The sequence below is a fragment of the Streptosporangium jomthongense genome, from assembly GCF_042650425.1.
In the GTDB taxonomy this organism is placed as follows: domain Bacteria; phylum Actinomycetota; class Actinomycetes; order Streptosporangiales; family Streptosporangiaceae; genus Streptosporangium.
The window spans coordinates 259,103-303,959 of the sequence record NZ_JBHSBC010000018.1 but is presented as its reverse complement, the minus strand read 5'-3'; the positions used below and the strand labels follow the sequence as shown (position 1 = coordinate 303,959).

The following is a 44,857-nucleotide window of genomic DNA, read 5'->3' as shown; positions in this document are numbered from 1 at the left end:
CGGTGTGGGAGAGTAGGTCGCCGCCGGACAATCTTTTGTGGGGGGTCATCCTTTTCGGGGTGGCCCCCCTTTTTTTTGTGCCTGGCCTGGGAGTTTGTGCCTGGCCTGGGAGTGCGGGGGTGTTTGAGGGGTAGCGGGGCTGCCCCTTTTGCGCCTGGCTCCGGGGGTCCCGGGGGTGTTTGGTGCGGGTGGGGTTGCGTTCTGGGCGGGGTGTCTGGGGTTGGGGGTGGCGAAAGCCGCCCCTTTTTTTGTTTCAGGAGCGGGGTGGGAGGGTGTGGGGTTCGCCGGACAGGACGGGTTACCGCTCGTCCGCTCGTCCGGTCTTCCAGGGGTGTTTGTGGTGGGTGGGGTGGCCGGTGGAACGATGGGTGAAAACTGATCCTGTGGCGACGGGCGGGTTCCAGGGGGCCAAGATTCAGCCGCTGTTGACAACGGCTGCCCCTTTTTCTGTTGCGGGGGCGGGTGGTGGGAGGACCAGGTGGTGCCGTAGAGGTGTGTTCCATTGCTCGAAGAACGGTGCCTGGCGAGATCCGCTCTTTTTGTGCGCGGTATGAATAAACCGGCCCGGCGGAGGAGAAGCCGACCCAACACCTTTCATGTCCAACCAGCTGGCCAACCGGATCAGTGAGGAATCTGCCGAGCGGCACGGAGTGTCCTCAGCGGGCCGGGTGATCAAGACGAGCATGCCGTCGAGGACGACATAGGCCAGGTAAGAGGCCTTCAACGAGGCAGCGTACGTGTGGTGTGGTCGGCTTTCACATCTGTGTTGGTCAGTGCCATCAGGTCGTGAAGTTCTCAAGGTCGGTGGGAGCCATCGTGATGGTTGGCCGCTGCCGCCGGTTGACTCCTCCGGGTGAGGGCCAGGCGTCTTCCGCGACCCGTGTCCCCCACCGACGCATGTAGTGCCGGAACCCGGTCTCCGTCAGTGGCATCTCCAGCCACTCCTGGGCCGCGAGTCCGAACTCGCGCATGGCCAGGGCATCGATGTCGGTCCCGTAGTCGGCGGGCCAGCCATCGAGGACGTCGTCGATTCCCATCCAGGCGCTGTAGAGCTCGCCTACTTCCGGCAGGTGCTCGAAGTACGGCCTCTCCGTACAGCTCCACGCCGCTTCGCGGACGAAGCCACTCATCTGCTCCACATCCCCACTGACGAGGACGCTCTGCATGAGCGGATCAATCTTCGCGGCGAATCCAGTGAACAACTCCAGATCGACAGGCTCAAGATCGGTCATGGCTTCAGCATCGCAAGAGGTGCGATCTGCTTGCTGTTGGCGCGGCCAGGGTTCTGCTGATCGTGGGGCTCACCGGCTATCAGCTGCGATTTCAGGATAAAAAGACTCCAGGGAACAGTACGGGGGCTGCGGAACTGTAAAGGCAGGTAGGGGCTGGGCAGTCCGTATCCTTGGCCGCCTTCGATACGACGGCATAGGCCTCCGGACTTTGAGTGGCTTGCTAGGCTGGAGGAGCCGGGCCGCCCCACCGAGGGTGGCCTTCGTTGCGCCAGACCACGATAGGACAGGGCAGCGATAGCGAACGGGATGTGTCCTGCGGCCGGAGATCGCCCGCACAGCGAATCGTCCCATTCATCTGAAGATCGGGACGCGCTCGCCGAGTGAGCAAACGAAATGGAACCAGAAGTGAACAGTGACAACGGGCGTGACGGCGCGGGCCGGCGCGAAGAAGGCGAAAACCGCGGATTCGGCGGTCAGGGGGGCTACCGCGACAACCGCGGGGCCGGTGGCAGGGGACGTCCAGGGGACGGTCCTCGATATGGCGAGCGCCGAGAAGGGCGTTCAGGAGGTTCGTACGGTTCCCGTGATCGGGGGGATCGTCCTTCGTATGGTCGTGATGACCGTCCCGGTGGTGGTTACCGCGACAACCGCGGCGGCGGTGAGCGCCGTTCCTACGGTGATCGTGACCAGTCCCGTGGTTCGTACGGTTCCCGTGATCAGGGTGATCGTCCCGGTGGTGGTTATCGGGACAACCGTGGTGGCGGTGAGCGCCGTTCCTACGGTGACCGTGACCAGTCCCGTGGTTCGTACGGTGACCGTGACAACCGTGGTGGTGGCGAGCGCCGCTCCTACGGCGATCGTGACCAGGCTCGTGGTCCGCGTCCTGGGGGGGATCGTCGTCCGTTCAACCGTGACGACCGTCCCGGTGGTGAGCGCCGTTCCTACGGTGATCGTGATCAGGCTCGTGGTTCGTACGGTTCCCGTGATCGGGGGGATCGTCCTTCGTATGGTCGTGATGACCGTCCCGATGGTGGTTACCGCGACAACCGCGGTGGCGGTGAGCGCCGTTCCTACGGTGACCGTGACCAGTCCCGTGGTTCGTACGGTGACCGTGACAACCGTGGTGGCGAGCGTCGTTCTTACGGTGATCGTGACCAGGCTCGTGGTCCGCGTCCTGGGGGGGATCGTCGTCCGTTCAACCGTGACGATCGTCCCGGCGGTGGCTACCGCGACGACCGCGGCGGAGAGCGTCGCTCCTACGGCGATCGTGATCAGGCTCGTGGTTCGTACGGTTCCCGTGATCGGGGGGATCGTCCTTCGTATGGTCGTGATGACCGTCCCGGTGGTGGTTACCGCGACAACCGCGGCGGCGGTGAGCGCCGTTCCTACGGTGATCGTGACCAGTCCCGTGGTTCGTACGGTTCCCGTGATCAGGGTGATCGCCCCGGTGGTGGCTACCGGGACAACCGTGGCGGCGGTGAGCGCCGTCCCTACGGTGACCGTGACAACCGTGGTGGTGGCGAGCGCCGTTCTTACGGTGATCGTGACCAGGCTCGTGGTCCGCGTCCTGGGGGGGATCGTCGTCCGTTCAACCGTGACGACCGTCCCGGAGGTGGCTACCGCGACGACCGCGGCGGTGGTGAGCGCCGTCCCTACGTCGACCGCGACAACCGTGGTGGTGGCGAGCGCCGTCCCTACGGTGACCGTGACAGGCCTTCCTACGACCGAGGCGACCGAGGTGACCGGGGCGGCGCGTTCCGCGGCGAAGGTGAGGGTTCCCGCACGCGCTACAGCAGGAACCAGGAGCCCGGCGAGCGCGGCGAGGCCCCGGCCAACGCGCGCGAGGAACTGCCTGCGATGGCTCCCGACATCACCGCCGAGGAACTCGACAAGGAGGTCAGGGAAGAGCTGAGTTCCCTCCCGCTCGACCTCGCGGACCTGGTCTCCCGCCACCTCGTGGCGGCGGAGCGGGCCCTCGGGGAGGACGAGGCCGAGCAGGCCTACGAGCACACGAAGGTGGCTCGTCGTTTCGCGGCCCGCATCGGCGTGGTCCGCGAGGCCGTCGGCATCGCCGCCTACCGGGCGGGGCACTTCGCGGAGGCGCTCAGCGACCTGCGCGCCGCCCGCCGCATGACGGGTTCCGACTCCTTCCTGCCGGTCATGGCGGACTGCGAGCGGGGACTCGGTCGTCCTGAGCGGGCGCTGGACCTGGCCCGATCGAAGGAGGCGGAGCGTCTCGACAGGGCCGGCAAGATCGAGCTCGCCATCGTGGAGTCCGGTGCCCGTCGTGACCTTCACCAGAAGGACGCCGCGGTCATCACCCTCCAGCGTCTGCCTGAGCTGCGTGACACGCGTCCGCACCCCTGGTCGGCGAGGCTCGCCTTCGCCTACGCCGACGCGCTCGCCGACGCGGGGCACGAGGAGGCTGCCACCGAGTGGTTCGGCCGTGCCATGGCCTTCGACGAGGACGGCGAGACCGACGCGGCCGAGCGGTACGCGGAGCTGACCGGAACGATCATCGACGACATCGAGGATCTTGAGGACGACGAGGACCTCGACCTCGACGGGCTGGACGCCGACGAGGTGGCCGACCTTCCCGAAGCGGAGGACGAGGGAATCGTCGTGGAGACCGTCATGATCGACGACGCCGCCGTCCTCGACGCGGAGATCGAGGCTGAGGACGACCTTCAGGACCTTGAGCCTGTGGGCGACCTCGCCGCTGGAGAGCCGCTCCTCGGCGAGGCCGAGCTCAAGCCCGAGGGCGAGGAGGACAAGGTGACGGAGCGGATCGAGCCCGGCGTCGGTCCTGCCTTCATCGAGCCCGACTTCGGTGACACGCTCGGTGACTCTCCGGCCGACGACGACGATGACGTCACCAAGGACGAGAAGAAGAAGTGACCCGTACCCGTCCCGGGTGAGGCGCCTGCCCGCCCGGGACGGGACGTCGTCTCACGGCTGGACGCGGTCCAGCCAGTGGATGATCCCCGCCACGTTGGACGGAGCGCCGCTGAGCAGTTCGAACTGTTCGGCTGTCGCGTCGTCGGCCTGCAGTGCCGCGTATCTCTCCCGGGTGCGTTCCCTGACCATCGCCACGGCGTGGTCCAGGTCCATACCGGCGGAGTGCGCCTGGCGGGTCAGGTCCACCCAGACGCGTAGTTCCTCAGCGGAACGCTCCAGAGTCTCCTGGACGTCGTCAACGGGCCCGTAGTGGCTGAACAGTAGCCGCTGCGGGCCCAACGCCTCGAACAGGGCGATCGAGTCCAGCGCGGTCCGCAGGTCGAAGTCCGGCGGGGGAGTGGCCGGACGCAGATCTCCGGTCTGCGGCAGGTAGACCCCGGCGGCGTCGCCGACATACAGGTCGCCGGTCCCCGAGTCGATCAGTCCCACATGGTGTTTGGCGTGGCCCGGCGAGTAGTGGCTGCTGAGCGTACGGCCGTTGCCGAGGTCGACGCTTCCCGTGTCGCCGAGCGCGCGGATTCTCGCAGCCTCGGTCGGGGACATCTCGCCGAACAGGACGTCCAGCTTGTCACCCCACACCATTCTCGCGCTGGCCATCAGCCGGGAGGGGTCGGCGAGGTGTCTGGCGCCTTTCTCATGAACCACGATCTCCGCCTCGGGATAGAACCCTGCCAGATCGCCGACCCCACCGGCGTGGTCCAGATGGATGTGCGTCACCACGATTGTCGCGAGATCACCGGGGCCGACGCCGAGGGAGGCGAGGGCGTCGCGGACCACGGGAGCGGAGGTCGCGGTTCCTGTCTCCACCAGACAGGGACGATCTCCCAGAATCAGGTATCCAGCCGTGATACCTGAGTATCCCGCCATCCTTGTGTCGATCTCATAGACCTCTCCGCCGAGGGCGGTGATGTTGTCCACAGGCCACCTCAGAACTGGAACGGTTATCCCCAGAACGGCGTTCTAGTCGTTCCGGCACAGCTCACATCGTAAAGAGTGGTCCTCGGTCGGCAGAGATCGAAGGAGGATCCGATGGACCGTAACGAGGTCACACTTGTGGGTCGACTGCCCGAGGCGGTGCGCATCCGGTCACTGCAGAGCGGCGGCACGCTCGGCACCTGGCGGATGATCGTCAGACGGCAGCGCCGTGGCAGAGGAGGCCAGGTGGACACCATTCCGTGCGCGTCGTTCGAGCCTGAGGTCACCGTGACCGCAGCCGAGTGGCTCGCCGACGACATGGTGGAGGTGGAGGGAGCACTGCGTCGCCGTTGGTGGGGAAGTGAGGGTTCGAAGTCGTCGGGTTACGAGGTCGAGGTCCGCTCGGCCAGACGTCTCGGGCATCCGGGCGAGCCCGCAGGTGGAAAAGAGGGCGGAGTTTCCGGCCCGGAGCAGCCCACGCCGGTGATCACGTCGTCGGCGGCTCCGGGGCAGGCGTCTGAAGGCGGGGCTGCTCTTACGAAGGGCGCTCACGAACCGGCCTCGCCTGGGCACCCCCCGGAGGGCGTAGATCCGGTGTCCTTTCCCGGGGCCAGGAGAACGGGGCGGGCCCGTCTGGTCACGGGCATGAGCCGATCGGATGGTGGCTGACCGGGAGTCTTCTTCCGTACGGAGCCTCAGCCGAGGGACAGCACGCGCAACACCAGTCCCGTGCGGGGTTTGGGGCCGAAGGAAGTGGACTTGCGCGGCACCCGCTCCGCCTGGGCCGCGACCGCGAGCACGTCGTCGACCGTCAACGGGTTGAGCAACACGGCCGTTCCCTCGCTCACCCGCGCGAGCCGTACGGCTGCCGCGGGGTCGTGGTGCACGATGCGTACCGTCTGTTCGTCGTCCCGCAGTCCCCAGAGTCCGGGCAGGACGAACTCCGCGAGGACGGCGGTGTTCAGCGCGCGCCATCGAGCGGAGCGATGTTCGGGCATGGCGCTGCCGAGCCGCACGGGGTCGGGGTCGGTGAGCAGATACGTGTCGTCTCCGTCCGACAGGAGAAAGGAGGGTTCCTCCGCTTGGGCCAGGGCCGCCAACCCCTCCGTGAGGTCGGTGTGCCGGCGGACTTTCCAGGCCTGCCCGGCTCGGTCCACGGCCTCCCGAAGCGGCAGACCCGGGATGACGCGGTGGATGGCCCGCAGGTTCGGCGGATAGGAGTCGGAGTCCACCAGAAGAGCCAGACCGAAGTCCCAGGGTCCCGGCTCAACGGGCTGGTCCTGTGTGCTCGCGCCCGGCGGAAAGCTGTTCATCGGGGAAGCGGTGCCCGCAGAAGAGGAAGGAGCAGAGCCGGAGGCGGCGTGGTGTTCGCGCTGAAGGGCGAGATAGGTGGCGTAACGGTGATGGCCGTCCGCGATGAGGGCCTGGCGGGAACGGAGGTCGGCGTTGATGCCGGAGAGTTCCTCCGGATCGGTGACGGCCCACAGCCGGTGCCTGACCCCGTCCTGGGTCCATGCCTCGACCAGGGGCGACCGGTCGGCGGCGATCCGGTCGACAAGACGGGTGGCGGTTCCTCCCGCGCCCTCGTAGAGAAGGAAGATCGGCTCCAGGTTCGCCTCGGTCACCCGCATGAGGGCCAGCCGATCGGCGACCGGGCCGGGCATCACGTCCTCGTGCGGCAGGATGACACCCTGTTCCGGCTCGGCCAGGCCGACGTCGCCGATGAGCCCGCGTTGCAGGACCCCGGGGCCATCCTGCTCGTAGACGTAGACGGCCGGCGTCTCGTCGGCGGCCAGCACCCCGGAGGAGAGCCACGCGTCCAGGGTCTGCCGTGCCTCGGCGTACCGGTGGCGGTCGGCTCCGGGAAGGATGAGCCGCACCACGTTGTTGGGATGTGAGGTGAGCAGGTCCTGAACGCCGTTTTCCTCGATGAGGTCGTAGGGGGGAGAGGTCACCTCCGCGGGATTGCCGACCGTGAACCGTACGCCACGGAACGGGCGAAGCACGAGCCCGTCGTGTATCGGCAGTTCAGGATTCGCCATATAGGGCATGCTGCCATAAAGGCCTGAAACGTCCAGGGGCCGCCTCGGTGATGCGGTACCCGGGTCCGTCAGGGGATCGGTCAGATCTGTCGTCTGTCGATGAAGGAGGCCTAACGCATGGTCCAAGGACGTAGCGGTCCGTCTGATTCCCCCAACCCCGAGACGGGCGCTCCGGTCGGGGACGTCTATGAATGGTTTCAACGAGGGATGAAGCTGCTGGGCGAGGGCAGTCCGGCCGCGGCCGCCGCGCTGCTGGAACGTGCCGCCGACGCGGAGCCGGAGTCGCGAAGCATCCGCGAGGCACTCGCCCGTGCCCAGTTCAACTCCAGACAGTACGCCGACGCCGCCGACAGCTTCCGATGGATCATCGACGCGAACCCGGCCGAGGACTACGCCTATTTCGGGCTCGGGCTCGCTCTGTGGCGGACCGGTGACATGGAGGGGGCACAGGAGCCCCTTGCCATCGCCGTCGCCATGCGTCCCGACCAGCGGCACTACGTGTCGGCCCTGAAGAGCGTCCGGGCGACGCTACGCGCCCGCCGGGCGTGATTCCCGCGGGTGATGGAATGGGCGGGTGGACACGCAAACGTTGATCGACCCCTATGACACTCTTCTCCTCGATCTCGATGGGGTGGTGTATCTCGGGCCCGACGCCGTGCCGGGGGCTCCCGAGGCGCTGCGTGAGGCGGTGGAACGCGGCGTACGGCTCGCGTACGTCACCAACAACGCCTCACGCACTCCTCGCGCGATCGCCCAGCACCTGAGCGCGCTCGGCGCTCCCGCCACGCCCGATGACGTGGTCACCTCGGCTCAGGCCGCCGCGAGACTGGTGGCCGAACGGGTCGATCCGGGCGCCGCGGTGCTGGTCGTCGGCGGGATGGGTCTGCGTGACGCCGTACGCGCCCATGGGCTGCGTCCGGTCAGCACCGCCCTGGAAGACCCGGCGGCGGTGGTGCAGGGCATGGCCCACGGCATCTCCTACGGCTTGCTGGCCGAGGGGGCGCTGGCCGTACGGCAGGGGGCTCTGTTCGTGGCCGCGAACGCGGACTCGACCATGCCCACGGGACGCGGTGAGGTCCCGGGCAACGGCGCGATGATCAGGGTGATCGCCACGGCGACCGGGGCCGAGCCGATCGTCGCGGGAAAGCCGGAGCCGCCACTGCACCGCGAGTCGATCCTGCGGACCGGTTCGAAGCGGCCCCTGGTGGTCGGCGACCGGCTCGACACCGACATCGAGGGAGCGACCAACGCCGGAGTCGACGGGCTGCTCGTGCTGACAGGCGTGACCACTCCGCTGGACCTGCTGACGGCGCCACCCGAGCACAGGCCCTCGTACGTCGCGGCGGACCTGTCGGCTCTGCACCTGCCCTACCCTCAGGTGCGACGGGCCGGAGACGGCTGGTCCTGCCGCAGGTGGAACGCCCGCTGGCAGGAGGGCCGTCTCAGGCTGGAGGGGGAGGGGGACCCCGTCGACGGCCTCAGGGCGGCCTGCGCCGCGGCGTGGGAGGCGGCCGGTGTCGGCCGGGCGGACGAGGACGCCGTGAAGGCCGTCCTCGGCTCCCCGCTCTCCGGCCGGACGTCCTCACCCGGGTGAGACGTCCCGAAACCGGGGGCCGTGACGGCTCACAGGAGCTTACGCAGGCGCATCAGGTCGCCGAAACTGGCATCGATCTTGACACGGCCGCCGAACACCGCGCGCCCCATGTCGAGTTCACCGTTGACCAGGGCGATCAGGTCGTCACTGCCTATGGTCAGCTTCACGTTCGCGGATCTGGCGTCACCCGGAGGAAGGTCGTCGAAGGGGCCGAGCCCTCCGTGGTGGATGCGGCCGTAGAAGGTGACCCCCAGGTCGCTGATGTGACAGCTGATGCTGCGGTCGACCACGTGCCTGGCGCGGCTCTCCTGGTCGAGTTCGTCGAACTGCTCGCCGAGTTTGCGCAGTGCCACCCGGCACTCGTCGACGGTCGCCATCGTTTGGCGCTCCCTTCTGTCCGGGCGGCCCGAACTCCTTGTCGTCTCTACGGACGGTAGCGTTCCACATCGATGTGGCACGTGATCCGGTGCGTGCGAGAAGGCTCCCGACACGGTGTTCCTGGATGACGTGAGGGTACGCGCGGGCGGCCTTCCGTTCCATCAAGGTGACAACGGGCGAGACACGTACAGTAGTTCGCGGACCGCCCACTTCGGTCGGTGAGTGGCCGATGCGACGCGCGGCACGGCTTCCGATACGGTCAAGGCGACACGGGGCGGTGTGGATCCGTTCCCGTGCGACCACCACGCCGGCCGCCGAGCCGGCGGGGAACGGCTTTCGATGGGGGGCGCATGACGGACCTGCCGGGGGAGACCGGAGAGGAGCGGGTCGACACGGCGCTGGGCGGGCTGGCCCGGCTGGGTACGACGCCTGTCTCCGCGCACGCGAGTGTGTTCGAGGAGGTGTTCGCCGGGCTCGAACAGGCACTCGCCGCGGCGGACGGCACCGCGGACCAGCACCGGTGAGCCGCCGCACACGCCTCGACAGCGAACTGGTACGGCGCGGCCTGGCCAGGTCCCGCGAACAGGCGTCTCAGCTCATCGAGGCGGGCAGGGTCACCGTCGGCGGCCAGGTGGCCGCCAAACCGGCCACCCAGGTGGAGACCGCCTCCGCGATCGTGGTCGCCGAGGCCGCGGAGGGCCCCGACTACGTCTCGCGGGGGGCGCACAAGCTGCTCGGCGCCCTTGAGGCCTTCGGCCCCCGGGGGCTGACCGTCGAGGGACGCCACTGCCTGGACGCGGGAGCCTCGACCGGGGGTTTCACCGACGTGCTGCTGCGCAACGGCGCCGCGCACGTGCTGGCCGTCGACGTCGGTTACGGCCAGCTGGCCTGGTCGTTGCGGACCGACGAGCGGGTCACGGTCATGGAGCGGGTCAATGTCAGGGATCTGACCCCCGAGATGGTCGGGCAGCCGCCCACGCTGATCGTCGGGGACCTGTCGTTCATCTCGCTGCGTCTGGTGCTGCCCGCCCTGGTCGCCTGCGCCGCGGAGCGGGCGGACTTCGCGATGCTGGTCAAACCCCAGTTCGAGGTCGGCAGGGAACGGGTCGGCGCCGGCGGGGTCGTCAGGGACCCGGTGCTGCGGGGCCAGGCCGTACAGGACGTCGCCGACAGCGCGCGGGCGCTCGGCCTGACCGTGCGGGGTGTCACCGCGAGTCCGCTGCCCGGCCCTTCGGGAAACGTCGAGTACGTCATCTGGCTGGGCCGGGGAGAAGGCCCGCCACAGGTAGCGGACGTCGCGGCCGAGATCGGGCGCGCGGTCGCGGAAGGTCCCCAGTAGTGCCCGCCCTCCGGGAGAGTGGAACATGACTGCCAAGCGCACCGTGCTGGTCACCGCCCACACCGGGCGGGGCGCGGCCGTCGACAGCGCCCGTCTGGTGATCGGCAGGCTGGTCAAGGCCGGGCTGACCGTCCGTGTCCTGCGAGCCGAGGCCGAGTCGATCGCGTGCGCGGGCGTCGAGGTGACGCCCGCGGGTGAGACGGCGGTACACGGCGCCGAGATGATGATCGTTCTGGGCGGTGACGGCAGCCTGCTGCGGGCCGCCGAACTGGCCCGTCCGGCGGGGGTGCCGCTGCTCGGCGTCAACCTCGGGCACGTCGGCTTCCTGGCCGAGGCGGAGGTCGAGAACCTCTCGGACGCGGTCGACTCCGTGGTGCGGGGCCGCTACGACGTCGAGGAGCGGATGACCGTCGAGGTCACCGCCCGCCTCAACGGGCAGCTGCTGGCCGACACGTGGGCGCTCAACGAGGCCACGGTGGAGAAACGCGAGCGGATGCTCGAAGTGGTCGCCGAGGTCGACGGACGGCCTCTGTCGCGCTGGGGGTGCGACGGGGTCATCTGCGCCACGCCGACGGGTTCGACCGCCTACGCCTTCTCCGCGGGCGGCCCGGTGGTGTGGCCGGAGGTCGAGGCGATGCTGCTGGTGCCGATCAGTGCCCACGCGCTGTTCGCCAGGCCGCTGGTCGTTTCGCCCCGTTCGACGCTGGCGCTGGAGGTCCAGCCCGCGACGGCGGGGGCGGTGCTGTGGTGCGACGGGCGCCGCCGGTTCGACCTGCCCGCCGGGGCGCGCGTCGAGGTCCGCAGAGCCGACCTCCCCGTACGGCTGGCGCGTCTGCACGGGATCGAGGACACCGGGGCGCCTTTCACCGACAGGCTGGTCGCCAAGTTCGACCTTCCCGTCCAGGGGTGGCGCGGCCGGACGCGAGCCTAGATCGTCCGGGCGGTGGTCGTCCCGAACGCGTAGGATCGTGCCCGCGCACCGCACTGATGTTCGGTGAATTCGATGTGACGGGAGGGACCAGTGCGACCCAGGGTCGAGGAGGTCCGCATCCAAGGGCTCGGTGTGATCGACGAGGCCGTCCTGGTGCTCTCGCCGGGGTTCACCGTGCTCACGGGCGAGACGGGTGCGGGTAAGACCATGGTTGTGACCGGTCTCGGGCTGCTGTTCGGAGGCAGGGCGGACCCGGCCCGTGTCCGGCCCGGTTCGGACAGGGCGACGGTCGAGGGCACTCTCGTGGTCGATCCGGCGGGCCGGGTCGCCCAGCAGGTGCAGGACGTGGGCGGCCAGGTCGAGGACGGCGAGCTGATCATCTCCCGCACCGTCTCGGCGGAGGGCCGCAGCCGGGCCTGGCTCGGCGGGCGGAGCGTGCCCGTCGGCACCCTCACCTACCTGGCCGAGGATCTGGTCGCCGTGCACGGCCAGATGGACCAGCAGCGGCTGCTGCAGCCGGGACGCCAGCGCGCGGCCCTCGACCGCTACGTGGGCGAGGAACTGGTCAAGCCGTTGCGCTCCTACGAGCAGGCCTACAAACGGCACAGGCAGGTCGCCGACCAGCTGGCCGAGCTCACCGACAGGGCCAGGGAACGCGCCCAGGAGGCGGACCTGCTCAGGTTCGGGCTTCAGGAGGTCGAGCAGGCCGACCCCAGACGTGGGGAGGAGACCGAACTGCGTGAGGAGGGGGAGAGACTCGCCCACGCCGACTCCCTCAGGAGCGCGGCCGAGACCGCGCACGGCGCGCTGCTCGGCGACCCGATGTCCGGCGAGGGGGAGATGCAGGACGCCGTCACCCTGGTCGGACGGGCACGAGCCGCCGTCGAGGCGGTCCGCGAATTCGACCCGGTGCTCGCCGGGATCGCCGACCGGCTCGCCGAGGCGGGTTACCTGATCTCGGACGTGGCCACCGAGCTGGCCTCCTACGCCGAGTCCGTCGAGGCGGACCCGGCTCGGCTTGCGGCCGTGCAGGAACGGCAGGCCGTGCTCAACCACCTGCTGCGCAAGTACGGCGAGGACACCGGCGTCGTGCTCACCTGGGCCGAGCAGGCCGCGGCGCGGGTCGCCGAGCTGGAGGGTGACGACGAGCGGATCGGCGAACTCGCCCGCGAACACGAGGAGCTCACCGGCAGGCTGACCGAGCTGGCCGCCGAGCTGACCCGCGTCAGGACGGCCGCCGCCGAACGGTTCGGACAGGCCGTCACCGAGGAGCTCACCGCTCTGGCCATGCCGCACGCCAGGGTGACCGTCGTCATCACCGCCGCGGCGGAGTTCGGGCCGCACGGGATCGACGAGGTGGAGCTGCGCATGGCCCCGCACCCCGCCTCGCCGGCGCTGCCGCTGAACAAGGGCGCCTCCGGCGGCGAGCTGAGCCGGGTCATGCTCGCCATCGAGGTCGTCTTCGCCGGTGCCGACCCCGTCCCGACGTTCGTCTTCGACGAGGTCGACGCGGGGGTCGGCGGCAAGGCCGCGGTGGAGATCGGCCGCAGGCTGGCACGCCTGGCGCGCACCGCACAGGTGATCGTCGTCACTCACCTGCCCCAGGTCGCGGCCTTCGCCGACCAGCACCTCGTGGTGGAGAAGGCGAGCGACGGCAGCGTCGTACGCAGCGGTGTGGTCGCCCTGGACAAGGACGGACGGGCGCGAGAGCTCTCCCGGATGCTCGCCGGGCTTGAGGACTCCGAACTGGGCAGGGCACACGCGGAGGAGCTTCTGTCGATCGCCGCCGCGGACAAGGCCTGAACCCGTCGCGCGAAGGCCCGGCCACCGACGGCGGCGAGGTAGGAATAACGGGAGGTCTTTCGGATAGCTCAGGGGGCGGGGCCGCGTGGGGATCTTCAGTGACGAATCTGACACACCGTCAACCGCATGGCTCGGCCGGTCTTTCCCTCTGGCAGGATGGGCGTGATGAAGGTGCCGACGGACGAGCTTCAACGCAGGCTCAACGGTTACCTCCGCCGCAGGAAGGCCACGGACCTTCCCGGGGTGACGGCAGTGGCGAGAATCGATCGGCGGACCAAGAGGCTGACCAAGCGCCTCAAGGCCGGGGAAATCGCGATTATCGATCACGTTGACGTTGACCGGGTGAGCGCGGAGGCGCTTGTCGCGTGCGGTGCGGCGGCGGTGATCGACGTCGCGGCGGGCATCAGTGGCCGTTACCCCAACCTGGGTCCGCAGATCCTCGTCGAGGCGGGTGTGACGTTCGTCGACAACGCCACCGCCGAGATCTTCGACCGTGTCAAGGACGGCGACCTGGTCAGGGTGCACGAGGGCGTCGTCTACCTCGACGACGAGGTGGTCGCCAAGGGCGACGTGCAGTCGGCCGAGTCGATCGAGGCCGCGATGGTCGAGGCCAGGGCCGGGCTGACCGTCCAGATCGAGGCGTTCGCGGCCAACACCATGGAGTACGTCAGGCGCGAGCGCGACCTGCTCATCGACGGGGTCGGCGTCCCCGACATCGCGACCGTCATGGAGGGGCGGCACGTTCTCATCGTGGTGCGCGGCTACCACTACAAGGAGGACATCGCCGTCCTGCGCCCCTACATCCGGGAGTACCGCCCGATCATGATCGGGGTCGACGGCGGAGCGGACGCCCTCCTGGAGGCCGGTTACGTGCCGGACATCATCGTCGGCGACTTCGACTCCGTCTCCACCAAGGCCCTGACCTGCGGGGCCGAGCTGGTCGTGCACGCCTACCGGGACGGCAGGGCACCGGGTCTCGAACGGGTGCAACAGCTCGGCTGCAGCGCCGTGGTCTTCCCCGCCATCGGCACCAGCGAGGACATCGCCATGCTGCTCGCCGACGACAAGGGCGCCGACCTGATCGTCGCGGTCGGCACCCACGCGACGCTGGTCGAGTTCCTCGACAAGGGCCGCTCCGGCATGGCCAGCACCTTCCTCACCCGGCTGCGGGTCGGGGGCAAGCTCATCGACGCAAAGGGCGTCAGCCGGCTCTACCGCAGCCGGATCTCCACTCCGTCCCTGCTCCTGCTCGTCGCCACCACGCTGATCACCATGGGGCTGGCCGTCATCGTCTCCCCGGTGGGCAAGATCTGGCTCGACAGCGTCCGCGACATCTGGAACGGCTTCATCTTCTGGTTGGTCGGACTCTTCTCGTGATCGATTTCCGCTATCACCTCGTCTCCATCGTCGCGATCTTCCTCGCGCTCTCCGTCGGCATCGTGCTGGGCACGACCCTGCTGAAGGAGCCCGCCATCGACACGGCGGAGACCCTGGCCAACCAGCTCAGGCTGAGCAACAACGAGTTGCGCGCCGAGCTGAAGACGGTGCAGGGCCAGAACGCCGCCAACGACGCGTTCGTCACGGCCGACACCCCCAGGCTCGTGCGCGACACGCTCGCCGGTGAGCGTGTCGTCATCGTCGAGGCCCCCGGCAGTTCGGTGAGCATGCGCGAGGCGGTGCAGCAGGTGGTCACCGAGTCCGGGGCGATCGTGAGCGGCCGGGTCACCCTCACCGACAAATACCTCGACGCGACCCAGTCGGACGTCGTCGACAGGCTGGCCACCGACGCCAAGCCGGTTGAGATGACCTTCACCGCCGAGGACACGCCGTACGACAAGGCGGCCGCGGTGCTCGCGAACGCGATCGTGACCGGCGACCCCGCGCAGGTCGGCAAGGCGAACCCGGTCGCGACCGGAGTCCTTGAGGCATTCCAGCGCGGTGGTCTGATCAACGTCGCGGAGCAGCCCGCCAAACGCGCCGACCTGGCCCTGGTGATCGGCCCGGCCGAGCCGTACGCAGGGGAGACCGCCGTCGCGCAGTCGGCCGCGGTGGTCTCGATGGCCACGGCGCTTGACGAGGCGGGCCGGGGGACGGTGCTGGCCGGTCCGCTGAACAGCAGCGCCGCAGGCGGCGCCCTGGCCGCGCTGCGGGAGGACACCGTCGCCGCGGAGAAGGTCTCCACCGTGGACAACGTCGATATGCCCGCGGGCAGGGTCGTGGTGGTCTACGCTCTGCGGGAACAACTGTCAGGCTCTTCAGGCCAGTACGGCATGGGCCCCGGCGTCTCGGCCATCGAGCCCAGCGCGCCCGCCGTCCCCACGCCCACCTCCGGAGGATGAACCCCATGGCTCGTCGCGCTCTTCTCGGCGCCCTGGCCGGCGCCCTCGCCGGAGCGGCCGCCGCCAGGCTCGCCTACGCGGCCTTCAGCCGCAGGCCACCGGTCGGTGACGCGGAGACCTGGGAGAGGACCAATCACAGAGGCGAGCCGATCACCCTGCTCGAAGGGCCCGCCTTCGCCGCAGGCGCCGCCGCGGCCGCCGCGGCGCTTCCCGGGCTGCCCGTGAGGACCCGCGCGGCCGTGCTGCTCGCCGTGACGGGAAGCGGTGCTCTGGGCGCCTACGACGATCTGTACGGCGCGACCTCCTCGAAGGGCTTCAGAGGGCATCTGAACGCCCTGGCGAAGGGGGAGATCACCAGCGGTGCCGTGAAGCTGGTCGGCATCGGCGTGACGGGCCTGGCCGCCGCGGCCCTGACCGCCCGCGGCCCGGTGGACGTCGTGGTCGACGGGGCGCTCGTCGCGGGCTCGGCCAACCTGGCCAACCTGTTCGACCTGAGGCCGGGACGTGCGATCAAGGTGGGCCTGCTGGCCGGGGTTCCCCTGCTGGCGGCCGGGCTGCGCCGTGGCGACCCGGTCCCGGCGGCTCTGATCGCGCTGCCCATGGGTGCGGCGCTCGCGCTGCTGCCCGAGGACCTGGGCGAGCGGGCCATGCTGGGAGACGCGGGGGCGAACGCCCTGGGCGCGCTGGTGGGCCTGGCGGCGGCCACGACTCTCGGCAGGCCTGGCCGCCTCGCCGTGCTCGGCACCGTGGTCGCGCTCACCGCGGCCTCGGAGCGGATCAGCTTCACCAGGGTCATCGCCGCCAACCCGGTGCTCAACCGCATCGACATGCTCGGCCGTCGTCCCGTGGAGCAGGCGCCCGCCGACTGATGATCAGGAAGATCGGCCAGGGGGTCGCGGGGGCGGCGCTCCTGATCGGGATCGTGACCGTCGTGGCTCGGGTGGCGGGGTTCGGCCGCTATCTCGTTCAGTCCCAGACCGTCGGCAACCTCTGCCTGAGCACCGCGTACAACACCGCCAACTACGTTCCCAACATCGTCTTCGAACTGGTCGCGGGGGGCGCGCTGGCCGGGACGGTGGTTCCGGTCCTGGCCTCGGCGGCCTCCAGGTCCGCCACCGACCCCGAGGCCAGGGCCGAGGTCGGCAGGACCACCTCGGCACTGCTGACCTGGGTACTGCTGGCACTGGTCCCGCTGACGCTGCTCATCGCCGCTTTCGCGGGGCCGGTCGTCACCCTGCTGATCGGCGACGTCGGAGACTGCGACGTGAGTCAGGTCATCGGGGTGGGCACGGACATGCTCGTCGTCTTCGCCCCTCGAATGATCTTCTTCGGGCTCGCGGTCATCCTCTACGGTGTGCTCCAGGCCCACCGGCGCTTCATGGGGCCCGCCCTGGCGCCGCTGGTGTCCAGTCTGCTGATCATCGGCTCCTACCTGGTCTTCCAGCCACTCGGCGGTGACGCCGCGCACGACCTCTCCGCCCTCACCACGGCGGGGCAGCTGACGCTCTCCCTCGGCGCGACCGTCGCCGCGGCGGCCATGGTGGTCACGGTGATCGGTCCGGTGGCCCGGTTGCGGTTGCGGTTGCGGCCGTCGTTGTCCTTCCCGCCCGGCGTCGCCGCCCGTGCCCGGCGGCTCGCGACCGCGGGCGTCGCGGTCCTCGTGGCGCAGCAGATCGCGTTGACCGTGGTCGTCCGCCTGGCCAACGACCTGGGCGGGGCGGGGGCGACGGGCGTCTACACATACGCCTGGGCGCTCTACCAGCTTCCCTTCGCGGTGCTCGTGGTGCCGATCGCGACGAGTTCGTTCCCTGTGCTCGCCACGCGGGCGGGTGAGGGGGACCTGGCCGGGTTCGACGACCTCACCGCCTCGACCACCCGGGTCGTGTTGCTGGTCACGGGGCTGGCGGCCGGGGTGATGGCGGCGGTCGCCGTGCCCGTGGCCCGGGTGTTCCTCCAGGGGACCCCGGGCGGTGATCCCGCGGAGATGGCACGGGCGGTCGTGCTGTTCGCGCCGGGCCTGGCGGGATACGCGCTGATGTTCCACCTCGCCCGGGTGCTGTACGCCTGCGGCCGGGGCAGGTCGGCCGCGATCGCCTCCGTCGCGGGGTGGGTGGCGGCGCTGGTGGCGCAGATCCTGCTGGCCGGGGCCACGGGTGAGCGGACCGAGGTGGTCGGCGACCTGGCGCTCGGCAGCACCGTCGGCATGACCGTGGGCGGGATCCTGCTGGTGTTCGCCGTGCTGCGGGCCAGGGGGACGGCGGCGCTGCACGGGGCCTGGCGGGGCCTGCTGGCCGCCGTGGCCGGTGGCGGGGCGGCCTGGGCGGCGGGACTGGCGGTCGTCACGCCCTTTCAGAACGTCTCCAAGTGGATGTGCGTCCCGGTCGGGCTGGGCGCCGCGGCGGCGGGTTGCGTGGCGTTCGCGGTCGTGGCCTCGGTGATCGACGGACCGGACGCCCGGATGCTGCTGGCGCGGTTCAGACGGGCGCCCTCCAGAAGCTCTCAGGACATTCAAGACTCTCAGAGCTCCCGGGACCCGCAGGAGTCACGGGAGAGGAACGGTGCCGATGAGTGAGCGGACGGCGCTGGTGCTGGGAACCAGCACGGGCGGTGTGGGGCGGCACGTGGCCATGCTGGCCGAGGGCCTGACCCGCGAGGGACACCGGGTGGTCGTCGCAGGGCCACCGGGTACCCGGGAGGCCTTCGCCTTCGAGCGGCTCGGCGCGGTCTTTCTGCCCGTGCCGATCTCCGACAGGCCGCGCCCGCTGCACGACCTGCGGGCCGTACGGGTGCTGCGGGGGCTGCGGGGGGCGGACGTCGTGCACGCGCACGGGCTGCGGGCCGGGGCGCTGGCCGCGCTCGCCCTGGCCGGGACCGGGACAGGTCTGGTGGTGACCCTGCACAACGCCGCGACGGCGGGCGGGGCGGTCGGCACGGTTTACGCCCTGCTCGAACGGATCGTCGCCCGGCTGGCGGACCGGATCCTGGTGGTCTCCCCGGACCTGGGCGAGCGGATGACCGGGCTGGGCGCCCGGAACGTCGCGGCCGCCGTCGTCCCGGCGCCCGCCTTGCCCCCATCGGGGCGATCGGCCCAGGACGTCAGGGCGGGACTGGGCGTCGGCGGGCGGCCCGTCCTGCTGACGGTCGCCAGGCTCGCCCAGCAGAAGGGGCTGGAAACCCTCCTGGACGTCGCCTCGGCCTTCGCAGGGAGGGAGAGCACCGAGGGACCGGTGTTCCTGGTCGCCGGGGACGGGCCGTTGCGCGGGCCGCTTGAGGAGCGCGTCGCCCGGGAGGGCCTGCCCGTGAGGCTCCTCGGGAACCGGGAGGACATCGGGGATCTGCTCACCGTCGCCGGAGCCCTGGTGGTGCCCAGTCGCTGGGAGGGCCAGCCGCTCGTGGTGCAGGAGGCCCTGCGGGCGGGCACACCGGTGATCGCCACCGCGGTCGGCGGAATCCCGCCGATGGTCGGGGACGCCGGGTTGCTGGTGCCGTACGGCGACGCCGTCGCGCTGCGCGGGGCGGTCGGGAGGTTGCTCGCCGACGGCGGCCTGGCCACGGCCCTGAGAGAGGCGGCCGTACGGCGAGGCCGTGAGCTGCCCGGTGCGGTTGAGGCCCTTGAGGCGGTGCGGGAGGTCTACGGCGATCTACGTGGGGATCGGGGAGGGATTACCTGAAGGATCCCATGGCAGGCGGCGGTCCGCCGTGGGAACATCCTTGTGGAACCCACCGCCGAATTGGGCACTGCCAGGCCCGGCATCTATACTGGTTTGGTTAGGGGGGGAGTATCCCTTCGTGACAGTCTCGTCATCACGGTGTTGCCTCACTCCACGGGGCCCCCGGGGCTGTCGGTTCGTGCTTCGTTACGCACGGGCGGGAGAGACCTCCGGCTGTCAGTCATGCGCGCCGCCGGAGGTTTTGTTGTGACTATTCCCGTATGGGCTTGGATCGCCGTTATTGGTGGTTTGCTGGTCATTCTTGCTTTTGACCTGTGGATCGTCGACCGGGGTGAACCCCGGGAGTTCTCCCCGCGGCAGGCCGGCTTCTGGGTCGGCTTCTATGTGACGCTCGCGGTGATCTTCGGTGTGGTGTTGTGGATCTTCGCCGGGCCGACCTCGGCGGGCCAGTTCTTCGCGGGTTACCTGACCGAATACAGCTTGAGCGTCGACAACCTCTTCGTCTTCTACATCATCATGAGCCGCTTCGCGGTGCCGAAGATCTACCAGCACAAGGTGCTGCTGGTCGGCATCCTGATGGCCCTGGTCATGCGAGGCGGCTTCATCGCCGTCGGCGCGGCCGCGCTGTCCAGCTTCGGCTGGCTGTTCTACGTGTTCGGCCTGTTCCTCATCTACACCGCGGTGCAGCTGGTCCGCCAGCACGGCCAGGACGAGGAGGAAGAGGTCAAGGAGAACCTGGTGCTGCGCTGGGCCCGCAGGGCGCTGCCCCACACCGACGACTACGTCGGCTCCCGGGTCCTCGTCAAGGTGGACGGCAGGCGCATGGTCACCCCGCTGCTCATCGTGATGATCGCCATCGGCACCACCGACCTGCTCTTCGCGCTCGACTCGATTCCCGCCATCTTCGGCCTCACGACCGACGCCTTCATCGTCTTCACGGCCAACGCGTTCGCGCTGATGGGACTGCGTCAGCTCTACTTCCTGCTGGGCGACCTGCTGCAGCGTCTGGCCTACCTCAGCTACGGTCTCGCGTTCATCCTCGGCTTCATCGGGGTTAAGCTGATTGCCGAGGCGCTGCACTCCAGCGGCGTGTCCTGGGCACCCGAGGTGCCTATCTGGCTGTCATTGTCGGTCATCGGCGTCACCATGGTGATCACTACCGGAGCCAGCCTGATCAAGGCCCGCCGCGACGCACGCGAGGGCGAGCACATCACCACCGCCGCGAGCGCCGACCAGGGCTAGCGGATTGGCTTGTGACGCGCTTTGCTTGTCTCGTTACGCCGTACCAGGGCTGAGAGACGGGTAGCATCCTGCCGGAGAGCAGGCAGACAATACCGGTCTAATGCCGCAAGACATCAAAAGGTTTCCTGTGTCCCACGATTCAGCAAGCCATAAGCCGGGCCGTGTACGGCTGGCGCGTGGCGTCTCCCCGTGGTTGCTCCCAACCGTGGCCGCCACTGCAGCGACCTCGCTGCTCAGCCGTCGTGACCGGCGCTGGGCGCTGGCGGCGGCTCCGCTGGCCGTACTCACCGGTGGCATGCTCTGGTTCTTCCGGGACCCCGAGCGCACGCCGGGTACGGCGCGGATCCTGTCGCCCGCGGACGGCGTGGTGCAGAGCATCGACCCGTGGCCGGACGGCCGCACCCGTGTGGCGATCTTCATGAGCCCGCTCGACGTGCACGTCAACCGTGCCCCGCTGGCCGGTACGGTGACCTCGATCGAGCACGTCACCGGAGGGTTCGTTCCCGCGTTCAACAAGGACAGCGACAAGAACGAGCGGGTGGTCTGGCACTTCGCGACCGAGGTCGGCGACGTGGAGCTGGTCCAGATCGCCGGTGCCGTCGCGCGGCGCATCATCCCCTACCTGACCGTGGGAGCCAAGGTGGCCAGAGCCGAGCGCATCGGTCTCATCCGGCTCGGTTCCCGGGTGGACGTCTACCTGCCCGAGGGGATCGAGCCCGCGGTCTCGGTCGGCCAACGGACTGTCGCGGGGGTGACCGGCCTTGACCACGGCTGACGCGAGCTGGCCTCTTGACGAGACGGACGAGGAGCCGAGGGGGCCGGTCGGCAAGGCTTTCCGGCTCTCCGCGGCCGACTCGCTGTCCCTCGGCAACGCGCTGTGCGGCTTCCTGTCGGTCTGCGTGCTCGCCTGGTCGGCGATCCGCGCGCTGCAGGAGCACAAGCCCTTCGCCGCAGACCCCCGGTTCTTCGGCACCGCCGTGGTGCTGTTGCTGATCGGCGCGACCTGTGACCTGTTCGACGGTCTGGTCGCGCGCAAGTTCCGCGCCTCGGCGATGGGCGCCGAACTGGACAACCTGGCCGATGTGATCAGCTTCGGGTTCGCCCCGGCGTTCATGGTGGTCATCTGGGCCGGATTCACCCCCCAGGTGCCCTTCCCGCTGGTGATGACCGCCGCGGGGTCCGTGCTGCTGGCCGGGGTCATCCGGCTGGCCAGATTCGCCTGCGTGAAGACCAAGAGCGGTGACTTCATGGGGCTGCCCATCCCGATGGGCGCCATGACCGTGGTCTCGGTCGTGATGTTGTTCGCACCGTCGATCTGGACGGTGCTGCCGATCTTCGGGATCGCCTACCTCATGGTCAGCCGGATCGAGTACCCCAAGCCCAAGGGCAACCTGGCGGCCGCGGTCCTGGCCTGGATGATGATCAACGTGGCCTGCCTGACCATCTGGGCCGCGGGCCTGGCGGGCGGTGACACGCTCATCAAGGTCGGCGCGATCATGCAGATAGCGATGGTCTCGGCCATCCCGCTGCGCGTGCTCATGTTCAAGCGGGAGAAGCGCAGGGAGCAACGCCGGGAGTCCGAGCTGTCCTCCCTGTGACGGCCGCCTGAGGGACGTTCCGTTCGCCCGGGGACCATCGGAGGTCTCCGGGCGAACGCGTTCCGGGGAGGCTCACCAGCCGCGTGCGCGCCACTGCGGCAGGGACGGGCGTTCGGCGCCCAGCGTGGTGTCCTTGCCGTGGCCCGGGTAGACCCAGGTCTCGTCGGGCAGCCGGTCGAAGATCCGCTCGGAGACGTCGGTGAAGAGCCGGTCGAACCGCTCGGGGTCCTTCTCGGTGTTGCCGACGCCGCCGGGGAAGAGCGAGTCACCGGTGAACACGTGGCCCGGCCGGTACAGGGCGATCGAGCCAGGCGTGTGCCCGCGCAGGTGGATCACCTCCAGGGTGACCACGCCGACGGCGACCCCGTCTCCGTGCTCGACCTTCAGGCCGACGGGAACCGGTAGCGCGGGCGCATCGAGCGGATGCGCCACGACGGTCGCACCCGTCGCGGAGGCGACCTGCTCCAGGGCCTGCCAGTGGTCACCGTGCCGGTGGGTCGTGACGATCTTGCTGATCGGGCGGTCCCCGATGAGCGCCAGCAGCCGGTCGGCCTCGGCGGCGGCGTCGATGAGCACGCCGTCACCGGTCTCGTTGCACCGCAGCAGGTAGGCGTTGTTGTCGTAGGGGCCGACCGCCAGCTTCGAGATCGTCAGGTCGGGCAGCTCACGCACGTCGGCTGGACCGCCGACCTGCACGTCGCCGGTGTACGTCATGGATACTCCTCTGGCGGGTTCGAGGGAAGGCCGGTAGGAGCGGAGCGGGCGGGCCATCCGGGCGGTGCGGGCGCTGCCCGCGCCTCCGCGGGCAGGTTGCCCGCCGTTCCCTCCGGCATCACCTTAAGCCCCGCACCCGACGCCCGGCCGGTAAGCCACCCGAGCAGGCTCCAGACGTCGCCCTGGAGCACCGGCCCCGTGCCGAGGTCCCGCCAGACCTGGTGGTGGTTCTCCCCGTCCCTGACCTCCTCGACCACGATCTCGCTCACCACCGAGAGTTCCCGGGGCCAGCACAGCATCGCGTCGTGCAGTTCTCTGCGGGCGAACGCCTCCGGCCAGTCGGCGGGTCCGTACCCTGTGCCGAGGTCGGCGTGGTGCACCTCGACCTCGCGTGCCCTGCGCGCCAGCACGTACCAGGCCGGGTGGAGGACGGGGGCCGTGCCGACCGGGGCCGACCAGTTCGCGCCGGACAGGGCGGCGGCCGCCTCGGCGAAACGCGCCGTGCTGGCCTCGAGGTCGGCGAACTGTTCCCGCGCGGACCGTCCCGCGCCCGCCTCGATGTCCAGGTCGCGCCTGCCCGGGTCGGGATACTGAGGGGTCTTTACGCCCGTCCTGGCCCATGTCAGCAGGTTGACGAGGCTGTCGGCGTTGCGGGCGAGATGAGTCAGGACGTGCCCTCTGCTCCAGCCGGGCAGCCGTGAACCGCCTGTGACGTCGGTGTCCGACAGCTCGGCGACGCCGGCCAGCAGGCGGTCGTTCGAGGCGGAGAGCTCGGCCTGGAGAACGTCTGTGACATCCATCCCTCCACTCCACCACCGCGGCGGGTGATCGGGCCAGGGCATAAAGGGCGTGTCCCGGCGGTTGACATCGACAAGCGGCCCGAAGGGCCCCCGGGAAGGCCGTAACCTGATGAGGGCGGGGAAAGACCACCAGGCGCATCGCCGCTTGCGGATTTTTGTCGGACCCCGTGGCTAGTCTTCCCGCGACCGCTTCTCAACCCTCTACATCGACGTCGGGATCGCAGTGGCTGACCGCCTCATCGTGCGTGGCGCACGTGAACACAACCTCAAGGACGTCTCGCTGGACCTGCCGCGGGACTCTCTGATCGTCTTCACCGGGCTGTCCGGCTCGGGCAAGTCGAGCCTGGCCTTCGACACCATCTTCGCCGAGGGCCAGCGCCGCTACGTGGAGTCACTGTCCGCATACGCCAGGCAGTTCCTCGGGCAGATGGACAAGCCGGACGTCGACTTCATCGAGGGGCTCTCGCCCGCGGTCTCGATCGACCAGAAGTCGACGAGCCGCAACCCCCGTTCGACCGTCGGCACGATCACCGAGGTCTACGACTACCTGAGGCTCCTGTGGGCCCGCATCGGCAAGCCGCACTGTCCGCAGTGTGCCCGCCCGATCGCCAGGCAGAGCCCCGAGCAGATCGTCGACCGGGTGATGGAGCTGCAGGAGGGCACCCGTTTCCAGGTGCTCGCGCCGGTCATCCGCGGACGCAAGGGGGAGTACGCCGAGCTGTTCGGCCAGCTCCAGGCCAAGGGCTTCGCCAGGGCACGCGTCGACGGCACCGTGGTCCGCCTCGACGAGCCGCCCACGCTGAAGAAGCAGGAGAAGCACGACATCGAGGTGATCGTCGACCGCCTCACGGTCAAGGAGAGCTCACGCAGCCGCCTGACCGGGTCGGTCGAGACCGCCCTGCAGCTGTCGGGCGGCACGATCACGCTGGAGTTCGTCGACCTTCCCGAGACGGACCCGAACCGCGAACGCTTCTACTCCGAGCACCTCTACTGCCCCTACGACGACGTGTCGTTCGAGGAGCTCGAACCCCGCTCGTTCTCCTTCAACTCGCCCTTCGGCGCCTGTCCCGAGTGCACGGGTCTCGGGGTGCGCATGGAGGTCGACCCCGAGCTCGTCGTGCCCGACCCGGAGAAGACGCTGGAGGACGGCGCGATCTCCCCGTGGGCGGGTGGGCACACCAGCGACTACTTCGTCCGTCTCATCGAGGCGCTCGGCCTGGCCACGGGGTTCACCCTGGGCACCCCGTGGGAGCGGCTGCCGAAGAAGGCCCAGAAGGCGCTGCTGTACGGCCACGACGAGCAGGTCCACGTCCGCTACAGCAACCGCTACGGCCGTCAGCGCTCCTACTACACCACCTTCGAGGGGGCCATCCCCTGGGTGCAGCGCCGCCATGCCGAGTCCGAGAGCGACGGCATGCGGGAGAAGTACGAGGGCTACATGCGGGAGATCCCCTGTCCCGCATGCCAGGGGGCCAGGCTCAAGCCCGTCTCGCTGGCCGTCACCGTCGAGGGGCGCTCGATCGCCGACGTCTCGGCGATGTCGATCGGCGACTGCGCCCGCTTCCTGGCCGGGCTCACGCTGTCGGACCGGGACATGCAGATCGCCGAGCGGGTGGTCAAGGAGATCAACGCCCGGATGGGCTTCCTGCTCGACGTGGGCCTGGACTATCTGACCATGGACCGCGCCGCGGGCACCCTCGCCGGTGGCGAGGCGCAGCGCATCCGCCTGGCCACCCAGATCGGCTCCGGCCTGGTCGGCGTCCTCTACGTGCTCGACGAGCCGTCCATCGGCCTGCACCAGCGTGACAACCAGCGGCTGCTGGAGACCCTGATCAGGCTGCGTGACATGGGCAACACGCTCATCGTGGTCGAGCACGACGAGGACACCATCGCCGCCGCCGACTGGGTGGTCGACATCGGCCCCGGCGCGGGCGAACACGGCGGCCAGGTCGTCGTCTCCGGCACCGTGGCCGACCTGCTGTCCGCCGAGGACTCGCTGACCGGCGCCTACCTGTCAGGCCGCAGGACCATCGCCGTCCCCGCCGCCCGCCGTAAGCGGGACAGGAAGCGGCAGATCACCGTCAAGGGGGCCCGTGAGCACAACCTCAAGGGCGTCGACGTCGAGTTCCCCCTGGGCGTGTTCACCGCGGTCACCGGCGTCTCCGGCTCGGGCAAGTCCACGCTCGTCAACGACATCCTCTACAACGCCCTGGCCAAGGAGCTGAACGGCGCCCGCACCGTCCCCGGGCGTCACGCACGGATCAACGGCATGGACCTGGTCGACAAGGTCGTGCACGTGGACCAGTCACCGATCGGCCGCACCCCGCGCTCGAACCCGGCGACCTACACCGGGGTCTTCGACAAGGTGCGCGACCTGTTCGCGCAGACCACGGAGGCCAAGGTCCGCGGATACGCCAAGGGCCGCTTCAGCTTCAACGTCAAGGGCGGCCGCTGTGAGGCCTGTTCCGGCGACGGGACCATCAAGATCGAGATGAACTTCCTGCCGGACGTCTACGTGCCGTGTGAGGTCTGTCACGGCGCGAGGTACAACAGGGAGACCCTGGAGGTCCACTACAAGGGCAAGACCATCTCCGAGGTGCTCGACATGCCGATCGAGGAGGCCCTGGAGTTCTTCGACGCGATCCCGGCGATCAAGCGTTACCTCAAGACGCTCAACGACGTCGGCCTGGGCTACGTCCGTCTCGGCCAGCCCGCGACCACCCTGTCGGGAGGCGAGGCCCAGCGCGTCAAGCTCGCCTCCGAACTGCAGCGCCGTTCGACGGGCCGGACCATCTACGTGCTGGACGAGCCGACCACCGGCCTGCACTTCGAGGACATCCGGCGGCTACTCGGCGTGCTGGGCAAGCTCGTCGACGGAGGCAACACCGTCATCGTCATCGAGCACAACCTCGATGTGATCAAGACCGCCGACTGGATCATCGACATGGGGCCGGAGGGCGGTTCGAAGGGCGGCACCGTGCTGGCCACCGGTACGCCCGAGGACGTCGCCCTGGTCGAGGACAGCCACACCGGGCGTTTCCTGCGCAAGATCCTGGGCTCCTAGGGCCTGTTCCGCGGGCGTCACCCGGGCGGTCGCAGAAGGTATGAAGATCCACAAAACGGGACCCAAGGGTCGATCCGGAGGGCGGCACTCCTCGCCAATATCCTTGACGAGGATGCCCGCCTCCCGGCCGGGCGACGTCGGGGGAGGTCCCAGTGAGCGGTAACGACGGCTTCGCCGCGCCCACACGCAGGCATGTGATCGGTGCCGCCGCCGTGGCGGCGTGCGGGGCGGCGCTCACCGGGTGCGCCCCCGCCGAGCCGGGGCCGGCCATCGTGCCCCCGGGCATCAAGGGGCAGGTCATCGTCAAGACCGCGGACGTCCCCGTGGGGGGCGGCAAGGTCGTCAGCAAGTGGAAGATCGTGATCACCCAGCCGAAGGCGGGGGTGTTCAAGGCCTTCAACGCGAGCTGCCCCCACCGGGGCTGCTCGGTCGGCCGGGTCGCGGACGGCGTCATCCACTGCCCCTGTCACGGCAGCGAGTTCGCCGCCGACTCCGGCAAGTGCCTCAAGGGCCCGGCCGAGGCCCCGCTGGTGGAGTACGCCCTGAGGGTCGACGGCGATGGCATCGTCATGGTCTGAGCCCCGGTGACCGTTATGAGAGAAGATTAAATCTTCCGCATGCGTAATTCTTCACAGTCTCCTGACGGCGGGTACGGCATGCTGAACCAGCGGCGATGCGCTGGTGTGCCGGCCGTACCCGCAGGAACAGGAAGACGAAAGGACGACCATGACGGAGACGACGCGTCGCTCGGTGATGCTGGGCGCGGGAGGCATCGGGGTCGCGGCGCTGCTGACCGCGTGCGGCAGCGAGGGGGGCGGTACAGGCGGCGGCGAGCCGGCCGCGGAGGCCCCGGCCTCGACGCCCTCGGGTTCGCCGGTGGCCGGCAAGAAGGAGGCCCTCGCGCAGACCGCCGACATCCCGGTGGGGGGCGGCACGGTCTTCAAGGACAAGAAGATCGTGGTCACCCAGCCGAAGGCGGGGGAGTTCAAGGCCTTCACCTCCGTGTGCACCCACCAGGGGTGTGACGTGGGGAGCGTTTCCGACGGTGTCATCGTGTGCCCCTGCCACGGCAGCAAGTTCGCCATCGCCGACGGCTCGGTCACCGACGGCCCGGCGGGCAGGCCCCTGGAGAAGAAGGAGATCAAGGTCGAGGGCGGCTCCATCGTCCTGGGCTGAACGGTGGTCCACGCGGCGCCGGAGCAGGAGGGGGCGGCGCCGCGTGCCCGCGCCGTACCGGATGCGCGGGGCTCGCCGGGCAGGGGTCCTGTCGGTGAGGGCCGATAGGCTTTCGGGCGTGGCGAGATCTATGGGCGGTCCGGTGAGTTTCCGGCCCGAGCCGGGCACGATTCCCGAGTCCCCCGGCGTCTACCGGTTCAGGGACGCCGGTGGCAGGGTCATCTACGTGGGCAAGGCCAAGAGCCTGCGCCAGCGACTCAACTCCTACTTCGCGGACTTCGCCGGGCTGCATCCGCGCACCCAGACCATGCTCACGACGGCCGTCGGCGTCGACTGGACGGTCGTCGGCACCGAGGTCGAGGCGCTCCAGCTCGAATACTCCTGGATCAAGGAGTACGACCCCCGGTTCAACGTCAAATACCGCGACGACAAGTCCTATCCCTATCTCGCGGTCACCATGGGGGAGGAGTTCCCCAGAGTCCAGGTGCTGCGCGGCGCCAAGCGCAAGGGCATCCGCTACTTCGGCCCCTACTCCCACGCCTGGGCCATCAGGGAGACGGTGGACCTCCTGCTGAGGGTCTTCCCGATCAGGAGCTGCTCGGCCGGGGTGTTCCGGCGCGCCGCCCAGATCGACCGCCCCTGCCTGCTGGGCTACATCGGGAAGTGCTCGGCTCCCTGTGTCGGCAGGGTCACCGCCGAGGAGCACCGGGCGCTGGCCGACGACTTCTGCGACTTCATGGCGGGCAACACGGGCCGCTTCACCAAACGCCTTGAGCGTGAGATGCGTCAGGCCGCAGCCGAGCAGGAGTACGAACGCGCGGCCAGGCTGCGCGACGACATCCAGGCGCTGCGGCAGGCGATGGAGAAACAGGCGGTGGTGCTGGCCGACAACACCGACTGCGACGTGATCGCCCTGGTGGAGGACAACCTCGAGGCCGCGGTCCAGGTCTTCTACGTGCGTTCGGGGCGGATCAGGGGCCAGCGCGGGTGGGTGGTGGACAAGGTCGAGGACGCGGAGCCCGGCGAGCTCGTCGAGCAGTTCCTGCTCCAGATGTACGGCGAGGCCGCCCCCGAGGCGCTGCCCCGCGAGGTCCTGGTGCCCGCCATGCCCCCCGACGCCGAGGCGGTCGCCGAACTGCTCGGCGAGCACCGCGGGACCAGGGTGGAGATCCGCGTCCCGCAGCGTGGCGACAAGAAGACGCTCATGGAGACCGTCGAGCGTAACGCCAAGGAGGCCCTCAAGCAGCACAAGCTCAAGAGGGCCAGTGACCTGAACACCCGCAGCAGGGCGCTGCAGGAGGTCGCCGACGCGCTCGGGCTCGACCAGGCGCCGCTGCGGATCGAGTGCTACGACGTCTCCCACACCCAGGGCACCAACGTGGTCGCCTCCATGGTGGTCTTCGAGGACGGCCTGGCCCGCAAGAGCGAGTACCGCAGGTTCTCCGTCAACTCCACCGAGGGTGACGTCGCCTCGATATACGAGGTGATCTCGCGCAGGTTCAAACGCTACCTGGAGGAACGTTCCGAGACCGGGGAGCTCGACGTCGAGACGGGGGCGGCGGCGGAGACCGGCGGGACCGGCACCGGGGCGGCTCTCGACCCGGAGACCGGCAGGCCGCGCAAGTTCGCCTATCCCCCCAATCTCGTCGTCGTCGACGGCGGCCCCGCCCAGGCGGCCGCCGCCCAGCGGGCGCTGGACGAGCTGGGGGTCGACGACGTGGCGGTCTGCGGCCTGGCCAAGCGGCTGGAGGAGGTCTGGCTGCCAGGAGAGGACCTGCCGGCGATCCTCCCCCGGTCGAGTGAGGCCCTTTACCTCCTGCAGCGCGTACGCGACGAGGCCCACCGCTTCGCCATCACCTACCATCGGTCGAAGCGGTCGAAGAGCGTGAGGGAAAGCGCCCTGGACGAGGTTCCCGGGCTCGGCCCAGCCCGCAGACAGGCGCTGATCAAACACTTCGGATCCGTGAAGCGGCTGAGTGAGGCCACCGCCGAGCAGATCCGCGAGGTTCCCGGGATCGGCCCCGCCACGGCCGAGACGATTGTGTCGGCGTTGAAGGGGGAGCACCCATGAACGACAGAGAGACCGCGTTCGTCATCGTCACCGGCATGTCGGGCGCCGGACGCAGCACCGCGGCCAAGGCGCTTGAGGACCTGGGCTGGTTCGTCATCGACAACCTGCCCCCCGGCCTGCTGTTCGCCATGGCGGAGGAGGCCGGGCGGGTCAAGCTGGCCGCGGACAAGGTGGCCGCCGTGGTCGACGTGCGCAGCCTGGCCTTCACCACCGACCTCAACGCCGCGATCGAGGAGCTCGACGGGCGCGGCGTCGCGGTGCGGGTGGTGTTCCTTGAGGCCAGCGACGAGGAACTGGTCCGCAGGTTCGAGAACGTCCGCCGCCCGCACCCGCTGCAGGCGGAGGGCCGGCTGGTCGACGGCATCGCCAGGGAACGCGGCATCCTGCGTGAGGTCCGTGCCAACGCCGACCTGGTCATCGACACCTCCAACCTCAACGTCCACGAGCTTCGCGGCAAGATCGTCGCCTTCTTCGGCGGGGAGGACCGCCCCGGACTGCGGGTCAACGTGGTCTCCTTCGGCTACAAGTACGGCCTGCCCGTGGACGCCGACCTGGTCGTCGACTGCCGCTTCCTGCCCAACCCGCACTGGGTCCCCGAGCTGCGCCCGATGAACGGTCTGGACGCCTCCGTGCGCGACTACGTCCTCAACCAGGCGGGCGCCAAGGAGCTTCTCGACGCCTACGAGGAGGTGGTCGGCATCATCGCCGCCGGTTACACCCGTGAGGGCAAGAGCTACGCCACGCTCGCCGTCGGCTGTACCGGCGGCAAACACCGCAGTGTCGCGATGGCCGAGCAGCTCGGCGGCCGATTGCGAGATCGGGGAGGAATGGAGGTGCAGGTGAGCCACCGGGATGTGGGCCGCGAGTGAGCGAGGATCTCAAGGTCGTCGCGCTGGGCGGCGGACACGGGCTGTACGCGTCGCTGTCGGCGCTGCGCAGGGTCACCTCCGAACTGACGGCCGTCGTCACCGTGGCCGACGACGGCGGGTCGAGCGGACGGCTTCGCCGTGAACTCGGCGTGCTGCCTCCCGGAGACCTCAGGATGGCCCTGGCCGCGTTGTGCGGCGACGACGATTGGGGCCGCACCTGGAGTGAGGTCGTCCAGCACCGCTTCCGCAGCGAGGGCGACCTGCACGGGCACGCGGTCGGGAACCTGCTGATCGTCGCCCTGTGGGAGCGTCTCGGTGACACGGTCGCCGGGCTCGACTGGGTCGGGCGGCTGCTCGGCGCGCACGGGCGGGTCCTGCCGATGGCCTCGGTGCCGCTCGACATCGCCGCCGAGGTCGAGCTGGACGGCCGGGTGAGCACCGTGTACGGCCAGGTGGCCTGCGCTCTCACCCCGGGCAGGGTTCGCGCGATCTCGCTGCTGCCCACCGACCCGCCGGCCTGCCCCGAGGCGGTCCAGGCGGTGCTCGAAGCCGACTGGGTGGTCTTCGGGCCGGGGTCGTGGTTCACCAGCGTGCTGCCTCACCTCAAGGTGCCCGAGCTGGCCGACGCGCTGCTGCGCACCCGGGCGCGCAGGCTGGTCGCACTCAACCTGGCCCCGCAGCCGGGTGAGACCGACGGTTTCTCACCGCAGAAACACCTGGAGGTGCTGCGTCAGCACGCCCCCTCCCTGACGATCGACGTGGTCCTCGCCGACACCGGTGTCGCCGAGGACGGTGAGGAGCTGGAGAAGGCCGCCGCCGAGCTGGGCGGGCGGCTCGTCATGGCCCCGGTCGCCGACGAGGACGGCTCCCCGCGGCACGATGCGCAACGTCTTGCCTCCGTCCTGGACGAGATTTTCCGTGAGAAGCGTTGATCCTGGTCAGCGCCGCTCAGGAGTGCGAGAAACTTCTGTGAGCCTGGTTTCTCGGCCGCATGAGGTCTGTATGGGGGAGGACGAACGCGCATGGCGATGACAGGTGTGGTGAAAGACGAGCTGAGCCGCTTGCCGGTCCTGAAGCCTTGCTGTCGTAAGGCCGAGGTGTCGACGCTGCTGCGGTTCGCCAGCGGGCTGCACCTGGTGGGCGGGCGGATCGTGATCGAGGCGGAGCTGGACACCAACGTCACCGCGAGGAGGCTCATCAAGGACATCGGAGAGGTGTTCGGGCACAAGGCGGAGGTGCTCGTCCTGGCGCCCGCCGGGTTGCGCAAGGGGTCACGCTACGTGGTCAGGGTCTACCGCGACGGTGAGGCCCTCGCCCGTCAGACGGGGCTGATCGACAACCACGGCCGTCCGGTCCGGGGCCTGCCGCGTCAGGTGGTCGCGGGGGCGACCTGCGACGCGGAGGCCGCCTGGCGGGGTGCCTTCCTGGCACACGGCTCGCTCACCGAACCGGGCCGTTCCATGTCGCTGGAGGTGACCTGTCCCGGCCCGGAGGCGGCGCTGGCGCTGGTCGGCTCCGCACGGCGGCTGAAGATCCACGCCAAGGCGCGCGAGGTGCGGGGTGTCGACCGCGTGGTGGTCCGTGACGGTGACGCGATCAGCGCGCTGCTGACCCGGCTCGGTGCCCACGACAGCGTGCTGGCCTGGGAGGAGCGGCGGATGCGCCGCGAGGTGCGGGCCACGGCCAACCGGCTGGCCAACTTCGACGACGCCAACCTGCGGCGCTCGGCCCGTGCGGCGGTCGCGGCGGGGGCCCGGGTACAGCGGGCGCTGGAGATCCTCGGGGAGGAGGCGCCGGAGCATCTGGTGATCGCGGGCCGTCTGCGGGTCGAGCACAAGCAGGCCTCCCTGGAGGAGCTTGGCCAGCTCGCCGACCCGCCACTGACCAAGGACGCCATCGCCGGCCGCATCCGCCGCCTGCTGGCCATGGCCGACAAGCGCGCCCAGGACATCGGCATCCCCAACACCGAGGCGAATCTCACGGTGGACATGCTGGCGCCGTAGTCCGGTCTCCTCGTCTCGCGGGCGGTCCCGGTTCCGGGACCGCCCGTTCGCATGCCCGGCCATCGTTTTGAGATGTCTTTGCTGGTCACAGCAGCGTTGTACGGATTTATCGTGACAAGCCGGGCACTTCACTTGAATAGTGCGATACCTACGCATGAGGCAAAGGAGAAGAGACCTGCCCCCGCAAGTGGTCTAAACCAATTTGGGTCCGATAGTGTTCGTGCTTGAGGTATCAGCCCGCCCAAGTCGCCGGTCTTCTCGGCCGGCGCATGACGTACGAGGAGACCGGAACCGTGAGCATCCGCGTAGGCGTCAACGGATTCGGCCGTATCGGCCGCAACTTCTGGCGTGCGGCCGCCGCCAGCGGCAAGGACATCGAGATCGTCGCGGTCAACGACCTGACCGACAACGCCACGCTCGCCCACCTGCTCAAGTACGACAGCATCCTCGGCCGTCTGCCGTACGAGGTGAAGAGCACCGCCGACGAGATCATCGTGGACGGCAAGACGATCAAGGCCTTCGCCGAGCGCGACCCCGCCAAGCTGCCCTGGGGCGACCTGGGCGTGGACGTCGTGGTGGAGTCCACCGGTTTCTTCACCGACGCCAACAAGGCCAGGGTGCACGCCGAGAACGGCGCGAAGAAGGTCATCATCTCGGCCCCGGCCAAGAACGAGGACGTCACCGTCGTGATGGGCGTCAACCACGACAAGTACGACCCGGCCAGTCACACCGTCATCTCCAACGCCTCCTGCACCACCAACTGCCTGGCCCCCATGGCCAAGGTCATCAACGACACCTTCGGTATCGAGAAGGGTCTGATGACCACGATCCACGCCTACACGCAGGACCAGAACCTGCAGGACGGCCCGCACAGCGACCTGCGCCGCGCCCGCGCCGCCGCGCTGAACATCGTGCCGACCTCGACCGGCGCGGCCAAGGCCATCGGCCTGGTGCTGCCCGAGCTGAAGGGCAAGCTCGACGGCTTCGCGCTGCGCGTGCCGATCCCCACCGGCTCGGCCACCGACCTGACCGTCGACGTCAGCCGCGAGACCACCGTCGAGGAGGTCAACGCCGCGCTCAAGGCCGCCGCCGAGGGCGCGCTCAAGGGCTACCTGACCTACACCGAGGACCCGATCGTCTCCGCCGACATCGTCACCGACCCGTCCTCCTGCATCTTCGACGCGGGCCTGACCAAGGTGATCGGCAACCAGGTCAAGGTCGTCGGCTGGTACGACAACGAGTGGGGTTACTCCAACCGTCTCGTGGACCTCATCGAGCTGGTCGGCGCCGACCTCTGATGAAGGACCTCTCCGAGTTCGACGTGAAGGGTCGGCGCGTCCTGGTGCGCGTCGACCTCAACGTCCCCCTGGACGGGGACGTCATCACCGACGACGGCCGCATCCGGGCCTCGGTCCCGACGATCCAGGAGTTGGCGGGCAAGGGCGCGCGTGTGATCGCCTGCGCCCACCTGGGGCGTCCCAAGGGCGAGCCCAATCCGAAGTACTCCCTGGCCCCCGTCGCCAGGCGCCTGGGCGAACTGCTCGGCGCCGAGGTCGCCTTCGCCTCCGACGTGGTCGGGCCGTCGGCCCAGGCCGTCGTCGCGGGTCTTGAGGACGGCCAGGTGGCGCTGCTGGAGAACCTGCGCTTCGAGCCGGGCGAGGAGTCCAAGGACGACGCGGTGCGCGCCGCCTTCGCCGAGAAGCTGGCCGCCCTGGCCGAGCTCTACGTCGGCGACGGCTTCGGTGCCGTCCACCGCAAGCACGCCAGCGTCTACGACGTGCCGCTGCTGCTGCCGCACGCGGCGGGCAGACTCGTCCTGGCCGAGGTCGAGGTGCTCAAGAGGCTGACCGAGGAACCCGCCAGGCCGTACGCCGTGGTGCTGGGCGGGGCCAAGGTCTCCGACAAGCTCGGCGTCATCGGCAACCTGCTCACCAAGGTCGACCGGCTGCTCATCGGCGGCGGCATGGCCTACACGTTCCTGGCCGCCCAGGGATACGAGGTCGGTCAGTCGCTGCTGCAGCGTGACCAGCTCGACCAGGTGCGCGACTTCCTCAACGAGGCGATCAAGCGCGGCGTGGAGATCGTCCTGCCCGTCGACGTACTGGCCGCCACGCACTTCGCTGAGGACGCCGACCACGAGGTCGTGGACGCCACCGCGATCCCGGCCGACCGGCAGGGGCTGGACATCGGCCCGCGCAGCCGTGAGCTGTTCGCGACGAAGCTGGCCGACGCCCGGACGGTGTTCTGGAACGGCCCGATGGGCGTCTTCGAGTTCGAGGCGTTCTCCGGGGGAACCCGAGCCGTGGCTGAGGCGTTGATCCGTTCGGAGGCCTTCACGGTCGTCGGGGGCGGTGACTCCGCCGCCGCCGTACGACAGCTGGGCCTGCCGGAGGACGGTTTCTCGCACATCTCGACCGGTGGCGGCGCCAGCCTCGAATACCTTGAGGGCAAGACCCTGCCCGGCCTCGTCGCCCTGGAGGCGTAGGGGTGGACCGACGCGACGAGCGCCGTGCCGCCCGCCGTCCCCGGAACACGGGGGCGGCGGGTCCGGAACATGACCGAGACGAAGGCGGACGAGAGACGGTGAGCCACTGATGAGCACGACGCGCAAGCCGCTCATGGCCGGCAACTGGAAGATGAACCTCAACCACCTTGAGGCCATCGCCACCACCCAGAAGCTGGCCTTCGCCCTCAACGACAAGGACTTCGACAAGGTCGACGTGGCGGTGCTGCCGCCGTTCACGGACCTGCGCAGCGTGCAGACCCTGATCGACGGCGACAGGCTGCGCCTCCTGTACGGCGCGCAGGACCTCTCCCTGCACGACGCGGGCGCCTACACCGGGGAGGTCTCCGGGGCGATGCTCGCCAAGCTCGGGTGCACCTTCGTCGTGATCGGGCACTCCGAGCGGCGGCAGTACCACCGCGAGGACGACGACGTGGTCAACGCCAAGGTGCAGGCGGCCTACCGCAACTCGCTCACGCCGATCCTGTGCGTGGGGGAGGGGCTGGAGGTCCGCAGGGCGGGTGACCAGGTCTCCCACAGCATCTCGCAGCTCGACGGGGCGCTCAGGAAGGTCCCCGCGGAGCAGGTCAGGTCGATCGTGCTGGCCTACGAGCCGGTCTGGGCGATCGGGACCGGTGAGGTGGCGACCCCGGCCGACGCGCAGGAGGTCTGCTCGGCGCTGCGTTCTCGACTCGCCGAGCTGTATGACGGCGAGGTGGCCGCCGCCGTCCGTATCCTTTACGGAGGATCGGTCAAGTCTGACAACGTCGCCGGCATCATGGCTCAGCCCGATGTGGACGGTGCCCTGGTCGGCGGCGCCAGCCTCGACCCCGGAGAGTTCGCCAAAATCTGCCGCTTTAGCGAAATGTCCGGCTGACTGGGCCATTCGGAGGGTACGACTTGACAACAGGTCGTACCCTCTTAGAGCAAGTTTGAATCGTCACGCCACAGGCGTCATCCAGGGACACACCCGGACGCGGGTCGCACACAGGGACAGGTCACGGTGACAATCGGAATCTCCATCGCCCTCATTTTGTCGAGCATGCTGATGGTGCTGCTTGTTCTGCTCCACAAGGGCAAGGGCGGCGGCCTCTCGGACATGTTCGGCGGCGGCTTCTCGTCGTCGTTTGGTGGCTCCTCCGTGGTGGAGCGCAACCTCGACCGGCTCACCGTCATCACCGGTGTGGTCTGGTTCGTGTGCATCATCGCGTTGGGCCTCATTCTCAGGCCCTGATCCGGCTACGCAAGCGTGACAGTGGTTCAGCCCCCCGCATCCAACCGAGCGCAGGGGCCATCGAGCGAGGAGTTCATCCGTGGGTAGTGGCAACGCGATCCGTGGCAGTCGTGTCGGCGCGGGCCCGATGGGGGAGGCGGAGCGTGGCGAGGCGGCTCCCCGGGTAAGGGTTCCGTTCTGGTGCGCGAACATGCATGAGACGCGCCCAAGCTTCGCCAGTGACGCCGCCGTCCCTGAGTTCTGGGACTGCCCCCGGTGCGGTCTTCCCGCCGGTCAGGACGAGGCGAACCCGCCCGCTCCGCCGCGCAACGAGCCTTACAAGACGCACCTGGCCTACGTGAAGGAGCGTCGCAGCGACAAGGACGGCGCTCAGATCCTGGCCGAAGCCCTGGAGCGGCTGCGCTCCTCCTCGCGACCCATTTACTAGTACGGCATGCCGAGAGGCCCTCGTGGAACATCCGCGCGAGGGCCTCTCGGCATGACTACGGAATGATTACGGATCTTGTCATGCGGAGATTTCTCCGCTTATATGGGGGGTGATGGCTCCGGCTGGGGCCGATCTTCGAACTCGAAGTCCGGCTGCCTGAGTGTGCGCACCAGTTCGTCCAGACCGGCTTTCACCCGTTCGACGTCCATGCCCAGTGTCCTGCGCTGGTGCAGGTAAAGAGGAGCGGCCAGCGGGGCAAGCAGGGCGTCCGCCAGGTAGTGGACGTCCGTGTCGGGACGAAGGTTCAGCAGCAGCGTCGTCAGATGCAGGTGGTAGGCGGCGTAGGAGCCGCCGGTGTACCGCGCCTCCGGTGCGCTGGCTTCTGCGAAGAGCAGCAGGTCGGCCTGTTCCTCGGTGCGGTCGACCAACGCCTCCATGAAGGCGATGATGCGTTCGGAGGCTGGCGCCCCCGGCCCGAGCGGTGGCGGTCCGTGCAGGAACGCGGCCTGCAGGGTGCGTTCTCGCTCGTCGATCAGCGCGTACGCCAGACCGGCCCGATCCCCGAATCGCCGGTAGACCGTGCCGACCCCGACACCTGCGACCTGAGCCACTTCGTCCATTGACAAGCTCTCCACACCGCCGGAGGCCGTGATGCGCCGGGCGGCGGAGAGAATCTTTCTCCGATTCTCCGCCGCGTCGGCCCGCTCTCTGGGAGCGTCTCCGACGAGTGGTAGCTCCTTCCCCGTTACTGAGGGCTCCTTCCTGGTCGGCTCAGCCATCGAAGGCGGTTCCGGATGCGGCGCCCGTCTCCCCGGCCGCGCCCATGTCCTTCTTCATATTCATGATCGTATCTGTGTGGAGGCTCCCGCGCGTCTCGGCGGCGAAGATCCTTATATCTTCCTTTCTGGACATAGGGGATATAGCGGATGCATCTCCTGTTCTTGCTGGACTGTGCTGGTTTATCCGTTGGCTCCTGTCCCGGCCGGGACTGTAGGTTCCTGCCGTGACCGGCACAGAGGCGACGACGAAGATCAGGCCCGCGAACACGGCGGACGCGGCGGCGATAGCGCACATCCACATGACCTCCCGGGCGGTGACCATGCCGTACCTGCGGCCGCAGAGACGCGACCACGCCCAGGTCACCCGATGGATCGAGGAGGTCGTGCTCGCCTCGTGCCGGACCTGGGTCGCGGTGCGGGACGGAGAGGTCGTCGGCTACGCCGCCCTTGAGGGGGACATGCTCGAACATCTCTACCTGAGGCCGGACATCCGCCGCCAGGGCGTCGGCACGCTCCTGCTCGACGAGGTCAGGCGGCACAGCCCGGACGGCCTCTCCCTGTACGTCTTCCAGAGCAACGTCGAGGCCCGCGCCTTCTACGAACGCCACGGGTTCACCGTCTTCGACACCGACGACGGCCAGCGGAACATGGAGAAACTGCCCGACATGACTCTTCGCTGGACACCGTACGACGCGCACCGCTGATTCGCCCGCGAGCCGTGCGGTCACGGCATCATGGGGAAAACGGGGATAAGCCCTCGGAAGGGGATGGAAGCAAATATCGTTTCCCGTGTCTCCGGGGGCAGGAAGGCCGGTTGCCACCCGTCGAGGCGGTGGCCGTACCCGGTGAATTGGATCTTCGTCGTGACTCCGGGTAGCGTGCGCGAGGCCGCCGGACGCTCCGGCGCGGCCCAGAGCCCGGATGACCGCAACGCTGGAAGGACACGAACATGAACGCCGGAAACCCCCGTCCCCTGCGGATGCTCGTCACCGGAGGCGGAACCGGCGGTCACACCTACCCCGCGCTGACCACGGTCGCGGCCGTGCGCGAGCAGGCCGCCGCCCGCGGCCTCGGCCTCGACGTCCTCTGGGTGGGTACGGCGAGCGGCCTTGAGGCCCGTGTCGCGGCCGAGCACGGCATCCCGTTCCGCGCGATCAAGGCGGGCAAGCTCCGGCGTTCCCCCAATCCGCGTGAACTGCTCACCAATCTCGCCGACATGTTCCGCATTCCCGTCGGTGTCCTGCAGGCCTTCGGCATCGCCGCCCGCTACCGTCCCGACGTGGTGCTGTCGACCGGGGGATACGTGTGCGTGCCGCTGGGACTGGCCTCCAGACTGCTCGGCCGGCCGCTGGTGATGCACGAACAGATCACCGCGCTCGGCCTGGCCAACCGCATCCTGGCGCGCTTCGCCACCCGCGTCGCGCTCACCCATCCCTCGTCGGTCGAGCACCTGCCCGCCTCCGCGCGGGAACGTGCCGTGGTCACCGGCAATCCCGTCCGCCCTCACCTGCTGAACGGCAACGCCCCGTCGGGCCGCTGGCACTTCCGTCTGTCGCCCGAACTGCCGCTGGTCTACGTGACCGGCGGGGCACAGGGCAGCAGGCAGATCAACATCATGATCGAGGCCGTCCTGCCGTCGCTGCTCACCAGGGCGCAGGTGCTCCACCAGTGCGGCGCGGGCTGGATCGACGGGCTCAGCCGGACCGCCGCGGCCCTGCCCCCCGAACTGGCGGAGCGCTATCAGCCGGTGGCCTACGTGGGGGAGGAACTGGCCCACGTGTTCGCCGCCGCCGACGTCGTCGTCTCCCGCAGCGGCGCCGGTACGATCGCCGAACTGACCGCGATCGGCAAGCCGTCCGTCCTGATCCCCCTGATCCCGTCGGCGGGGGACGAACAGCGGCAGAACGCCCGCTACCTGGCCGAGGCGGGGGCGGCCAGGGCGCTCCTCGACGCGGGTCCCGCCCCGGAGCACCTGCTCGCCGAACTCGGATCGTTGCTGGCCGACCCCCACGCCCGCGCCACCATGGCCAAGGCCGCCAAGTCCCTCGGCCGTCTCGACGCCGCCGACGCCCTCGCCCGCGTCGTCCTCCAGGAGGCGGCCGTCGGCTGAACCCGCTCGGCTGAACACCCGAGAGCGGGGAACGGGCGGCCGCGTCCCGGGGGTGCCGGGCCGGACCGGTACGTGCCCCGGGCACAGGATCGAGGCGTGGCGCGCCGAGGGCGCCGGGACAGGGCCGCCATGAGGCGTTCACGGCCGCGCTCGGCCGGTGGACCCGAGACGCGGTCCGCCTCGGTCACCAGTGCGCGACCTCGAACATCATGCCCGGCCGGATGTCCTGACGCGCGGGGCGGCCTGAGCCCGTCTCCCTGTCCGGCTCGGGCACGGTCTCGCCCGAGAGCAGCGCCTGCAGGATCGTCTCCCAGGTGCCGTCCGTCGACCAGCGCCGATGGCGGTTGTAGACGGTCTTCCACCGGCCGTAGACCTCGGGGACGGCACGCCACGAGCAGTCGGCCCGGCTGCGGAAGAACACTCCGTTGATGGTCGCCCGGTGATCGGCCCAGCGATGACCCCTGCGGGGATGCGAGGGTAAAAGCGGCGCCAGCCGTACCCACTCGTCCTCGGTCAGGTCGTGACGCTTCAACCGGTTGTCCACGACCTCATGATGTACACCATTTGTGCCCACTGATCTATCCGCCACGTCTTCGCCCTGACGGGACGGCGTGTCGCCGGGGCGTATCGGGTGCCCGTTAGGCGGGCGCGCCCGCGGGGTCCTCGCCGCCACGGGGCCGGGGAAGGGACGGCGCGGTCGTTACGGGACGCCTCTCGCGAGTCGCGGGCCGCGCGGCCGGTCGTCCGAAAAGCGCCGGACATTGCCGTGCCGCTTGCGAATTTGTATTTTCCAGGAGAAAACGACCCGGGCGACGGGCGTTCTCCACGTGTCGATTCTGACGAGGAACCCCCCAGAAGAAGGAGCCGTCAGATGACCTCCAAGATCGTGCTGGGCGCCGTCGTGGTCGTGACGGCGCTGACGTCGGCCACACCGGCGACGGCGTCCGAGCCGGAGAGCCCGGTCCAGCAGGGCGTGGGCCACAGCTACTACAACGGCGATCCGGTGTCCCTGCGGACCGCGGGAGGCCCCGACCACTACATCATGAGCGATCCCACCTACTCGGGACTGAGCTGCAACGTCGGGGCGTTCGGTGTGCCCCTCGTCAAAAGTGGCAACGACTGGGGCGACAGGAGCCCGGTCAACCAGGAGACCGCCTGCGTCGACGGCATGTTCGCCGCGCAGCGGTACATGGACATGCTGCGCGACTGGTTCGGGCGCGACGGCACCGATGGGCAGGGCCGTACCCTCCCGGTGTATCTCAAGCCGGACGTGGTCGGTTCCTACCTGAGCGGGTGGGTCGCCCTGGGCCGGAACCAGGCGGGCACGAAGTGGGCCACCTCACTGGACACGGTCGGGCACGAGTACGGTCTGCGGACCTTCCTGGAGTCCGGCTCGGGCTGGAGCGGCTCCTCCGGCGGTGACGGCCAGGAGCACCAGGGACTCAACGAGTCGTCGGGTGACATCTTCGCCACGCTGCTCGAACACTACGTCGGCCACCCGGACACACTCGACGAGCCGGACTACCTGATCGGTGAGGAGTTCGACCTGAAGGGCGACGGGCCGGTCCGCAACATGTACAACCCCTCCCGGCTGGACGGCAAGAACTGCTACACCCGCTTCACCACCGACGCCGGCCCGCAGAACCACTGGTTCTACCTGCTCGCGGAGGGGACCAACCCGGTGGGCAAGCCCTCCAGCCCCGTCTGCTCCGGGCCCTCGGTGCTGAGGGGCATCGGCATCCGTAAGGCGGGGGAGATCTTCTACCGCGGCGTCCAGCTCAAGACCGCCCCCTGGAACTACGCCAAGGCACGCGCGGCCACCGTACAGGCCGCCGCGACCCTCTACCCGGGAAGCTGCACCGAGGTGAACGCCGTCAGGGCCGCCTGGAGCGCGGTCGGGGTCGCCGCCAAGACCGGGGAACCGATCTGCGACTGAGATCCCGTCCCGGAGACCTCCGCATCGCTCCCGGCGGCGGTGAGGCCCCGCCGGGGGCGCCCCGGCCGGATGGGCGGCCCGAGGTCTCCCGTCCCGGCGCCTCCGCCGGGATCACGGCCGCCCAAGCGAAACGATCGAGGTGTGGGCCGCCGGTCAGCGGTGGTAGACCTCCTCACCGCCGACGAAGGTCATCGCGACCCTGGTCCGCCAGATGTCCGCCGCCGGTTCGGTGAACGGGTCGCGGTCGAGGACGACCAGGTCCGCGCGGTTGCCGGGGGAGATGACCCCGGCCTCGTCGTCTCCGTTGATCCAGGCCGAGCCCGCGGTGTAGGCGGTCAGCACGGTGGACAGGTCCAGGCACTGGCCCGGCAGGAACGGCGTCCGGGCGGTGGGGTAGTCCACGTGCACCGAGCCGCCGGGCTCGGTGCGGTTGACCCCGACGTGCATGCCCTGGAACGGGTCGGCGGTCGAGACGGGCCAGTCACTGCCCGCGCAGAACCGGGCGCCCGAACGCAGCAGGTCGGCGAAGGGGTACTGCCAGGCGGACCGCTCCTCGCCGAGGAAGGGGATCGTCAGCTCGTCCATCTGCGCGTGATGGGTCGCCCACAGCGGCTGCAGGTTGGCGGTCACCCCGAGGGCGGCGAAGCGCGGCACGTCCGAGGGCTCGATGATCTGCAGGTGCGCGATGTGGTGCCGGTTGGCGGGGTCCGTCCCCTCGAAGCTGTCGAGGGCCTCGCGGACCGCGCGCTCGCCGATGGCGTGGAAGTGCACCTGGAAGCCGTGCCGGTCCAGTTCGGCGACGTGGCCCTTCAGCAGCGCCGGGTCCACGTAGGAGAGGCCGGTGCCGCCGCAGCGGCAGTAGGGCTCGATAACCGCGGCGGTGAAGTTCTCGGTGATGCCGTCCTGCATGATCTTCACCGAGGTGGCGCGGAAGCGCTCCAGGCCCTCGGCCAAGGCACGGCGTTCGATCAGCTCGGGGATCTGCTCGGCGCCACGGGTGCGGTCCCACCACAGCGCGCCGACGACCCTGGCCCTCAGCCGCCCCGAGGCGGCGGCCGACAGGTAGACGGGCAACTGGTCGTCCCAGCCCGCGTAGGAGCCGACGATGGCGTCCTGCCAGCCCGTGACGCCCAGGGAGAACAGGTGGTTCTGGGCCTCGACGAGCGCGTCGGCCATGTCGCCCGGCGTCGGGCTCGGTGCGAGCAGCCCGACCAGGTCCATCGCGCCCTCGTGCAGCACGCCGCTCGGCGTGCCGTCCGGGTCGCGCTCGATGCGTCCGTCCGGCGGGTCGGGCGTCTCGCGGGTGATGCCCGCCCGCCGCAGGGCGAGGGTGTTGACCCAGGCCGCGTGGTGGTCGCGCTGGAGCAGGTAGGCGGGCCGGTCGAGGAAGTCGATCTGTGAGCGGTGCGGCAGGCCGCCCGGGAAGGCCGCCATGTCCCAGCCGCCGCCGTCGATCCACTCGCGGGTGGTGTTCGCCTCCGCGTAGGAGATGATCCGCTCCAGGTACTCCGGCAGGCCGTAGACCTCGGACAGGTCGCACCTGGCCCGTTCGAGGCCCGCCTGCACCGGGTGGATGTGCGCGTCGGTGACGCCGGGGATCAGCAGGCCGCCGCCCAGGTCCACGGTCTCGTGGCCGGGGGCGGCCCGCCGTAGGAGGTCGGTCTCGGGGCCGACGGCGGCGATCCTGCCGTCACGGACCAGCACGGCCTCGGCGAAGGCGTCCGCTGCCAGGAACGCCCGGCCGCCGCGGAACAGGATGTCGTTCACCGCTCCTCCGCGTACACGTGGGACGGGTGGGTCATGGCTCTCCTCTGTGTGCGGTGACGGTGGTGGCTCAGCGTCCGGTGATGGAGTCGGCGACCCGTGCCAGGACGGAGGTACGGCCCAGCCCGGCCCGCTCCCTGGCGTCCGCCCTGCGGTACAGGTCGTACATGGCGTGTACCCCGATCCAGCGCAGCGGCTCGACCTCCCAGCCTCGCACCCTGCGGCCGACCCAGGGCAGCGAGGCCAGTTCGGTGTCCCGGCGCAGGATCAGGTCCCGCAGTGTACGGCCCGCCAGGTTGGTCGTGGTCACCCCGTGCCCGGTGTAGCCGCCCGCCCAGCCGATGCCGGTGGCGTGGTCGACGTGCACGCTCGCGCACCAGTCGCGGGGCACGCCGAGCACGCCGGACCAGGCGTGGGCCACCCTGGAGGCGCGCACGGCGGGGAACATGCCGGTCAGCAGCTCCCACAGCGCCTCGATCGTCCAGCTGTGCGTGTGCCCCCTGTCGTCGACGCGCGAGCCGTACAGGTAGGGCTTGCCGCGCCCGCCGAAGGCGATCCTGCCGTCCGCGGTGCGCTGGGCGTACATGTAGTAGTGCGCCATGTCGCCGAGCAGCTCGCAGCCCTCCCAGCCGATCTCGTCCCACAGCTCGCCGAGCGGCTCGGTGACGATCATGGAGCTGTTCATCGGCAGCCAGGCCCGGTGGTACTGCCGGAGTTCCGCGGTGAACCCCTCGGTCGCCCTGATGACGTAGTCGGCGCGGACGGTGCCGTACGGCGTGCGGGCCCGCCCCGGCGCGATCTCGATGACGGGGGTGCGTTCGACGATCTCCACCCCGAGGTCCCGTACGGCCCGCGCCAGGCCACGGGCGAGCTTGGCCGGCTGGATGCGGGCGCAGTGCGGGCTCCAGATCGCGCTGACCGCCCCCTCGACCCGAAGGCGGGCCTCCCGTTCGGCCGGGTCGAGCAGCCTGACGTCCTCCTCCGTCCAGCCCCAGTGCCGTTCGTGCGCGAGCAGCTCACGCAGCCGCCGGTCCTGGGCGGCGTTGGTCGCCACCGTGGTCACGCCGCCCTTGACGATGTCGGCGTCGACGCCCTCCTCCCCGGCGACGGTCACGACCTCGTCGACCGCCTCGAACATCACCCGCTGCAGCCGTCTGGCCGCCTCGACGCCGTGTGTCCTGGCGTAGCGTTCCGGCGTTCCGGCCAGCTCGCCGACGAGCCAGCCGCCGTTGCGTCCCGAGGCGCCGTATCCGGCGAACTCCTTCTCCAGTACGACGACCCGCAGTTCCGGTCGCGCCTTCTTCAGGTAATACGCCGTCCACAGACCGGTGTAGCCCGCGCCGACGATCGCCACGTCGGCGTCGC

Annotated in this window: 42 protein-coding genes (1 of these 42 only partly in view); 31 read left to right on the top strand and 11 right to left on the bottom strand. The window is 69.6% G+C overall.

The features are described from left to right. Positions 1 to 779 precede the first annotated feature (779 nt). Positions 780 to 1,232 (bottom strand): hypothetical protein, encoded by a 453-nt coding sequence (locus tag ACFOYY_RS19060; protein ID WP_386190436.1) that lies wholly within the window; start codon positions 1,230 to 1,232, stop codon positions 780 to 782. A 561-nt stretch (positions 1,233 to 1,793) separates the two neighbouring features. Continuing rightward, positions 1,794 to 3,185: a hypothetical protein gene (locus ACFOYY_RS19055; RefSeq protein WP_386190435.1), complete on the bottom strand. Its 1,392-nt coding sequence runs from the start codon at positions 3,183 to 3,185 to the stop codon at positions 1,794 to 1,796. Here ACFOYY_RS19055 and ACFOYY_RS19050 point away from each other — a divergent pair. Then, the gene (locus ACFOYY_RS19050; RefSeq protein ID WP_386190434.1) at positions 3,090 to 4,130 is read left to right on the top strand and encodes a hypothetical protein; all 1,041 of its coding nucleotides are present in this window, start codon (positions 3,090 to 3,092) and stop codon (positions 4,128 to 4,130) included. The genes ACFOYY_RS19055 and ACFOYY_RS19050 overlap by 96 nt on opposite strands. 51 nt (positions 4,131 to 4,181) lie before the next feature. On the opposite strand, the gene ACFOYY_RS19045 is transcribed toward ACFOYY_RS19050, so the two are convergent. Then, entirely contained in the window at positions 4,182 to 5,057 is an 876-nt protein-coding gene (locus ACFOYY_RS19045; protein ID WP_362915984.1) for an MBL fold metallo-hydrolase, read from the bottom strand. Positions 5,058 to 5,219: 162 nt separating this feature from the next. On the opposite strand from ACFOYY_RS19045, the gene ACFOYY_RS19040 reads away from it, so the two are divergent. After that, on the top strand, positions 5,220 to 5,774 hold the full coding sequence (locus tag ACFOYY_RS19040; protein ID WP_386190433.1) for a single-stranded DNA-binding protein: 555 nt from the start codon (positions 5,220 to 5,222) through the stop codon (positions 5,772 to 5,774). Positions 5,775 to 5,800: 26 nt separating this feature from the next. Here the strand turns inward: ACFOYY_RS19040 and ACFOYY_RS19035 are convergent, their stop codons facing one another. Next, a complete protein-coding gene (locus ACFOYY_RS19035; RefSeq protein WP_386190432.1) occupies positions 5,801 to 7,147 on the bottom strand; it encodes a DUF1015 family protein in 1,347 nt (448 codons plus the stop codon). Between the two features lie 207 nt (positions 7,148 to 7,354). On the opposite strand from ACFOYY_RS19035, the gene ACFOYY_RS19030 reads away from it, so the two are divergent. Then, the gene (locus ACFOYY_RS19030) at positions 7,355 to 7,696 is read left to right on the top strand and encodes a tetratricopeptide repeat protein (RefSeq protein WP_352013224.1); all 342 of its coding nucleotides are present in this window, start codon (positions 7,355 to 7,357) and stop codon (positions 7,694 to 7,696) included. Between the two features lie 25 nt (positions 7,697 to 7,721). Next, complete coding sequence (locus tag ACFOYY_RS19025; protein WP_386190431.1) at positions 7,722 to 8,741, top strand: HAD-IIA family hydrolase; 1,020 nt, start codon at positions 7,722 to 7,724, stop codon at positions 8,739 to 8,741. A gap of 29 nt (positions 8,742 to 8,770) precedes the next feature. On the opposite strand, the gene ACFOYY_RS19020 is transcribed toward ACFOYY_RS19025, so the two are convergent. Continuing rightward, positions 8,771 to 9,118, bottom strand: coding sequence for an SCP2 sterol-binding domain-containing protein (locus ACFOYY_RS19020; RefSeq protein ID WP_352013222.1), 348 nt, complete (start codon positions 9,116 to 9,118; stop codon positions 8,771 to 8,773). A 351-nt stretch (positions 9,119 to 9,469) separates the two neighbouring features. Here ACFOYY_RS19020 and ACFOYY_RS19015 point away from each other — a divergent pair, with 351 nt between their 5' ends. From ACFOYY_RS19015 to pssA, 12 genes are all read left to right on the top strand, one after another. After that, complete coding sequence (locus tag ACFOYY_RS19015; protein ID WP_352013221.1) at positions 9,470 to 9,643, top strand: hypothetical protein; 174 nt, start codon at positions 9,470 to 9,472, stop codon at positions 9,641 to 9,643. Continuing rightward, positions 9,640 to 10,458 carry a TlyA family RNA methyltransferase gene (locus tag ACFOYY_RS19010; protein WP_352013220.1) on the top strand — a complete coding sequence of 273 codons (819 nt, stop codon included), beginning with the start codon at positions 9,640 to 9,642 and terminating at the stop codon, positions 10,456 to 10,458. Before ACFOYY_RS19015 ends, ACFOYY_RS19010 begins: the two co-directional genes overlap by 4 nt. Positions 10,459 to 10,483: 25 nt before the next feature. Continuing rightward, positions 10,484 to 11,389, top strand: coding sequence for an NAD kinase (locus ACFOYY_RS19005; RefSeq protein WP_352013219.1), 906 nt, complete (start codon positions 10,484 to 10,486; stop codon positions 11,387 to 11,389). Positions 11,390 to 11,479: 90 nt separating this feature from the next. Then, positions 11,480 to 13,192: a DNA repair protein RecN gene (gene recN, locus ACFOYY_RS19000; protein WP_352013218.1), complete on the top strand. Its 1,713-nt coding sequence runs from the start codon at positions 11,480 to 11,482 to the stop codon at positions 13,190 to 13,192. 165 nt (positions 13,193 to 13,357) lie between these two features. Further along, positions 13,358 to 14,569: a putative cytokinetic ring protein SteA gene (gene steA / locus ACFOYY_RS18995; RefSeq protein ID WP_352013217.1), complete on the top strand. Its 1,212-nt coding sequence runs from the start codon at positions 13,358 to 13,360 to the stop codon at positions 14,567 to 14,569. Then, on the top strand, positions 14,566 to 15,531 hold the full coding sequence (locus ACFOYY_RS18990; RefSeq protein ID WP_362777285.1) for a copper transporter: 966 nt from the start codon (positions 14,566 to 14,568) through the stop codon (positions 15,529 to 15,531). Before steA ends, ACFOYY_RS18990 begins: the two co-directional genes overlap by 4 nt. A 5-nt stretch (positions 15,532 to 15,536) precedes the next feature. Then, positions 15,537 to 16,400 (top strand): hypothetical protein, encoded by an 864-nt coding sequence (locus tag ACFOYY_RS18985; RefSeq protein ID WP_352013215.1) that lies wholly within the window; start codon positions 15,537 to 15,539, stop codon positions 16,398 to 16,400. After that, positions 16,400 to 18,103 (top strand): murein biosynthesis integral membrane protein MurJ, encoded by a 1,704-nt coding sequence (gene murJ, locus ACFOYY_RS18980; RefSeq protein WP_386190430.1) that lies wholly within the window; start codon positions 16,400 to 16,402, stop codon positions 18,101 to 18,103. Before ACFOYY_RS18985 ends, murJ begins: the two co-directional genes overlap by 1 nt. Next, entirely contained in the window at positions 18,096 to 19,202 is a 1,107-nt protein-coding gene (locus tag ACFOYY_RS18975) for a glycosyltransferase family 4 protein (protein ID WP_386190429.1), read from the top strand. The genes murJ and ACFOYY_RS18975 overlap by 8 nt, the downstream gene beginning before the upstream one ends. 222 nt (positions 19,203 to 19,424) lie before the next feature. Then, positions 19,425 to 20,444: a TerC family protein gene (locus tag ACFOYY_RS18970; protein WP_352013212.1), complete on the top strand. Its 1,020-nt coding sequence runs from the start codon at positions 19,425 to 19,427 to the stop codon at positions 20,442 to 20,444. A 100-nt stretch (positions 20,445 to 20,544) separates the two neighbouring features. Continuing rightward, complete coding sequence (locus ACFOYY_RS18965) at positions 20,545 to 21,219, top strand: phosphatidylserine decarboxylase (protein ID WP_352013211.1); 675 nt, start codon at positions 20,545 to 20,547, stop codon at positions 21,217 to 21,219. Continuing rightward, positions 21,206 to 22,042 (top strand): CDP-diacylglycerol--serine O-phosphatidyltransferase, encoded by an 837-nt coding sequence (gene pssA / locus ACFOYY_RS18960; protein WP_352013210.1) that lies wholly within the window; start codon positions 21,206 to 21,208, stop codon positions 22,040 to 22,042. The genes ACFOYY_RS18965 and pssA overlap by 14 nt, the downstream gene beginning before the upstream one ends. A 72-nt stretch (positions 22,043 to 22,114) precedes the next feature. Here the strand turns inward: pssA and ACFOYY_RS18955 are convergent, their stop codons facing one another. Both ACFOYY_RS18955 and ACFOYY_RS18950 read right to left on the bottom strand, forming a co-directional pair. After that, complete coding sequence (locus ACFOYY_RS18955; RefSeq protein WP_386190428.1) at positions 22,115 to 22,756, bottom strand: MBL fold metallo-hydrolase; 642 nt, start codon at positions 22,754 to 22,756, stop codon at positions 22,115 to 22,117. Continuing rightward, on the bottom strand, positions 22,753 to 23,556 hold the full coding sequence (locus tag ACFOYY_RS18950; RefSeq protein ID WP_386190427.1) for a maleylpyruvate isomerase family mycothiol-dependent enzyme: 804 nt from the start codon (positions 23,554 to 23,556) through the stop codon (positions 22,753 to 22,755). The genes ACFOYY_RS18955 and ACFOYY_RS18950 overlap by 4 nt, the downstream gene beginning before the upstream one ends. Before the next feature lie 223 nt (positions 23,557 to 23,779). Between ACFOYY_RS18950 and uvrA the strand changes: the two genes are divergently transcribed. The 12 genes from uvrA (at position 23,780) to ACFOYY_RS18890 (ending at position 36,903) form a co-directional block, all read left to right on the top strand. Then, positions 23,780 to 26,620, top strand: coding sequence for an excinuclease ABC subunit UvrA (uvrA, locus tag ACFOYY_RS18945; protein WP_386190426.1), 2,841 nt, complete (start codon positions 23,780 to 23,782; stop codon positions 26,618 to 26,620). 152 nt (positions 26,621 to 26,772) lie between these two features. After that, complete coding sequence (locus ACFOYY_RS18940) at positions 26,773 to 27,198, top strand: Rieske (2Fe-2S) protein (RefSeq protein ID WP_386190425.1); 426 nt, start codon at positions 26,773 to 26,775, stop codon at positions 27,196 to 27,198. Positions 27,199 to 27,346: 148 nt separating this feature from the next. Continuing rightward, on the top strand, positions 27,347 to 27,796 hold the full coding sequence (locus ACFOYY_RS18935; RefSeq protein WP_352013205.1) for a Rieske (2Fe-2S) protein: 450 nt from the start codon (positions 27,347 to 27,349) through the stop codon (positions 27,794 to 27,796). A 130-nt stretch (positions 27,797 to 27,926) separates the two neighbouring features. Further along, positions 27,927 to 29,867 (top strand): excinuclease ABC subunit UvrC, encoded by a 1,941-nt coding sequence (uvrC, locus tag ACFOYY_RS18930; RefSeq protein WP_352013240.1) that lies wholly within the window; start codon positions 27,927 to 27,929, stop codon positions 29,865 to 29,867. Then, positions 29,864 to 30,736, top strand: a complete 873-nt coding sequence (gene rapZ / locus ACFOYY_RS18925) for an RNase adapter RapZ (protein ID WP_352013204.1) — start codon at positions 29,864 to 29,866, stop codon at positions 30,734 to 30,736. Before uvrC ends, rapZ begins: the two co-directional genes overlap by 4 nt. Continuing rightward, positions 30,733 to 31,668, top strand: a complete 936-nt coding sequence (locus tag ACFOYY_RS18920) for a gluconeogenesis factor YvcK family protein (protein ID WP_352013203.1) — start codon at positions 30,733 to 30,735, stop codon at positions 31,666 to 31,668. The genes rapZ and ACFOYY_RS18920 overlap by 4 nt, the downstream gene beginning before the upstream one ends. Positions 31,669 to 31,758: 90 nt before the next feature. Continuing rightward, the gene (whiA, locus tag ACFOYY_RS18915) at positions 31,759 to 32,739 is read left to right on the top strand and encodes a DNA-binding protein WhiA (protein WP_012892507.1); all 981 of its coding nucleotides are present in this window, start codon (positions 31,759 to 31,761) and stop codon (positions 32,737 to 32,739) included. Between the two features lie 293 nt (positions 32,740 to 33,032). Further along, positions 33,033 to 34,037: a type I glyceraldehyde-3-phosphate dehydrogenase gene (gene gap / locus ACFOYY_RS18910; protein WP_352013202.1), complete on the top strand. Its 1,005-nt coding sequence runs from the start codon at positions 33,033 to 33,035 to the stop codon at positions 34,035 to 34,037. After that, positions 34,037 to 35,224 (top strand): phosphoglycerate kinase, encoded by a 1,188-nt coding sequence (locus tag ACFOYY_RS18905; protein WP_352013201.1) that lies wholly within the window; start codon positions 34,037 to 34,039, stop codon positions 35,222 to 35,224. Before gap ends, ACFOYY_RS18905 begins: the two co-directional genes overlap by 1 nt. Before the next feature lie 109 nt (positions 35,225 to 35,333). Next, on the top strand, positions 35,334 to 36,119 hold the full coding sequence (gene tpiA, locus ACFOYY_RS18900) for a triose-phosphate isomerase (protein ID WP_386190424.1): 786 nt from the start codon (positions 35,334 to 35,336) through the stop codon (positions 36,117 to 36,119). 126 nt (positions 36,120 to 36,245) lie between these two features. After that, the gene (gene secG / locus ACFOYY_RS18895) at positions 36,246 to 36,476 is read left to right on the top strand and encodes a preprotein translocase subunit SecG (protein WP_352013199.1); all 231 of its coding nucleotides are present in this window, start codon (positions 36,246 to 36,248) and stop codon (positions 36,474 to 36,476) included. A 79-nt stretch (positions 36,477 to 36,555) separates the two neighbouring features. Beyond that, positions 36,556 to 36,903 carry an RNA polymerase-binding protein RbpA gene (locus tag ACFOYY_RS18890; protein ID WP_012892502.1) on the top strand — a complete coding sequence of 116 codons (348 nt, stop codon included), beginning with the start codon at positions 36,556 to 36,558 and terminating at the stop codon, positions 36,901 to 36,903. Between the two features lie 98 nt (positions 36,904 to 37,001). Here the strand turns inward: ACFOYY_RS18890 and ACFOYY_RS18885 are convergent, their stop codons facing one another. After that, entirely contained in the window at positions 37,002 to 37,682 is a 681-nt protein-coding gene (locus ACFOYY_RS18885; protein ID WP_352013198.1) for a TetR/AcrR family transcriptional regulator, read from the bottom strand. 224 nt (positions 37,683 to 37,906) lie between these two features. Between ACFOYY_RS18885 and ACFOYY_RS18880 the strand changes: the two genes are divergently transcribed. After that, on the top strand, positions 37,907 to 38,386 hold the full coding sequence (locus ACFOYY_RS18880) for a GNAT family N-acetyltransferase (protein WP_386190423.1): 480 nt from the start codon (positions 37,907 to 37,909) through the stop codon (positions 38,384 to 38,386). A gap of 245 nt (positions 38,387 to 38,631) precedes the next feature. Next, positions 38,632 to 39,792 (top strand): UDP-N-acetylglucosamine--N-acetylmuramyl-(pentapeptide) pyrophosphoryl-undecaprenol N-acetylglucosamine transferase, encoded by a 1,161-nt coding sequence (locus ACFOYY_RS18875; protein WP_386190422.1) that lies wholly within the window; start codon positions 38,632 to 38,634, stop codon positions 39,790 to 39,792. A gap of 184 nt (positions 39,793 to 39,976) precedes the next feature. Here the strand turns inward: ACFOYY_RS18875 and ACFOYY_RS18870 are convergent, their stop codons facing one another. Next, on the bottom strand, positions 39,977 to 40,336 hold the full coding sequence (locus ACFOYY_RS18870) for a transposase (RefSeq protein WP_386190421.1): 360 nt from the start codon (positions 40,334 to 40,336) through the stop codon (positions 39,977 to 39,979). Between the two features lie 327 nt (positions 40,337 to 40,663). On the opposite strand from ACFOYY_RS18870, the gene ACFOYY_RS18865 reads away from it, so the two are divergent. Continuing rightward, entirely contained in the window at positions 40,664 to 41,728 is a 1,065-nt protein-coding gene (locus ACFOYY_RS18865) for a M4 family metallopeptidase (protein WP_386190420.1), read from the top strand. A 153-nt stretch (positions 41,729 to 41,881) separates the two neighbouring features. Here ACFOYY_RS18865 and ACFOYY_RS18860 read toward each other — a convergent pair whose 3' ends face one another. Together ACFOYY_RS18860 and ACFOYY_RS18855 are read right to left on the bottom strand one after the other, a co-directional pair. Then, positions 41,882 to 43,495, bottom strand: coding sequence for an amidohydrolase (locus tag ACFOYY_RS18860; RefSeq protein WP_386190419.1), 1,614 nt, complete (start codon positions 43,493 to 43,495; stop codon positions 41,882 to 41,884). Positions 43,496 to 43,562: 67 nt separating this feature from the next. Then, on the bottom strand, positions 43,563 to 44,857 hold the 3' portion of the coding sequence (locus ACFOYY_RS18855) for an NAD(P)/FAD-dependent oxidoreductase (RefSeq protein ID WP_362777313.1). 106 nt of this gene lie beyond the right edge of the window; only the last 1,295 of its 1,401 coding nucleotides appear in the window; its start codon lies off the right edge, out of view; it ends in the stop codon at positions 43,563 to 43,565.

Bases quoted from the DNA above. Each gene is read 5' to 3' on its own strand.
- ACFOYY_RS19060 (WP_386190436.1), bottom strand. From the start codon at position 1,232: ATGACCGATCTTGAGCCTGTCGATCTGGAGTTGTTCACTGGATTCGCC.
- ACFOYY_RS19050 (WP_386190434.1), top strand. From the start codon at position 3,090: ATGGCTCCCGACATCACCGCCGAGGAACTCGACAAGGAGGTCAGGGAA.
- ACFOYY_RS19045 (WP_362915984.1), bottom strand. From the start codon at position 5,057: ATGGCGGGATACTCAGGTATCACGGCTGGATACCTGATTCTGGGAGAT.
- ACFOYY_RS19040 (WP_386190433.1), top strand. From the start codon at position 5,220: ATGGACCGTAACGAGGTCACACTTGTGGGTCGACTGCCCGAGGCGGTG.
- ACFOYY_RS19035 (WP_386190432.1), bottom strand. From the start codon at position 7,147: ATGGCGAATCCTGAACTGCCGATACACGACGGGCTCGTGCTTCGCCCG.
- ACFOYY_RS19030 (WP_352013224.1), top strand. From the start codon at position 7,355: ATGAAGCTGCTGGGCGAGGGCAGTCCGGCCGCGGCCGCCGCGCTGCTG.
- ACFOYY_RS19020 (WP_352013222.1), bottom strand. From the start codon at position 9,118: ATGGCGACCGTCGACGAGTGCCGGGTGGCACTGCGCAAACTCGGCGAG.
- ACFOYY_RS19015 (WP_352013221.1), top strand. From the start codon at position 9,470: ATGACGGACCTGCCGGGGGAGACCGGAGAGGAGCGGGTCGACACGGCG.
- ACFOYY_RS19005 (WP_352013219.1), top strand. From the start codon at position 10,484: ATGACTGCCAAGCGCACCGTGCTGGTCACCGCCCACACCGGGCGGGGC.
- steA (WP_352013217.1), top strand. From the start codon at position 13,358: ATGAAGGTGCCGACGGACGAGCTTCAACGCAGGCTCAACGGTTACCTC.
- ACFOYY_RS18985 (WP_352013215.1), top strand. From the start codon at position 15,537: ATGGCTCGTCGCGCTCTTCTCGGCGCCCTGGCCGGCGCCCTCGCCGGA.
- murJ (WP_386190430.1), top strand. From the start codon at position 16,400: ATGATCAGGAAGATCGGCCAGGGGGTCGCGGGGGCGGCGCTCCTGATC.
- ACFOYY_RS18975 (WP_386190429.1), top strand. From the start codon at position 18,096: ATGAGTGAGCGGACGGCGCTGGTGCTGGGAACCAGCACGGGCGGTGTG.
- ACFOYY_RS18970 (WP_352013212.1), top strand. From the start codon at position 19,425: ATGCGCGCCGCCGGAGGTTTTGTTGTGACTATTCCCGTATGGGCTTGG.
- ACFOYY_RS18965 (WP_352013211.1), top strand. From the start codon at position 20,545: ATGCCGCAAGACATCAAAAGGTTTCCTGTGTCCCACGATTCAGCAAGC.
- ACFOYY_RS18955 (WP_386190428.1), bottom strand. From the start codon at position 22,756: ATGACGTACACCGGCGACGTGCAGGTCGGCGGTCCAGCCGACGTGCGT.
- ACFOYY_RS18950 (WP_386190427.1), bottom strand. From the start codon at position 23,556: ATGGATGTCACAGACGTTCTCCAGGCCGAGCTCTCCGCCTCGAACGAC.
- ACFOYY_RS18935 (WP_352013205.1), top strand. From the start codon at position 27,347: ATGACGGAGACGACGCGTCGCTCGGTGATGCTGGGCGCGGGAGGCATC.
- uvrC (WP_352013240.1), top strand. From the start codon at position 27,927: ATGGGCGGTCCGGTGAGTTTCCGGCCCGAGCCGGGCACGATTCCCGAG.
- rapZ (WP_352013204.1), top strand. From the start codon at position 29,864: ATGAACGACAGAGAGACCGCGTTCGTCATCGTCACCGGCATGTCGGGC.
- whiA (WP_012892507.1), top strand. From the start codon at position 31,759: ATGGCGATGACAGGTGTGGTGAAAGACGAGCTGAGCCGCTTGCCGGTC.
- ACFOYY_RS18905 (WP_352013201.1), top strand. From the start codon at position 34,037: ATGAAGGACCTCTCCGAGTTCGACGTGAAGGGTCGGCGCGTCCTGGTG.
- tpiA (WP_386190424.1), top strand. From the start codon at position 35,334: ATGAGCACGACGCGCAAGCCGCTCATGGCCGGCAACTGGAAGATGAAC.
- ACFOYY_RS18885 (WP_352013198.1), bottom strand. From the start codon at position 37,682: ATGGCTGAGCCGACCAGGAAGGAGCCCTCAGTAACGGGGAAGGAGCTA.
- ACFOYY_RS18875 (WP_386190422.1), top strand. From the start codon at position 38,632: ATGAACGCCGGAAACCCCCGTCCCCTGCGGATGCTCGTCACCGGAGGC.
- ACFOYY_RS18865 (WP_386190420.1), top strand. From the start codon at position 40,664: ATGACCTCCAAGATCGTGCTGGGCGCCGTCGTGGTCGTGACGGCGCTG.